Annotated in this window: 57 protein-coding genes and 1 tRNA gene (2 of these 58 running past the window's edge); 35 read left to right on the top strand and 23 right to left on the bottom strand. The window is 68.3% G+C overall.

All coding sequences use genetic code 11. The features are described from left to right. Positions 1-96 carry the 5' end (the start) of an inositol 2-dehydrogenase gene (gene iolG / locus CS1GBM4_RS13585; RefSeq protein ID WP_186419257.1) on the bottom strand. 906 nt of this gene lie to the left of the window's left edge, so the window shows 96 of its 1,002 coding nt (coding positions 1-96); the start codon lies at positions 94-96; its stop codon lies beyond the left edge, outside the window. A gap of 34 nt (positions 97-130) precedes the next feature. Continuing rightward, entirely contained in the window at positions 131-931 is an 801-nt protein-coding gene (locus CS1GBM4_RS13580; protein ID WP_244607223.1) for an SDR family oxidoreductase, read from the bottom strand. A 121-nt stretch (positions 932-1,052) separates the two neighbouring features. Here CS1GBM4_RS13580 and CS1GBM4_RS13575 point away from each other — a divergent pair, with 121 nt between their 5' ends. From CS1GBM4_RS13575 to CS1GBM4_RS13545, 7 genes are all read left to right on the top strand, one after another. Beyond that, entirely contained in the window at positions 1,053-1,901 is an 849-nt protein-coding gene (locus CS1GBM4_RS13575; protein ID WP_244607222.1) for a MurR/RpiR family transcriptional regulator, read from the top strand. Then, on the top strand, positions 1,894-3,795 hold the full coding sequence (iolC, locus tag CS1GBM4_RS13570; RefSeq protein WP_186419255.1) for a 5-dehydro-2-deoxygluconokinase: 1,902 nt from the start codon (positions 1,894-1,896) through the stop codon (positions 3,793-3,795). The genes CS1GBM4_RS13575 and iolC overlap by 8 nt, the downstream gene beginning before the upstream one ends. A gap of 11 nt (positions 3,796-3,806) precedes the next feature. Then, the gene (gene iolD / locus CS1GBM4_RS13565; RefSeq protein ID WP_186419254.1) at positions 3,807-5,648 is read left to right on the top strand and encodes a 3D-(3,5/4)-trihydroxycyclohexane-1,2-dione acylhydrolase (decyclizing); all 1,842 of its coding nucleotides are present in this window, start codon (positions 3,807-3,809) and stop codon (positions 5,646-5,648) included. A gap of 143 nt (positions 5,649-5,791) precedes the next feature. Beyond that, positions 5,792-6,691, top strand: coding sequence for a myo-inosose-2 dehydratase (gene iolE, locus CS1GBM4_RS13560; RefSeq protein WP_186419253.1), 900 nt, complete (start codon positions 5,792-5,794; stop codon positions 6,689-6,691). An 82-nt stretch (positions 6,692-6,773) separates the two neighbouring features. Continuing rightward, on the top strand, positions 6,774-7,577 hold the full coding sequence (gene iolB, locus CS1GBM4_RS13555) for a 5-deoxy-glucuronate isomerase (protein WP_186419252.1): 804 nt from the start codon (positions 6,774-6,776) through the stop codon (positions 7,575-7,577). Next, on the top strand, positions 7,574-8,326 hold the full coding sequence (locus CS1GBM4_RS13550) for a hypothetical protein (RefSeq protein WP_244607221.1): 753 nt from the start codon (positions 7,574-7,576) through the stop codon (positions 8,324-8,326). The genes iolB and CS1GBM4_RS13550 overlap by 4 nt, the downstream gene beginning before the upstream one ends. A 144-nt stretch (positions 8,327-8,470) precedes the next feature. After that, positions 8,471-8,749 carry a hypothetical protein gene (locus CS1GBM4_RS13545; RefSeq protein WP_186419250.1) on the top strand — a complete coding sequence of 93 codons (279 nt, stop codon included), beginning with the start codon at positions 8,471-8,473 and terminating at the stop codon, positions 8,747-8,749. 10 nt (positions 8,750-8,759) lie between these two features. Here CS1GBM4_RS13545 and CS1GBM4_RS13540 read toward each other — a convergent pair whose 3' ends face one another. Then, positions 8,760-9,404, bottom strand: coding sequence for a hypothetical protein (locus CS1GBM4_RS13540; protein ID WP_186419249.1), 645 nt, complete (start codon positions 9,402-9,404; stop codon positions 8,760-8,762). A 194-nt stretch (positions 9,405-9,598) separates the two neighbouring features. After that, the gene (locus tag CS1GBM4_RS13535) at positions 9,599-9,799 is read right to left on the bottom strand and encodes a hypothetical protein (protein ID WP_186419248.1); all 201 of its coding nucleotides are present in this window, start codon (positions 9,797-9,799) and stop codon (positions 9,599-9,601) included. Between the two features lie 188 nt (positions 9,800-9,987). Here CS1GBM4_RS13535 and CS1GBM4_RS13530 point away from each other — a divergent pair, with 188 nt between their 5' ends. After that, positions 9,988-10,443, top strand: a complete 456-nt coding sequence (locus CS1GBM4_RS13530; protein WP_186419247.1) for a hypothetical protein — start codon at positions 9,988-9,990, stop codon at positions 10,441-10,443. A 186-nt stretch (positions 10,444-10,629) separates the two neighbouring features. On the opposite strand, the gene CS1GBM4_RS13525 is transcribed toward CS1GBM4_RS13530, so the two are convergent. Further along, a tRNA-Ala gene (locus CS1GBM4_RS13525) sits at positions 10,630-10,705 on the bottom strand. A gap of 108 nt (positions 10,706-10,813) precedes the next feature. On the opposite strand from CS1GBM4_RS13525, the gene CS1GBM4_RS13520 reads away from it, so the two are divergent. From CS1GBM4_RS13520 to CS1GBM4_RS24770, 4 genes are all read left to right on the top strand, one after another. After that, positions 10,814-11,104 (top strand): YggT family protein, encoded by a 291-nt coding sequence (locus CS1GBM4_RS13520; protein WP_186419246.1) that lies wholly within the window; start codon positions 10,814-10,816, stop codon positions 11,102-11,104. A gap of 2 nt (positions 11,105-11,106) precedes the next feature. Beyond that, a complete protein-coding gene (locus CS1GBM4_RS13515; RefSeq protein ID WP_186419278.1) occupies positions 11,107-11,424 on the top strand; it encodes a DUF167 family protein in 318 nt (105 codons plus the stop codon). A 70-nt stretch (positions 11,425-11,494) separates the two neighbouring features. Beyond that, on the top strand, positions 11,495-12,214 hold the full coding sequence (locus tag CS1GBM4_RS13510; protein WP_186419245.1) for a carbonic anhydrase: 720 nt from the start codon (positions 11,495-11,497) through the stop codon (positions 12,212-12,214). Positions 12,215-12,392: 178 nt separating this feature from the next. Continuing rightward, positions 12,393-13,022, top strand: coding sequence for a cold shock domain-containing protein (locus tag CS1GBM4_RS24770; protein ID WP_186419244.1), 630 nt, complete (start codon positions 12,393-12,395; stop codon positions 13,020-13,022). Positions 13,023-13,123: 101 nt separating this feature from the next. Here the strand turns inward: CS1GBM4_RS24770 and CS1GBM4_RS13500 are convergent, their stop codons facing one another. From CS1GBM4_RS13500 to CS1GBM4_RS13475, 6 genes are all read right to left on the bottom strand, one after another. Further along, positions 13,124-13,663, bottom strand: a complete 540-nt coding sequence (locus CS1GBM4_RS13500; RefSeq protein WP_186419243.1) for an MOSC domain-containing protein — start codon at positions 13,661-13,663, stop codon at positions 13,124-13,126. A 123-nt stretch (positions 13,664-13,786) separates the two neighbouring features. Then, a complete protein-coding gene (gene bfr / locus CS1GBM4_RS13495; protein ID WP_186419242.1) occupies positions 13,787-14,275 on the bottom strand; it encodes a bacterioferritin in 489 nt (162 codons plus the stop codon). Positions 14,276-14,400: 125 nt separating this feature from the next. Beyond that, positions 14,401-14,688 carry a hypothetical protein gene (locus tag CS1GBM4_RS13490; RefSeq protein ID WP_186419241.1) on the bottom strand — a complete coding sequence of 96 codons (288 nt, stop codon included), beginning with the start codon at positions 14,686-14,688 and terminating at the stop codon, positions 14,401-14,403. Further along, positions 14,685-15,221: an iron response transcriptional regulator IrrA gene (irrA, locus tag CS1GBM4_RS13485; RefSeq protein ID WP_186419240.1), complete on the bottom strand. Its 537-nt coding sequence runs from the start codon at positions 15,219-15,221 to the stop codon at positions 14,685-14,687. Before irrA ends, CS1GBM4_RS13490 begins: the two co-directional genes overlap by 4 nt. Before the next feature lie 202 nt (positions 15,222-15,423). Continuing rightward, complete coding sequence (locus CS1GBM4_RS13480) at positions 15,424-17,010, bottom strand: DHA2 family efflux MFS transporter permease subunit (protein ID WP_186419239.1); 1,587 nt, start codon at positions 17,008-17,010, stop codon at positions 15,424-15,426. A gap of 266 nt (positions 17,011-17,276) precedes the next feature. Continuing rightward, a complete protein-coding gene (locus CS1GBM4_RS13475; RefSeq protein ID WP_186419238.1) occupies positions 17,277-18,479 on the bottom strand; it encodes an HlyD family secretion protein in 1,203 nt (400 codons plus the stop codon). A 147-nt stretch (positions 18,480-18,626) separates the two neighbouring features. Here CS1GBM4_RS13475 and CS1GBM4_RS13470 point away from each other — a divergent pair, with 147 nt between their 5' ends. After that, a complete protein-coding gene (locus CS1GBM4_RS13470) occupies positions 18,627-19,292 on the top strand; it encodes a TetR/AcrR family transcriptional regulator (RefSeq protein ID WP_186419237.1) in 666 nt (221 codons plus the stop codon). Positions 19,293-19,401: 109 nt separating this feature from the next. Here the strand turns inward: CS1GBM4_RS13470 and CS1GBM4_RS13465 are convergent, their stop codons facing one another. Then, complete coding sequence (locus tag CS1GBM4_RS13465) at positions 19,402-20,343, bottom strand: DMT family transporter (protein WP_244607220.1); 942 nt, start codon at positions 20,341-20,343, stop codon at positions 19,402-19,404. Positions 20,344-20,491: 148 nt separating this feature from the next. Next, complete coding sequence (locus CS1GBM4_RS13460) at positions 20,492-21,526, bottom strand: aspartate-semialdehyde dehydrogenase (RefSeq protein ID WP_186419236.1); 1,035 nt, start codon at positions 21,524-21,526, stop codon at positions 20,492-20,494. Positions 21,527-21,979: 453 nt separating this feature from the next. Here CS1GBM4_RS13460 and CS1GBM4_RS13455 point away from each other — a divergent pair, with 453 nt between their 5' ends. Next, positions 21,980-23,053: a hypothetical protein gene (locus CS1GBM4_RS13455; RefSeq protein WP_186419235.1), complete on the top strand. Its 1,074-nt coding sequence runs from the start codon at positions 21,980-21,982 to the stop codon at positions 23,051-23,053. A gap of 121 nt (positions 23,054-23,174) precedes the next feature. Further along, entirely contained in the window at positions 23,175-23,480 is a 306-nt protein-coding gene (locus CS1GBM4_RS13450) for a hypothetical protein (RefSeq protein ID WP_186419234.1), read from the top strand. Positions 23,481-23,537: 57 nt separating this feature from the next. On the opposite strand, the gene CS1GBM4_RS13445 is transcribed toward CS1GBM4_RS13450, so the two are convergent. The 4 genes from CS1GBM4_RS13445 to CS1GBM4_RS13430 all read right to left on the bottom strand — a co-directional run bounded on the left by CS1GBM4_RS13445 (position 23,538) and on the right by CS1GBM4_RS13430 (position 27,908). Continuing rightward, positions 23,538-24,974: a homospermidine synthase gene (locus CS1GBM4_RS13445; protein WP_186419233.1), complete on the bottom strand. Its 1,437-nt coding sequence runs from the start codon at positions 24,972-24,974 to the stop codon at positions 23,538-23,540. A gap of 81 nt (positions 24,975-25,055) precedes the next feature. Then, entirely contained in the window at positions 25,056-25,868 is an 813-nt protein-coding gene (locus CS1GBM4_RS13440) for a phosphodiesterase (protein WP_186419232.1), read from the bottom strand. Between the two features lie 122 nt (positions 25,869-25,990). Beyond that, positions 25,991-26,527 carry an N-acetyltransferase gene (locus CS1GBM4_RS13435; RefSeq protein WP_186419231.1) on the bottom strand — a complete coding sequence of 179 codons (537 nt, stop codon included), beginning with the start codon at positions 26,525-26,527 and terminating at the stop codon, positions 25,991-25,993. Positions 26,528-26,762: 235 nt separating this feature from the next. Then, a complete protein-coding gene (locus CS1GBM4_RS13430) occupies positions 26,763-27,908 on the bottom strand; it encodes a type III PLP-dependent enzyme (RefSeq protein ID WP_186419230.1) in 1,146 nt (381 codons plus the stop codon). Between the two features lie 660 nt (positions 27,909-28,568). Between CS1GBM4_RS13430 and CS1GBM4_RS13425 the strand changes: the two genes are divergently transcribed. After that, entirely contained in the window at positions 28,569-30,146 is a 1,578-nt protein-coding gene (locus CS1GBM4_RS13425; RefSeq protein ID WP_186419229.1) for a glucan biosynthesis protein G, read from the top strand. A gap of 43 nt (positions 30,147-30,189) precedes the next feature. On the opposite strand, the gene CS1GBM4_RS13420 is transcribed toward CS1GBM4_RS13425, so the two are convergent. Further along, positions 30,190-30,618: a RidA family protein gene (locus CS1GBM4_RS13420; protein WP_186419228.1), complete on the bottom strand. Its 429-nt coding sequence runs from the start codon at positions 30,616-30,618 to the stop codon at positions 30,190-30,192. Between the two features lie 188 nt (positions 30,619-30,806). Here CS1GBM4_RS13420 and CS1GBM4_RS13415 point away from each other — a divergent pair, with 188 nt between their 5' ends. Beyond that, complete coding sequence (locus CS1GBM4_RS13415; RefSeq protein ID WP_244607219.1) at positions 30,807-31,487, top strand: AprI/Inh family metalloprotease inhibitor; 681 nt, start codon at positions 30,807-30,809, stop codon at positions 31,485-31,487. 155 nt (positions 31,488-31,642) lie between these two features. Here CS1GBM4_RS13415 and CS1GBM4_RS13410 read toward each other — a convergent pair whose 3' ends face one another. Both CS1GBM4_RS13410 and CS1GBM4_RS13405 read right to left on the bottom strand, forming a co-directional pair. Continuing rightward, positions 31,643-32,260 carry a GNAT family N-acetyltransferase gene (locus CS1GBM4_RS13410; RefSeq protein ID WP_186419227.1) on the bottom strand — a complete coding sequence of 206 codons (618 nt, stop codon included), beginning with the start codon at positions 32,258-32,260 and terminating at the stop codon, positions 31,643-31,645. A 176-nt stretch (positions 32,261-32,436) separates the two neighbouring features. Continuing rightward, positions 32,437-33,033 carry a LysE family translocator gene (locus CS1GBM4_RS13405; protein WP_186419226.1) on the bottom strand — a complete coding sequence of 199 codons (597 nt, stop codon included), beginning with the start codon at positions 33,031-33,033 and terminating at the stop codon, positions 32,437-32,439. A 93-nt stretch (positions 33,034-33,126) separates the two neighbouring features. Between CS1GBM4_RS13405 and CS1GBM4_RS13400 the strand changes: the two genes are divergently transcribed. The 12 genes from CS1GBM4_RS13400 (at position 33,127) to CS1GBM4_RS13345 (ending at position 46,248) form a co-directional block, all read left to right on the top strand. Next, positions 33,127-33,990, top strand: a complete 864-nt coding sequence (locus tag CS1GBM4_RS13400; RefSeq protein WP_244607218.1) for a LysR family transcriptional regulator — start codon at positions 33,127-33,129, stop codon at positions 33,988-33,990. Between the two features lie 80 nt (positions 33,991-34,070). Beyond that, positions 34,071-35,249, top strand: coding sequence for a cell division protein ZapE (gene zapE, locus CS1GBM4_RS13395; protein WP_186419224.1), 1,179 nt, complete (start codon positions 34,071-34,073; stop codon positions 35,247-35,249). 2 nt (positions 35,250-35,251) lie between these two features. Continuing rightward, positions 35,252-35,854, top strand: coding sequence for a TetR family transcriptional regulator (locus CS1GBM4_RS13390; protein WP_244607217.1), 603 nt, complete (start codon positions 35,252-35,254; stop codon positions 35,852-35,854). Between the two features lie 245 nt (positions 35,855-36,099). Then, positions 36,100-37,062, top strand: a complete 963-nt coding sequence (gene mdh / locus CS1GBM4_RS13385; RefSeq protein WP_186419223.1) for a malate dehydrogenase — start codon at positions 36,100-36,102, stop codon at positions 37,060-37,062. Between the two features lie 112 nt (positions 37,063-37,174). Beyond that, on the top strand, positions 37,175-38,371 hold the full coding sequence (sucC, locus tag CS1GBM4_RS13380; RefSeq protein WP_186419222.1) for an ADP-forming succinate--CoA ligase subunit beta: 1,197 nt from the start codon (positions 37,175-37,177) through the stop codon (positions 38,369-38,371). A 9-nt stretch (positions 38,372-38,380) separates the two neighbouring features. Further along, positions 38,381-39,265 carry a succinate--CoA ligase subunit alpha gene (sucD, locus tag CS1GBM4_RS13375; protein WP_186419221.1) on the top strand — a complete coding sequence of 295 codons (885 nt, stop codon included), beginning with the start codon at positions 38,381-38,383 and terminating at the stop codon, positions 39,263-39,265. Positions 39,266-39,410: 145 nt separating this feature from the next. Next, on the top strand, positions 39,411-42,368 hold the full coding sequence (locus tag CS1GBM4_RS13370) for a 2-oxoglutarate dehydrogenase E1 component (RefSeq protein ID WP_186419220.1): 2,958 nt from the start codon (positions 39,411-39,413) through the stop codon (positions 42,366-42,368). 39 nt (positions 42,369-42,407) lie between these two features. Beyond that, on the top strand, positions 42,408-43,679 hold the full coding sequence (gene odhB, locus CS1GBM4_RS13365; RefSeq protein ID WP_186419219.1) for a 2-oxoglutarate dehydrogenase complex dihydrolipoyllysine-residue succinyltransferase: 1,272 nt from the start codon (positions 42,408-42,410) through the stop codon (positions 43,677-43,679). Between the two features lie 9 nt (positions 43,680-43,688). Further along, positions 43,689-44,033, top strand: a complete 345-nt coding sequence (locus tag CS1GBM4_RS13360) for a nucleotidyltransferase domain-containing protein (RefSeq protein WP_186419218.1) — start codon at positions 43,689-43,691, stop codon at positions 44,031-44,033. Continuing rightward, positions 44,033-45,433: a dihydrolipoyl dehydrogenase gene (gene lpdA, locus CS1GBM4_RS13355; RefSeq protein WP_186419274.1), complete on the top strand. Its 1,401-nt coding sequence runs from the start codon at positions 44,033-44,035 to the stop codon at positions 45,431-45,433. Before CS1GBM4_RS13360 ends, lpdA begins: the two co-directional genes overlap by 1 nt. Before the next feature lie 174 nt (positions 45,434-45,607). Then, a complete protein-coding gene (locus CS1GBM4_RS13350) occupies positions 45,608-45,904 on the top strand; it encodes a nucleotidyltransferase family protein (protein WP_186419217.1) in 297 nt (98 codons plus the stop codon). Beyond that, positions 45,904-46,248: a HepT-like ribonuclease domain-containing protein gene (locus CS1GBM4_RS13345; RefSeq protein WP_186419216.1), complete on the top strand. Its 345-nt coding sequence runs from the start codon at positions 45,904-45,906 to the stop codon at positions 46,246-46,248. Before CS1GBM4_RS13350 ends, CS1GBM4_RS13345 begins: the two co-directional genes overlap by 1 nt. Before the next feature lie 23 nt (positions 46,249-46,271). Here the strand turns inward: CS1GBM4_RS13345 and folD are convergent, their stop codons facing one another. Beyond that, entirely contained in the window at positions 46,272-47,126 is an 855-nt protein-coding gene (gene folD, locus CS1GBM4_RS13340; RefSeq protein ID WP_186419215.1) for a bifunctional methylenetetrahydrofolate dehydrogenase/methenyltetrahydrofolate cyclohydrolase FolD, read from the bottom strand. Between the two features lie 229 nt (positions 47,127-47,355). On the opposite strand from folD, the gene CS1GBM4_RS13335 reads away from it, so the two are divergent. The 5 genes from CS1GBM4_RS13335 to CS1GBM4_RS13315 all read left to right on the top strand — a co-directional run bounded on the left by CS1GBM4_RS13335 (position 47,356) and on the right by CS1GBM4_RS13315 (position 52,541). Beyond that, a complete protein-coding gene (locus CS1GBM4_RS13335) occupies positions 47,356-48,684 on the top strand; it encodes a cytosine deaminase (protein WP_186419214.1) in 1,329 nt (442 codons plus the stop codon). A 135-nt stretch (positions 48,685-48,819) separates the two neighbouring features. After that, the gene (locus CS1GBM4_RS13330) at positions 48,820-50,247 is read left to right on the top strand and encodes an FAD-binding oxidoreductase (protein ID WP_186419213.1); all 1,428 of its coding nucleotides are present in this window, start codon (positions 48,820-48,822) and stop codon (positions 50,245-50,247) included. 8 nt (positions 50,248-50,255) lie between these two features. Continuing rightward, on the top strand, positions 50,256-50,849 hold the full coding sequence (locus CS1GBM4_RS13325; RefSeq protein ID WP_186419212.1) for an NAD(P)H-dependent oxidoreductase: 594 nt from the start codon (positions 50,256-50,258) through the stop codon (positions 50,847-50,849). Between the two features lie 81 nt (positions 50,850-50,930). Further along, positions 50,931-51,404, top strand: a complete 474-nt coding sequence (locus CS1GBM4_RS13320) for a MarR family transcriptional regulator (RefSeq protein ID WP_186419211.1) — start codon at positions 50,931-50,933, stop codon at positions 51,402-51,404. Positions 51,405-51,623: 219 nt separating this feature from the next. Continuing rightward, a complete protein-coding gene (locus CS1GBM4_RS13315) occupies positions 51,624-52,541 on the top strand; it encodes a DMT family transporter (RefSeq protein WP_244607215.1) in 918 nt (305 codons plus the stop codon). A gap of 134 nt (positions 52,542-52,675) precedes the next feature. Here the strand turns inward: CS1GBM4_RS13315 and CS1GBM4_RS13310 are convergent, their stop codons facing one another. Continuing rightward, a complete protein-coding gene (locus tag CS1GBM4_RS13310; RefSeq protein ID WP_186419210.1) occupies positions 52,676-53,578 on the bottom strand; it encodes an NAD(P)-dependent oxidoreductase in 903 nt (300 codons plus the stop codon). Between the two features lie 185 nt (positions 53,579-53,763). On the opposite strand from CS1GBM4_RS13310, the gene CS1GBM4_RS13305 reads away from it, so the two are divergent. Then, positions 53,764-54,768: a substrate-binding domain-containing protein gene (locus tag CS1GBM4_RS13305; RefSeq protein WP_244607214.1), complete on the top strand. Its 1,005-nt coding sequence runs from the start codon at positions 53,764-53,766 to the stop codon at positions 54,766-54,768. Positions 54,769-54,775: 7 nt separating this feature from the next. Here the strand turns inward: CS1GBM4_RS13305 and CS1GBM4_RS13300 are convergent, their stop codons facing one another. Then, positions 54,776-54,921: the 3' end of an NAD(P)-dependent oxidoreductase gene (locus CS1GBM4_RS13300; protein WP_186419208.1), read on the bottom strand. The gene runs 745 nt beyond the window's last position; only the last 146 of its 891 coding nucleotides appear in the window; its start codon lies beyond the right edge, outside the window; the stop codon is at positions 54,776-54,778.

Below are 54,921 nucleotides of genomic sequence, written 5' to 3'. Positions count from 1 at the left end.
GGAGAGCGCGACCAGCTGCGCGTCGGAGCGCGCCGCGACGTTGAGCCCGTGAATGCGCCCGATCCGGCCGGCGCCCAGCAATCCAAATCTCATCACGTCCGTGGTCCCGCGGTTCGAGTGCTGCGGCGCGTCAGTCGTGCGCGCCGAGAATGGTCTGGTCGAAATCGACATTGGCGCCGGTCATCAACCCCGATTCGTCCGAGGCGAGATAGGCGACGGCCTTGGCGACCTCGCGCGGGTCGATCAGCCGGCCGAAGGGCCGGCCGGCCTCGGCCTTCTCCAGCCAGCCGTCCTGCGCACCATGGCGCCGGCGCATGATCGCGTCCTCGCCGGGTGTCGCCATCCAGCCGATATTGAGGCCGTTGACGCGGATCCGGTCGCCGAGGAGCCCATAGGCGGCGTTCTTCGTCAGCGTCGCAAGCGCGCCCTTCGAGACGCTGTAGGCGGCGAGGAAGGGCTGGCCGCCATGGGCCGACATCGATTGGATGTTGACGATGGCGCCGTGGATGCCCTGCCGGCGCATCAGGGTCGCGGAATCCTGGATCAGGAAGAAGGGGGCGGTCAGGTTGACCGCCATGATGCGGGCGTAGAGTTCGGGAGTGGTGTCGAAGATCGTGCCGCGGTCGGTGTCGCCGGCGGCGTTGACGAGGATGTCGAGCCGGCCGAAGGCCTGCTCGGCGGCCGGCACGATCCGGCGGACCGCCTCGAGGTCGGCGAGGTCGGCGGCGTGGAAGAGGGCTCTACAACCCCGCGCCTCCAGGCTGGCGGCGACGGCTTCGCCGCGCTCGCGGTTGCGGCCGGTGAGGACGAGGCCGGCAGCGCCGCGCGCGGCGAATTCGCGCGCGATCGCCTCGCCCAGGCCCTGGCTGCCGCCGGTGACGATGGCGACCTTGCCGTCGAGTTCGCGACGGAAGTCGGTTGGCTGCGGCACTGCCTGCCCCTCCCCATGCCCATTGCCGTAATGGCACATTATTTTTATTGCGCTTGACTAATAGAACAAACATTCCATTCTCTCCCGGCGCAAGTCAAGGCCGCGAGAGCCCCTGTTCCCGATGACGTCGCCAGTGCAGCAGGATCCGCCACGGGGCGATTTCGACGGTTTCGTCGCCCTCCTGCGCGAGCGCGGGCCGAGCCTGCCGAAGCGGTTGCGGCAGGTCGCCGACTACGCACTCGCCAATCCCGACGACATGGCGCTGAACACCGCGGCGCAGGTGGCGCAGCAGGCCGGGGTGCAGGCTTCGACCCTGGTGCGCTTCGCCCAGGCGCTCGACTATTCCGGCTTCAGCGAGCTGCAGCAGCTCTTCCGCTCGCGGCTGCGCCGGCACATCCCCGATTATCGCGAGCGGCTGGCGGCGCTGCGCGATGAAGGCGCCGCCGGGCCGAACATGGCGCAGGTGCTGCTCGACGGCTTCGTCGAAGCCAGCCGCAGCTCGCTGTCGCGGCTGCAGTCGACGATCCGGTATCGTGACGTCGACATGGCGACCGATCTGCTCGCCGGCGCCGGGACCATCGTCCTGATCGGCGCCCGCCGGATGTTCCCGGTCGTGTCCTATCTCGCCTACGCCTTCGGCAAGCTCGGCATCCGGGCCGTGCTGGTCGACAATGTCGCCTCGCTCGGGCCCGAGCAGGCGTCGATCGCGCGCGCGGGCGACGTCGTCGTCGCCGTCAGCTGCGCGCCCTATACGCCGGCGACGGTCGCGATGGCGGCCGAGGCCCATGGCAAGGGCATTCCAGTGGTGGCGATCACCGACGGCGCGCTCAGCCCGCTCGCCCAGCATTGTTCCCTGTGGCTGGAGGTCGAGGAGGCCGATTACGGCGCCTTCCGCTCGATGTCGGCCAGCTTCGCGCTCGCCATGACGCTCGCCGTCGGCACTGCCGAGAAAGCCCGCCACGATGCCTGATCCCGTGCTCGACCTGATCTCGATCGGCCGTTCCTCGGTCGACCTCTACGGACAGCAGATCGGCGGCCGGCTGGAGGACATGGCGAGCTTCTCCAAGGCGGTCGGCGGCTGCCCGACCAATATCGCGATCGGCACGGCGCGGCTCGGGCTGAAATCGGCGGTGATCACCCGCGTCGGCGACGAGCAGATGGGCCGCTTCATCCTGGAGCAGCTGCGGCGCGAGGGCGTCGAGACCAAAGGGGTCGTCGTCGATCCCAGGCGCCTGACCTCGCTGGTCATCCTCGGCGTGCGCGACGAGAAGACCTTCCCGCTGATCTTCTACCGGGCCGATTGCGCCGATGCGGCGCTCGACGAGAGCGAGATCGACGAGGCCTTCATCGCCTCGGCGAGGGCGGTGGTCGTCACCGGTACGCATTTCGCGATTCCCAACGCGGCGAAGGCGCAGCGGAAAGCGATCGCGCTCGCCCGCAAGCACGGCCGCAAGGTGGTGTTCGATGTCGACTACCGGCCCAATCTCTGGGGTCTCGCCGGGCATGCCGCGGGCGAGGAGCGCTATATCCGCTCCGACACCGTCACCCAGCACCTCCAGGCGATCCTGCCGGAATGCGATCTGATCGTCGGCACCGAGGAGGAACTGCATGCCGCTGGCGGCTCGGAGGACACGCTCGCCGCGATCCGCACCATCCGCACGCTGAGCCGGGCGACGATCGTCTGCAAGCGCGGGCCGATGGGGTGCGTGGTTTTCCCTGGAGCCATCCCAGATTCAATCGAGGACGGCATCAAGGGGCCGGGCTTCCCCGTCGAGGTCTACAATGTGCTCGGCGCGGGGGACGCCTTCATGTCCGGCTTCCTGCGCGGCTGGCTGCGCGACGAGCCGATCGAGACCTGCTGCACATGGGCCAATGCCTGCGGCGCCTTCGCCGTCTCGCGCCTGCTCTGCTCGCCGGAGAGCCCGACCTTCGCAGAGCTGCAGTTCTTCCTGAGGCAGGGCTCGCCGCACCGGGCGCTGCGCCATGACGTGGCGCTCAACCATGTCCATTGGGCGACGACGCGCCGGCCTCAGGCCGAAACGCTGATGGCGCTCGCGATCGACCATCGCGCCCAGATCGAGGCGATGGCGGACGAGGCCGGCGTGCCGCGCGCGCGCATCGCCGCCTTCAAGCGGCTCGCGGTCGACGCCGCGGCGCGGGTCGCGAGGGGCGCCGCCGGCTTCGGCATGCTGCTCGACGGGCGCCATGGCCGCGAGGCGCTGTTCCGCGCCGGCGATCACGGCTTCTGGATCGCACGGCCGCTGGAGGTGCCGGGCTCGCGGCCGCTCCGGCTCGAAACCGACGCGGAGGGCTCGCTCGGCGTGGCGCTGAACGAATGGCCGGTCGACCATGTCGCCAAGGTTCTGGCGTTCTACCATCCGGACGACGACGCGGCGCTGAAGGGCGAGCAGGAGGCGGTGCTGCGGCGCGTCGCGCTGGCCTGCCGGCAGGTCGGCCGCGAGCTCCTGGTCGAGATCATCTGCTCGAAGAACGGCGAGGTCGGCGACGAGACCATGGCGAGCGTCATGCGCCGGCTCTACGCGATCGGCATCAAGCCGGATTGGTGGAAGCTGGAGGGCCAGCCGAGCGCCGCCGCCTGGGCGGCGGTCGATGCCGCGATCGCCGAGAACGATCCCTATTGCCGCGGCGTCGTGCTGCTCGGGCTCGACGCGCCGCTGCCGGAGCTGGAGGCCGCTTTCCGGCTGGCGCAGACCGCGAAGACGGTGAAGGGTTTCGCAGTCGGGCGCACGATCTTCGGCGAGGCGGCGCGCGGCTGGCTCGCGGGTGCGCTCGACGACGAGGCCGCGACGGCGATGATGGCCGAGCGCTTCGGCCGGCTGGTCGAGGCCTGGCAAGGCCGCTGAGGAGAGACGCTATGAGCACGATCAGGCTGACCATGGCGCAGGCGCTGGTGGCGGCGGTGGCGGCGCAGAAGACGGTGGTCGGCGGCCGGACGCTGCCGCTCTTCGCCGGCGTCTGGGCGATCTTCGGCCATGGCAACGTCGCCGGCCTCGGCGAGGCGCTGCACGGCGCCCGCGACATCCTGCCGACGCTGCGGGCCCATAACGAGCAGGCGATGGCGCATGCGGCGATCGCCTTCGCCAAGGCCTCGCGCCGGCGCCGGATGATGGCGGTGACGAGCTCGATCGGCCCGGGCGCGACCAATATGGTGACGGCGGCCGCGGTCGCGCACGTCAATCGCCTGCCGCTGTTGCTGTTACCGGGCGATGTCTTCGCCGGCCGCCGGCCCGATCCGGTGCTGCAGCAGATCGAGGATTTCGGCGACGGCACCGTCTCGGCCAATGACTGCTTCAGGCCTGTTTCGCGCTATTTCGACCGCATCACCCGGCCGGAGCAGCTGGTCCCTGCCTTCGAGCGGGCGATGCAGGTCCTGACCGACCCGTCGGAATGCGGGCCGGTGACGCTGGCGCTGTGCCAGGATGTGCAGACGGAAGGCTGCGACTATCCCGAGAGCTTCTTCGCCGAGCGGATCTGGCAGCCGCGCCGGACGCGTCCCGACGAGCGGGAGCTGGCGCAGGCGGTGGCGCTGCTGAAAGGCGCGCGGCGGCCGCTGGTCGTCACCGGCGGCGGCGCGCTCTACAGCGAGGCCGAGGGCGAGCTCGCCCGCTTCTGCCTCGCGCACGGCGTGCCGAGCGCCGAGACGCAGGCCGGCAAGAGCGCGCTGCCGCACGACCATCCGCTCAATCTCGGCGCGATCGGCGTCACCGGCACGGGCGCCGCCAACGAGGCGGCGAAGAGCGCCGATGTCGTGCTCGCGATCGGCACGCGCCTGCAGGATTTCACCACCGGCTCGCGTGCGCTCTTCGCCGAGCCGGACTGCCGGATCATCGGCCTCAACACGCAGGGATTCGATGCCGGCAAGCACGGCGCGCAGCCTCTGCTGGCCGACGCCAAGGCCGGCCTCGCCGAACTGGAAGCCGGGCTCGCCGGCTGGAAGGCGCCGGCCGGCTGGACGGCACAGATGCAGGCCTCGCGCGACGCCTGGCTCGCCGGCGCCGCGCGCTATACCGCAGCCGGCAACCAGGCGCTGCCGAGCGATGCTCAGGTGATCGGCGCGGTGCAGCGCCAGAGCGGGGCGAGCGATGTCGTGCTCTGCGCCGCCGGCGGCCTGCCGGGCGAATTGCACAAGCTCTGGCAGGCCGGCGCCCCCGGCGGCTACCATATGGAATACGGCTATTCCTGCATGGGCTACGAGATCGCCGGCGGGCTCGGGGCCAAGCTCGCCGACCCGGCACGCGAGGTCATCGTCATGGTCGGCGACGGCTCCTATCTGATGATGAATTCGGAGATCGCCACTTCGGTGATGCTCGGGGTCAAGCTCATCATCGTCGTGCTCGACAATCGCGGCTTCGGCTGCATCAACCGGCTGCAGAACGCGACCGGCGGCGCCTCCTTCAACAATCTGCTGCGCGATGCCCGCCATGAGGTGCTGCCGGAGATCGACTTCGCGGCGCATGCCGGTTCGATGGGCGCGGTCTCCAGGAAGGTCGCAAGCCTGGCGGAGCTGGAATCCGCGCTCGCCGAGGCGCGTGGCCATGATCGGACCAGCGTCATCGTCATAGACACCGACCCGCTGGTCTCGACCGATGCCGGCGGGCACTGGTGGGACGTCGCGGTGCCGGAGGTCTCCGTTCGCGACGAGGTCAAGGCGGCGCGCAGGCGCTATGACGGCGCGCTCGCCGCGCGCGATATGTGACGAATGAATCCCGCCATTGCGAGCGCAGCGAAACAAGCCAGGGGGCCATGGAGCTCTGCCGCCCCTGGATTGCTTCGTCGCTAGCGCTCCTCGCAATGACGGTTCTGCTCTAAACCGACACCTTGAACCTCATGGACCTCGACATGCCCATCCGTATCGGCGCCAACCCCATCGGCTGGTCGAACGACGATCTGCAGGAGATCGGCGGCGCGACGCCGCTCGAGACCTGCCTGGCGGAGGCGCGGGAAGCCGGCTTCGTCGGCATGGAGCTCGGCCACAAATTCCCGCGCGAGCCGAAGGCGCTCAAGGAGGCGCTCGAGCCCTTCGGGATGGCCTGCATCTCCGGCTGGTATTCGGCCGAGCTGCTGAGGCGCGGTGCCGACGAGGAGATGACGCACCTGCGCCCGCATCTCGACCTGCTCAAGGCGATGGGATCGACCGTACTGGTCTTCGCCGAGACCTCGAACGCGATCCATGGCGACCGCGGCAAGCCTCTGTCGCAGCGCCCGGTGCTGGCGTCCGGCGATTGGGCCGAGTTCGGCCGGAGGATCACGCAGGTGGCGGAGCGTACGCTCGCCGAGGGGGTCCGGCTGGTCTACCATCACCATATGGGCACGATCGTCGAGAGCGAGGCCGATATCGACGCCTTCATGGCGGCGACGGGAGAGGCGGCGCATCTGCTGCTCGACACCGGCCATGCCACCTGGGGTGGGGCCGATCCGGCCAAGCTCGCCGCGCGCTACCGGAGCCGGATCAGCCATGTCCACGCCAAGGACGTGCGCAAGAGCGTGATGGAGCAGGCGCGCCGCGAGGACTGGAGCTTCCTCGACGCCATCCTCGGCAAGGGCAGCGAGCTCGGCGTCTACACCGTGCCGGGCGACGGCATGGTCGACTACCCCGCCGTGTTCAAGGCACTGCCGGGCTATTCCGGCTGGGTCGTGGTCGAGGCCGAGCAGGATCCAGAGAAGGCCCATCCGCTGACCTATGCCAGGAAGGGCGTCGCCCATCTCAAGCAGAGCCTGAAGGAGGCCGGGCTCGCCTGAGTTCCCCGTCATTCCGGAGCGCGTCGCCGACGCAACGCTCCGGAACGACGGAGAGGTTCCGCGCGAGATGACTGGAGCAGTGATGTCGACACTATTGGTCAAGCGGCAGGCGCCCGACGCCGAGGGGCGCATCCACGAAGTCACGCCGGAGACGGCCGGCTGGGAGCATGTCGGCTTCGCCGTGCACAGGCTGACCGGCGGGCAGAGCCTGGCGCGCCAGACCGGGGACAGGGAGCATTGCCTCGTCCTGCTCTCGGGCAAGGTCGCGGCCAGCGCCGGCGGGCGGGATTTCGGCGTGATCGGCGGGCGGACCTCGCCCTTCGAGCCCGATCCCTGGTCGCTCTATGTCCCGGCCGGCTCGAGCTGGAGCGTCACGGCGCAGGGCCCGTGCGAGCTCGCGATCTGCTCGGCGCCGGGCAAGCCGGCGGCCCGGCCCGCTCGTGTGATCGCGCCGAGCGATGTCGCCTGCCTGACGCGCGGGGAGGGGAGCAACACCCGTCATGTCCGCAACATCCTGCCCGAGACCGAACCTGCCGACGGGCTCCTCGTCGTCGAGGTGATCACGCCCTCGGGCTGCTGGTCGAGCTATCCGCCGCACAAGCACGATCAGGACCGGTTGCCGGCGGAATCGCTGCTGGAGGAGACCTATTACCACCGTCTCAACCCGCCGCAGGGCTTCGGCTTCCAGAGGGTCTATACCGACGACCGCTCGCTCGACGAAACCATGGCCTTCGCCGATGGCGACGTCGTGCTGGTGCCGAGAGGCTACCATCCCGTCGGCGCGCCGCATGGCTACGAGCTCTATTATCTCAACGTCATGGCCGGGCCGAAGAGGATCTGGAAATTCCACAACGACCCCGCGCATGAGTGGATGCTGAAGGCGTGACGATTGCCGGGCAAGCCGAGTTGATCGGGGACGAGGACCTCGCCTATCTCAGGAGCCGGACCAGCTTCGCCGCGGGCGCCGGCATGGCGCTCGACGAAGGCTACCGGCTGGCGCATCTGCCGCTGATCGATCCGGGCCATCCCAAGGCGATCGCGCGCAAGCAGGGCACGCATTACGAGAATGGCCGGCACCCTCCGGTCTACTCGCTGGTGATCCCGACACCCGGCCTGCCGGAGGCGCCGGCCTATCGCGAGCTGGAACGGGAGCTGCGCCGGGCCCCGTTCGCGGAGAAGATCGCCTGGGAGCTCGTCGCCCGGCGGCAGGCGAAGCTGCACGCCACCCTTTGCGGCTCGCTCTCGACCGGCGCGCCTCCTGCGCTCGATCCGGCGGCGCGGGAGGCGCTGTCGCGCTTCGGGCCGGTGACGCTCGAGCTGCGCGGACTGTTCTCCGGCAACGTCAATCGCGGCCGCCTCTATCTGCGGCTCTACCCCGAGCGCCGCGACGGGCAGAACGCGCTGCACCTGATCCAGCGCATGCTCGGGCGAGCGACGAGCGATCTCTACGTCGTCGGGATCTGGAACCTGACCGAGGATCTCGACGTTGCCGAGGCGACGGCGCTCGCAGCCATGCTCCGGCGCTGGTGGGAAAGACCCATCCTGCGCTTCCAGGCCGACCGGCTCTGGCTGTTGGCGGCCGGCGACGACCTCGTGCTCGATTCGCAGATCGCCGAGACGCTGCATCTGCGATAGCTGCGGCGAGGCCGCGCTTGCCTTGACGCCCCGGCGGGGCTACCTCGCGCCATCGATTTCCGCCGCCGCGCAGGCGGCTTCGCGACCGTCCAGCCCGCTGCCAGCGCCGTGGCGGGGCGATCGCCAACCGACAGGACCGGAGCCATGGCCCGCAAGAAGTCAAAGCCGCTCGACGCGGCCTATGTGCTGTTCGACGTGTTCTACGAGGACGGCTCGCGCAGCTCCAACCGGCGCGTGCCCAGCGATCTGCTCGGCGGGATCGACGGCGACGAGCCGGCGCTCGACGCGATCCAGGAACAGGATCGCGTCATCGCCGAGAGATCCGGCAAGCCGCCGCTCGCGATCAGGAGCGTCGTGCGCGCCGGCGAGGCCGAGAAGCAGGCGGCCCGGCAGGCGGAGAAGGCCTCGCGTCGCTCGGTCTGAACGAAGGAGTTCAGCGCTTGGTCCGCCGGCGGGCGGGCTGCTGTTCCTGCTCGCCGGTGCGGAGCAGCGAGCCGATCAGGTAGAGCGCCAGACCGACGCCGATCACCGCTGCGAGCGGCTCGCGTTCGCCGCGGCGCATCAGCATCTGGCCGCCTTCGCGCGCATAGTCGCGCCCCATGTCGAGATAATCCTGGCTGCGCGCGACATAGTCCCGGCTGCGGTCGACCTGATCGCGCCCGGTACCGACCAGGTCGCGCCCGGCCCGGAGCGCCTGATCGCCATAGTCGCGCAGCATGCGGCTCCAGCCTGACGTATCGGGCTGCCAGCTCGCGCGGCGCGGGGCGAACGCCCAGGCGATCAGCCCGACGCTGAGCGCGCCGACCGCGAAGGCCGCGAGCGGATGGCGCTCGACCGTCTCGACGGCGGCCTCGCCCGTCTCGCGGGCGTGGCGGCCGGCTTCACGCAGCGTGTCGCGCGGATCGATCTCGGCGAGTTTCTCCTTCGCCCGCCCATAGCCGTCCCTGACGGTCTCGGCCGTGCGGCTGGCGAGGTCGGCGGCCCGGCCCGCGACATCGCCCGTCGCGCGCTCGATCCCTTCCCGCGCGCCGTCTTCCTCGGCGGGGACGTCCGGCGGCAGGCGCTTGTCGTTGTCCATCGTTCGACTCCATGGGCTCGGGTGCTTCATGGTCGAAACGAGGGAACGGCGACAGGGTTCCGTGCCGGGCGAGAAAGGTGGGAGCTAGACCGGATCCGATCAGATTGAATCGATCTGATCGGATCCGCCTCTCATTTTCAGTCTGGAGACCGCTTGACCGACCAGCTTGCGGTGCAGGCTGGTCGGCACGGGCTCTAACGCGTCGCGCGCCGTGTTGCGCGCACCACCGAGGGAGCGCTGACCGCGCCGGCGGCGCCGCCGACCACGGCTCCGATCGGGCCGGCGACGACCGCCCCGGTCCCGGCGCCGACCGCGGCGCCGCTGACGCGCTGCTCCAGCGTCGTGCAGGCGGCTAGGCCGAGGGCCAGTGCTGCGAGGGCGGCGGCGATCTTCATCGTATGTCCTTCGTGTTGCTGCGGTGACGGCCGCCATTTTTCGTTTGGAGCCCGTTCCGATCCGCTTGCGGTGCAAGCGGACCGGAGCGGGCTCTAGCCCAGAAGTTGCCGCAGGGCGATGGCAGAGAATCGGATCGTTGGTTAAGCTCGCCGCGGCGAGCTCGACGCATCGCCCAGGGAGACTGCTCATGAAGACGCTTCTGTTCTCCACCGCTCTCGCTCTGATGAGCGCTGGGCTCCTGGCTGCGCCGGCATCGGCGCTGACGATGAAGGAATGCAGCGCCAAATATCAGGAGGCCAAGAAGGCGAACACGCTGAAGGGCCAGAAGTGGAACGATTTCCGCAAGGCCAACTGCGCCGACGACGACGCCTCGGAGAACGACGCCGCGGCGGCGGTGACGGACGCCCCGGCGGCGACGCCGGCCGCGACCACGCCGGCCAAGCCCGCCGGCAAGGCCAGGCCAGCCGTCTTCCCGAAGGCGGTCTCGCCGAAATATTCCAACGAGACCGCAGGCCGCGCGCGCCTCAAGACCTGTGCCGACCAGTACAACGCCAACAAGGCCAACAACGCCAATGGCGAGCTGAAGTGGATCGAGAAGGGCGGCGGCTACTGGAGCCAGTGCAACGCCAAGCTCAAGGGCTGAGGCGGCACGGCGCGCCCGGACGCCGGGCGCACCCCGTCCGCCGGTCCAGCTCCTGCCGGGATTGCGGCAGCAGATGCAGGTGATCGCGGACCTGCGCCGAGCATGACCGCAAGGCGCACGCCGCCGACAAGCCGCGTCGGCCGGATCGGACGAATTTTCGGGAGATCAACGCTCTAGCGTTGGGCCTGGTGGAGCTGAGGGGATTCGAACCCCTGACCTCTGCAGTGCGATTGCAGCGCTCTCCCATCTGAGCTACAGCCCCAGGGCGCTGGCCTTCTAGGCCTTGCGTCGCGCTTCTGTCAATCGCTTGCGACAGGAGTTTTGTGGGGGCTCTCGTCGGAGCGCCCGGCCTTCTCGGAGATGCTGCTCGATGCGTGCCGTTCTCGACGTCGTGATGCTGGCGCTGAACCTCTATGTCTGGCTGCTGATCGCCTCGGCCGTGCTGAGCTGGCTGATCGCCTTCAACGTCGTCAACACCCGCAACCAGTTCGTCTCGATGGTGTGGGACTTCCTCTATCGAATCACCGAGCCGGCACTGCGGCCGATCCGGAACATGCTGCCCAATCTCGGCGGCATCGACATCTCGCCGATCATCCTGCTGCTGGTGATCTTCTTCATCCAGAGCGTGATCAGCCGCTACGTCTACCCCAACGTGTTCTAGGCATCATGGCGGCCTGGTCCGTCACATCCGACGGCCTGGCGATCGCCGTCCGCCTGACGCCGCGCGGCGGGCGCGACAGCCTCGACGGCGTCGAGACCCTGGCCGACGGCCGCCAGGTGCTGAAGGCCCGGGTCAGGGCCGCCCCCAGCGACGGCGAGGCCAATGCGGCGCTGATCGCGCTCCTCGCCAGGGAACTCCAGATCTCGCGCTCGCAGATCTCGCTGACGGCAGGTGCGAGCGCGCGCCTGAAGCGGGTGTTGATCCACGGCGATGCCGGGACCCTGGCGGCGCGATTGCAGGGCAGGCTCGGCGGGATCTGATGCTGCATCGCAGCAGAATCGCCAAGTCCGCTCTTGACGAAGGCCCCCGGGTTCTGGCCCAAGATGGGCCATGGACCAGCCAAGCCCCGAGCCGTTTCCACAGCGCCTGACGGAAGGCTATCGCGCCTTCCTCGACGATCGCTTCGCGCGCGAGAAGAGCCGCTACGAGGAACTCGCCGAGACCGGGCAGACGCCGAAGATCATGCTGATCGGCTGCTGCGATTCGCGCGTCTCGCCCGAGGTGATCTTCGATGCGAGCCCGGGCGAGATGTTCGTGGTGCGCAACGTCGCCAATCTCGTCCCGCCCTTCTCGCCGGACGACCAGCTGCACGGCACCTCGGCCGCGCTCGAATACGGCGTCCAGGCGCTGAAGGTCGAGCATATCGTGGTGCTCGGCCATGGCCGCTGCGGCGGCGTCCGCGCTTTCGCCGACGATGCGCAGGGCCCGCTCTCGCCCGGCGACTTCATCGGCAAATGGATCACGCTGATCGAGCCGGCGGCGCGGCGCTCGGGCGGGCGCAGCCGCAACGAGAGTTTCGAGAGCTATGTCGAGCGCCTCGCCCTGCTCTCGATCCAGCAATCGCTCGCCAATCTGCGCACCTTCCCCTGCATCAACATCCTCGAGGGCAAGGGCCGGCTGCATCTGCACGGCGCCTATTTCGCGGTGGCGACTGGCGAGCTGATGCTGCTCGACCCGCAGAGCGGGCAGTTCGTGCCGGCCGTCGGCGAGATGCCGAAGAAGGTGCAGATGATCCGCTGCTCGCCGGCGGCGCCGGAAGGGGGAGGTTGACGCCTCGTCCCGAAAGAGTGAATTTTGAAGCAATCGCCGCTTGAAACGGCGGTCGCCGGGTATGAATCCGCGATCTGGCAGCTTTTGGCCGGACCCGAATTTTTGCTGCGCCGCCCCGATGACGAACCCGGAAGCTTGCGCTAGATTGCGCGCTCCCGGTCACTATCGTTGAAGCTGCATGTTCGATCGTCGTAAGCCCGCCGCCCCGGCGCCCTTCGTCACCCACGAGAATATCGAAGCCAAGGTCAAGTGGTTCGATCCGGAGAAAGGCTTCGGCTTTGCCTCTCCGGCGGACGGTTCCGGCGACGTGTTTCTCCACATCTCGGCCATCGGCCCGCAGGATCCGCAGGACCTGCAGCCCGGTGCCACCATCATCTGCGATCTCGGCGAAGGCCGGCGCGGCCTGCAGGTCGTGTCCGTTCACGAGATCGATGCCTCGACCGCGACCCCGGCCGCGCCGCGTGGCCCCGGCGGCGGTGGCGGCCGTCCGTTCTCGCCGCGCCCCCCGCGCGACGATTTCGGCGGCGGCTATGGCGGTGGCGGCGGTTACGACCGCGGCGACCGTGGTGGCTTCGACCGCGGCGCCAGCGCGCCGATGGAAGGGCCGTTCGACGGCGCGGTGAAATTCTTCAACACCGATCGCGGCTTCGGCTTCATCGCCCCGGACAAGGGCGGGCCGGACGTGTTCCTGCACGTCTCGTCGCTGAGCCGCAGCGGCCTGCAGCCGCCGATGGACGGGCAGCGCGTGCGCTTCTCGATCCGCGCCGGCAAGAAGGGCCCCGAGGCCGCGAACATCAGCTTCCTCTGAGAGGCTGATCGCCGGCGGACACGTCCGGTCGGGCTGATTTGGCCTGGCCGGGTTGTGCCTGGACGAATCGACGAGGCGGCAGGCCGAAAGGCCGGGCCGCCTCAAACGCGTTCGAGGGCGCGATGCGGCGGCGGCGGCAGCGCGATCCCGATGGCGTCGCCCGGCCTGACCAGGCCGCCGTCCAGCACGATCGCCATGATTCCGGCCTTGCGGATCAGCGCCCCATCGGCGCCGCGGCCGAGCACGGCCGCGAGCAGGCCCGGCCGGAAGGCCTCGATCTGGGCGCAGGGGTTGCGCAGTCCGGTGACCTCGATCAGAGCTTCGCCGCCGAGGCGAAGCCGGGCACCGACCGGCAGGCCGAGCAGGTCGATTCCCCGGGTGGTGAGGTTCTCGCCCATGTCGCCCGGCCCTACCGGGAAGCCGGCATCGGCGAGCTCGTCGAAAAGTTCCGCATGGATCAGATGGACCTGACGCAGATTGGGCTGCGTCGGATCGACCCTGACACGCGAGCGGTGCTTCACCGTCTCGCCGCAATGGGCGTCGCCTTCGACGCCGAGGCCGGCGAGCAGGCGAATCGCCGGCAGGACCGGCTTGCTGAAGCGGTGTGCATCATCCCGCGCGACGGCAATGATCCTGCTCATCGGCCTCCATCCGGTCGCCGTCCCCGGGCATGGCAGCGCGGCGCTTGGGGAGCCCCGCTGGCGCCACGAAAAAACCGGGCCTGTCACGCGGCCCGGTCGATCGTTCCTGGCGGCAGCCGCAGCTCAGTGGTCGTCGCCCTCGAGCCCGCCGACATGCTTCTGGGTGTAGAGCTCGAGGCCGATGCGGCCGATCAGGTCGAGCTGGGTCTCGAGGAAGTCGATATGGCCTTCCTCGTCCTTCATCAGCGCCTTGAACAGGTCCTCGGACGGATAGTCGCCGACCTCGCGGCAATATTTGGCCGCCTCCTGATACAGCGCCCGCGCCTCGACCTCGGCCTTCAGGTCGCACTCGATCACTTCCTTGACGTTCTCGCCGATCCGCAGCGGGTCGAGCGTCTGCATGTTCGGGAAGCCCTCAAGGAAGAGGATGCGGTCGACGAAGCGGTCGGCATGGACCATCTCCTCGATCGACTCCTTCTTCCAGGTCTTCGCCATGTCCTTAAGGCCCCAATTGTCGAGGAGCCGATAGTGAAGCCAGTATTGGTTGATGGCCGTCAGTTCGGAGCGCAGGCCCTTGTTGAGGTATTCGATGACCTTCTTGTCGCCTTTCATGCCGCTCTCCTCGCTGTCGGCTGTGGATCAGCCTGGCTACATTATAATGCTCATAATGTAGAGCGATGAACTCGGAAAGGAAAGGCCGGACTGCAAGGTCTGCGGCAGAAATCGCCGCGGCGCGGTCAGGCGGCGGCGCGGTCGTCATTCTCCTCGATGCCGGCCATCATCAGGCCGACCGAGACGTGAACCGCGCAAGCGACATCCCGGCTGGCGCAGCTCTGGCACTGGCTGGCGCAGGCGGCGCGGGCCTCCGCCAGCAGGGCGCGGACCTCGCGGGCGCAGCGGCCGCAATCCGGGCTGCAGCCGAGGCAGTCATAGGCCTCGCCCGCGGTGCGCGGGCCGCTGCCGTCCGGCGCGATCGTGCCCTTGATCTGCCGACAGGAGAGGACGTTGCAGGAGCAGACGATCACGTCCGGCGGGCTCCCGCGACCTTCGTCGCCGTCTCCACGCCATCGGCGCGGCGCAGGCGCACGATCACCTCGACGGAGGCGATCATCATGCCGTCCGGCGCCGCCGGCAGGCCGGTGACCTCGATCTGCGAGCCCGGAATGTCGACGACGGTCTCGTCGTCCTCATTGTAGAAGTGATGATGCTCCGAGACATTGGTGTCGAAGAAGGTCTTCGGCCCGGACACCGACACCTGACGCAGCAGGCCGGCCTCGGAAAACTGACGCAGCGTATTGTAGACGGTCGCGAGCGAGAGCGGCTCGCGGGCGCGCAGCGCCTCCTCGTAGAGCATCTCGGCGCTGACATGCCGGTCGCCCTTGGCGAAGAGCAGCCAGCCCAGCGCCATGCGCTGGCGGGTCGGCCTCAGGCCGACGCTGCGCAGGCGCGCCTTGACCGCGCTGATCGGACAGGCGGCAGGGGCCTTCTGCGGCCAGGGAATCTGCTCCTCATGGGCAGCCCGGGCCGGGCTGCCGTCCTTCAGGGACAGAATGCTCATGAACGCCTTCCAACTCGAAGATCAGTGTCCATGCAGTTTAGAATTCATCTAAACTACTGATATTGCTGATATTTTTGCCCTCTTCGATGCGGGCTGTCAATTCTCCCCGGCCTGCGGCGGAACGCATGGGGGGTGTCCACGACACGCAGCGGTCCCTCCAAGCGGGACGTGTCGTCCGTTCGGACGGTCTCGGCGGAGGCCGTCAATGCCCGCCTCCGCCGCCCGGTGCGGGAGCCGGCGGCCTGCGCATGAACAGGGCGAGCACGACCAGGGCGCCGAAGATGCAGGTCAGGCCGAGGAAGACGTCACCGAAGGCCATCACCAGCGCCTGCTTGTGGGCTCGCTGGGTCAGCAGCTCCAGCGCCATGGAGCGCGCGGCGTCGCCATGCTCGGCGAAGCGCTGGATCAGCGCGGCGAGATTCTCCTCGGCGACCTGGCGCCCCATGGCGACGGCCTCGTGCAGGCGGGCGATGTGCAGGTCGGTGCGGTTGTTGAGCAGGGTATTGATCACCGCGAGCCCGACCGCGCCGCCGAGATTGCGGGTGAGGTTGTAGAGCCCCGAGGCGTTCTTGAGCTGCTGCGGCGGCAAGGTGCCGAGTGCGAGGTTGTTGATCGGCACCATGCACAGCATCAGCGAGCAGCCGCGCAGGATCTGCGGAGCCAACAGTTCGTGGAAGTCCCAGTCCGCCGTGATCGCCGAGGCGAGCCAGGTGCCGAGCGCGAAGCCACCGAAGCCGATCATCATCATGATGCGCGGGTCGAGCTTGGCCGAGAGGCGTCCAGCGATCGGCGCGGTGAGGAACATGGCAAGGCCGGTGACGAACATGGTCTCGCCGATCATCAGCGCGTCGTAGCCGCGGATGCGCCCGAGATAGACCGGGTAGAGATAGGTCAGGCCGTAAAGGCCGATGCCCATGGTGAAGGAGAACAGCGAGCCGAAGGCGAAGTTGCGGTCGGAGAAGGCGTAGAGGTCGACCAGCGGGTCCTCCCGCGTCAGGGCGCGCCAGAAGAACAGCACGGCGCCGACCAGCATCACGCCGGTGAAGAGAACGATCTCGTGGCTCTCGAACCAGTCGAGACGGGTGCCTTCCTCGAGCACATATTCCATGCTGCCGAGGAAGGCGGCCATGGCGCCGAGCCCGATCCAGTCGAAGCGGCGGAGCAGGCCATGGTCCGGCCTGTCGAAGTCGATCAGCGTCCAGGCGGCGATGGTGACGCCGATGCCGGGCACGACATTGACCAGGAACAGCCAGTGCCAGGAGAAGGCGTGGCTGAGATAGCCGCCCACCGTCGGGCCGATCGTCGGCGCGAGCGTGGCGATGAGACCGATCAGTGGCGAGACGATCGGCCGTTTCGAGGGCGGAAAGATGGTGAAGGCCGCGGCGAAGACGCCGGGGATCATGCCGCCGCCGATGAAGCCCTGGACCGCGCGCCAGAGGATCATCTCGTTGATCGAGCTCGACGAGGCGCAGAGCGCGCTGGAGATGGTGAAGCCGGCCGCGGCGATCGAGAAGAAGACGCGCGTCGACAGCGCCCGGCTGAGATAGCCGGACAAGGGGATCATGATCACCTCGGCGATCAGATAGGCGGTCTGGACCCAGGCGATCTCGTCGCTGGAGGCGGAGAGCCCGGCCTGGATCTCGGCGAGCGAGGCCGAGACGATCTGGATGTCGAGGATCGCCATGAACATGCCGAAGACCATCGCCAGGAAGGCGAAGATCCGGCGCATCGGGATGGCGTCGGCAGCCGGCGCGCCGGCTGCCGGGGGCGCAGTGGTAGCGGTGGCCATGCCGGCCTCCTCGACGGATGTGGCGGTCGGATTCCGGGAACCGGCCCCGGCCCGAGGAGCGCCGTGAGGCGCGGTGCGCTTCGGCCCGGAAGGGGCGATCGAGCCGCTGCGCACCGCCATTTCCCGGTCGGAAATGGCTCCTCGGGTCGGGGTCGGCGAGAGCCGGAGCCGATCGGGCCGGGCCGACCCGATCGGCGGATCCGTCTCTCACGGTCAGTCTGAGCCGGCCGATCGGCTGCGCGGGCAGGCGAGCGAACCGGCGCCGGTCAGTTCCGCGCGCCCGGACGCGGGTCGATCGAAACCACCACCGACATGCCCGGCCGCAGCACATGCCTGCCCGCCGACTCCGGCGAGAGCGCGATGCGGACCGGCACGCGCTGGACGATCTTGGTGAAGTTGCCGGTGGCGTTGTCGGGCGGCAGCAAGGTGAAGACCGAGCCGGTGCCGCCGGCGATGCCGCTGACGGTGCCGTCGAAGACCTGGCCGGGCAGGGCGTCGACGGTGATCTTCGCCCTGTCGCCGATCTTCAGCGGGCCGAGCTGCGTCTCCTTGAAATTGGCGTCGACATAGACCTTGTCGAGCGGGACGATCGACATCAGCCGCTTGCCGGCGCTGACGAGATCGCCGAGCTGCATGTTCGTGTTGGCGACGAGGCCGTCGATCGGTGCCGAAATCGTCATGAAGGACAGGTCGCGCGCCGCCTTGTCCTCGGCGACCCGGAGCTCCTCGATCTGGCGGGCGGCCTCGACGCGCTGCGCCTTGAGCACCTCGATATTGGCCTGCGCCTGGACGACGCCGGCCTTCGCGCTGACGAGCGAGGCGACCGCCTGGTCGCGCGCGGCGGTGGCGGCGTCGAGCGTCGCCTGCGAGCCGTAGGACTTGGCGGCGAGGTTGCTGGCGCGCTCGAAATCGGCGGCGGTGCGGGTGACGGCGGCTTCGGCGGAGTTCTGCTGCGCCTGCGCCTGCTGCAGGCTGGCGCGAGCGGCCTCGATCTGCGCGTCGATCCGGGACAGGGTGGCCCTGGCGGTCGCGCTCTTGGCGTGTGCGCTCTCCAGCGCGATGCGCTGGTCGCCGTCGTCGAGCTTGACCAGTTGCTGGCCGGCCTTGACCTCCTGGTTCTGGGCGACCGAGATCGTGGCGATGTTGGCGGGCAGCTTGGCCGAGATCGTCGCCATGTCGGCGCCGACATAGGCATCGTCGGTCGAGACGATGAAGCGGCCATCGCGCCACCAGCCGATGCCGAACCACAGGCCGGCCCCGAGGGCCGTGCCGGCGACGAGGGTGAGGACGATGCGCCTGACGCCGCGCTTCGGTGCCGGCCTGCCGCCCGTCTGCGCGGCAGGGCCGCGCTCCTCGCCCGTCTTGCGGGCTTCGATCGAGCCGGGTGTCTGCTCGAGCACGGGGTCGACCAGCTTCAGGCGATCCCGGCGGGGCTCGGCTCGTTTTTCAGTGGCGGCTTCGACGGTCATGGTGGTAATGCCCTGACGATCATAATTCGAACCGCTCGGTTCGATCGAGGTTGAAATAGCGTCCGCCGCGGCGCATATCAAGAGCAAATCGAACCGATCGGTTCGATTATTTTGCAAGCGCGAACTTGCGCAGAGGTATGGAACACGATGAGTGCGATGCTGGAGCCGCGTGCCCGGGCCATCTCCCGCAACCGGCGCGTCGCCGGGATGGATCCCGACAAGCGCCATCAGATCCTCGAAGGGGCAAATGCCGTGTTCGCCGCGCGCGGCTTCGACGCCGCCAGCATGAACGACATCGCTGCGGCCGCGAACGTCTCCAAGGGCACGCTCTATGTCTATTTCGAGGACAAGGAGCATCTCTTCGTCGCCCTGATCGAGCGTGAGCGCGAGAAGCAGAAGCAGGGCATGTACGCCGCGCTCGCCGACGAGCCGAGCCTGACCCTGGCCCTGACGAATTTCGGCACCGGGCTGGTGCGCCTGCTGACCGGCCCCTTCGCGCTGAGCGCCCACAGAATCGTGCTCGGCGTCGCCGAGCGCATGCCGGATCTCGGCCGCGAGTTCTACGAGCGCGGCCCGATGCAGGGCGCGCAGCACCTTGCCGCGTTTCTGGAGCAGCGTGTCGCGGCCGGCGAGCTCGCGATCGGGGATGTCGCGCTGGCGGCAGCGCAGTTCGTCGATCTCTGCCAGTCGACCTTGATGCGTCCCCGCCTGTTCAACGCCGTGCGCACCCCGCCCGGCGAGGACGAGGTCGCGCATGTCGTCGGCGAGGCGGTGGCGACCTTCATGGCCCGCTACGGCAAGGCGGCGCGCTAGAGCCGGTGAATCCGGCTCTCACTTTTAGCTTAGAAACCGTTTTACCGATCAGCTTGCGGTGCAAGCTGATCGGAACGGGCTCCGGAAAAGTGCTCCGCCAGCCGGCGAGTCAGGAAGCTGCGACCTTGCGGGCGCGGATGCGCTCGCGATGCGCGGTGTAGAGCCCCGACGCGATGATGATCGCCGAGCCGAGCCAGGTGAAGGCGTCGGGCAGCACCGCGAACAGGACGAAGCCGAAGGCCGAGGCCCAGAGCAGCTGGACATAGGAGAAGGGCGCCAGCAGCGAGGCGTCGGCATGCCGGAAGGCCTGGATCACGAACCAGTGTCCCACGGTCGAGGAGACGCCGATGAAGAGGCCGATCAGCAGCGCCTCTCCGGTGAGCGGCTGCCAGGTCAGCGGCTGCAGGGCCGAGAGCAGCAGGCAGCCGACGATCGCCGACCAGGCCAGCGTGGTCACCGGGTTCTCGGTGGCGCTCATCATCCGGGTAACGATCAGGGCGAAGGCCCAGGTCGCCGCCGACAGGACGGGCAGGATCGAGGCGGGCTGGAAGTCGCTGCCGCCCGGGCGGACGACGATCAGGACGCCGATCAGGCCGACCGCGGTCGCGGTCCAGCGCCGCCAGCCGATCTTCTCGCCGAGGATCGGGATCGAGAGCGCGGTGACGAAGAGCGGCGCGACGAAGCTGGTGGCGGTCGCGTCGGCGATCGGCAGGTAGCGCAATGACGAGACGAACAGGATCGAGGAGATCGTGACGGCGACGCCGCGCGCGATCTGCCTGCTCACGCGCCTCGGCCTGAGCTGCGCGAACCCGCCGGGAGCGGCGACCGCCAGCATGATCAGCGCGAAGGCGGCGTAGCGCAGCCAGACGACCTGGATGGCCGGCGTGGTGGCGGTGAGATACTTCGAGGCGACGTCGGCGGCGGAGAGGAAGACGCTGCCGAGCAGCATCAGGCCGATGCCGCGCAGGCCGTTGTCGCGCCGCGGCGCGGGACGCTGCGGCGGCTCGGCCGGGGCGATCGGCAGAGGAACTCGGGTCAGGGTGTCGGGCAAGGTTTCAGCGAATCTCGATGCCGAAACACTTTAGCCGATGATCGTGGCGAGCCCGTGCGCAAATCCGGCACGGCAGCCATGCGTCGCGCAAGAAAAAGGCGAGCACGGGGCTCGCCTTGAAATTTTCTTGACGGAAGCGCGGCTCGGCTCAGGCCGCCTTCCGGCGCGGCTGGATCAGCTTGCGGTTGACCAGCACCTCGGCGATCTGGACCGCGTTCAGCGCGGCACCCTTGCGCAGATTGTCGGAGACGCACCAGAAGGAGAGGCCGTTCTCGACGGTGGCGTCCTCGCGGATGCGCGAGATGTAGGTCGCGTCCTCGCCGGCCGCCTCGTGCGGGGTGATGTAGCCGCCGGGTTCCTGCTTGTCGATGACGAGGATGCCGGGGGCGGTGCGCAGCACCTCGCGCGCCTCCTCGGCGGTGACCGGCTTCTCGCACTCGATGTTGACGGCCTCGGAGTGGCCGATGAAGACCGGCACGCGCACGCAGGTCGCGGTCAGCTTGATCTTCGGGTCGAGGATCTTCTTGGTCTCCGCCATCATCTTCCACTCTTCCTTGGTGTAGCCGTCCTCCATGAAGACGTCGATGTGGGGGATGACGTTGAAGGAGATGCGCTTCGGAAACTTCTTCGGCGCGACCTCGCCGGCCGAGAACACGGCGCGGGTCTGGTTGAAGAGCTCGTCCATCGCCTCCTTGCCGGCGCCGGAGACCGACTGATAGGTCGAGACGATGACGCGCTTGATGCCGAAGCGCTCGTGCAGCGGCTTCAGCGCCACGACGAGCTGCGCGGTCGAGCAGTTCGGGTTGGCGATGATGTTCATCTTGGCGAAGCCGGCGGCCGCGGCGGCGTTGACCTCCGGCACGACCAGCGGCACGTCGGGATGCATGCGCCAGGTCGAGGAGTTGTCGATCACGACGCAGCCCTGCGCGCCGATCCTGGGCGACCATTCCTTCGAGACCGCGCCGCCCGCCGACATCAGGGCGATGTCGGTGTCGGAGAAGTCGTAATGGTCGAGCGCCTTCACCTTCAGCTTCTTGTCGCCGAAGGAGACCTCGGTGCCGACGGAGCGCGAGGAGGCGAGCGCCACCACCTCGCTGACGGGGAAAGCGCGCTCGGCGAGGATGTCGAGCATCTCATGGCCCACATTGCCCGTGGCGCCGACGACCGCGACCTTGAAGCTCATGCTGGAATTCCTTCTGGCGAAACCGGTTCAGCCTCCCCGGGAAAGCCGCGTCCACAATCCTGCTTGCGGGTTCGGCCGTTTGACCCCGGCCGGGGGGGAGAGCCCGGAATCGAGGCGACGTGTCAGCGCGACGTCCGGGTTTTCCCGGCCGTCGTTTTGGTCGTGGTTTTCGTCGTCGAAGCGAACGTCACGGAACCAACCAGAGCTGACTTTCATCGCGAAGCCGGAAGACTGAAATCCGGCGCGCAATCCCAAACACCGGCAGCAGGCAAAAGTCAATCGCTCGGGCCGGCGCACCGGCGTTAACCCTGCCTCCTTACCCGTCGTTGACCCTGTTCGGCGATGGCGGGCTCCCGGTAACGACCTGCTCATCGCGGCCGGCGAAAGCTCGCCCGCGAGTGGGGACGAGGCGGCTTGCAGGGGTGCGGGCCGCCCAACGGGTCGGGTTCTGTCGTGTCCGGGGACGAGATCAGCGCCATCTGGCAGCGCTTGCAGCTGCGGCTGCGCGAGAGCGGGCGACGTCTTCAGCCGCGCCTGCAGATTCCGGGCGGGGCGAGGCCGGGCCGTTTCGACCTCGCCGCCCGGCTGGTCGACATCGCCGATATCGTCGAGGCCGGCTTCGCGCGGATGCTGCGGCCGGCGCGACGTGCCCTGCGCTCGGGCGCAGCCGGTGTGACCGGCGGTGTCCTCTGGCGCGGGCTCGCCGCGCTGACCGGCGTCGGCGTGACGGCGATGCTCGTGGCCGGGCTCTCCTCCGGCTCCTCCGACCCGGCGCTCGCCAGCCTGCCGGGGCCCGTGCAGGTTCCGGCGGCTGCCGAGGTCCGGGATGTCCGGCTCCAAGCCTCGCCGATCGGCGCCGGGCAGGATGGCTGGGTGGCGATCGCCCGGCCGCTCGCGCTCTTCGGCCTGGAGGCGCCGGACCTCGACAAGCGCAACACCTACGAGGCGCGGCGCAGCAAGGACGGCCAGCGGCGCGAGGATGTGCTGACCTTCGGCGAATTCGGCGACGGCAGGCCGTTCCTGTCGCTCAGGCTGCAGGTCAATCGCGACGCCGGAGACGGCGCGCGCGCCGGCCTGTCGCAGCCCTTCGTGATCATGCTGGTGCGCGAGAGCGCAGCACGCGGGCTGTCGGTCGGGCGCAGCGGCGCGACGACGACGGTAGAGACCAAGTTCGGAACCGTCGAGACGGCGGATGCGAGCCTGGGCGACGGCACGGCGAGCCGGGCCTGCATCGCCTTCCGCCATCTCGACGCGAGCGCGCACCTGTCCTTCTCCGGCTGGTGGTGCGGCAGCGAGGCGCGGCCGGCCGACCGGGCGCAGCTGATCTGCCTGATCGACCGGATCGACCTCCTGAGCGCCGGCGACGATCCGGAACTGCGCGCCAGCTTCGCACGGACCGAGCTCAACCGCCGGCAGGGCTGTTCGGTGCCGAGGCTCGCCGCGACCGGGCGCAAGGGCTCCTGGCTCGACGCCGACGGAAAGGCTCCGGCGCTGAAGACGGCTTCGGGCAAGAAGAGCCAGCGATAACGCGCTCGTGTTGCCAGGGCGCACTGGCGCGGCGCAATTAAAGCATTAACTGGATAGATGTACCGTAGCGACAGCCGATCCGCCAGGAGCCTCGGCGGGGGCAACCGCCCAGGAGATTGTCATGCGTTCGCTTTCCCGCTTCGCCGCCGGCCTCGCCGTTTCGATCGCGGCAGTCACCTTCGCGGCCTCCATGGCCGAGGCCCAGCAACAGCGCCGGCCCCTGCGCGTCACCGTGCAGAAGCGCAGCTATTTCGACGCCGGCAATGTCGTGCCGGTCGGCAGCATGAACCGCTATGCGACGCAGAACATCGTGGCGAGCCCGGTCTATTCCTCGTCCGGCGAGCTCTATGGCGAAGGCACGCTGCCCTCGCGCATCGGCTCCGGCGCCAACCCCTTCGCCAACAGCTTCTCGACGCCGCGCTTCTGAGCGATCGCAGGCCTGAACCGAAAAGGCCCGCCGTGAGGCGGGCCTTTTGCTTTGGCGTCAGCGCACCAGGATGTTCTTGAACTGCCAGGGATCGCTGGTGTCGATATCCTCCGGGAACAGGCCCGGGCGGCCATCGAGCGGCGTCCAGTCGGTATAGTAGCCCTTCACCGGCCCGAGATAGGGCATCTGGATCGCAAGGCAGCGGTCGAGATCCATCTCCTCGACCTCGACGATACCGGCATTGGGGTTCTCCAGCGCCCAGACCATGCCGGCGAGCACGGCCGAGGTGACCTGCAGGCCGGTCGCGGTCTGATAGGGAGCGAGCTTGCGCGCTTCCTCCGTCGAGAGCTGCGAGCCGAACCAATAGGCGCCCCTGTCGTGGCCGTAGAGCAGCACGCCGAGCTCGTCGATGCCGTCGATGACCTCGTTCTCCTCGAGGATGTGATGCTCTTCCTGGGGGCGGCCGGCATTGCCGAACATCTCGTGCAGCGAGAGCACGGCGTCGTTGCACGGATGATAGGCGTAGTGGCAGGTCGGCCGGTAGATCGCCTTGCCGGCCTCGTCGCGCACGGTGAAGTAGTCGGCGATCGAGATCGACTCGTTATGCGTCACCAGGAAGCCGTATTGCGACCCCGGAGTCGGGCACCAGCTGCGCACCCTGGTCTCGGCGCCGGGCTGCATCAGGTAGATCGCGGCCTGCGAGCCGGTCTCGTGGGTGCGGGCGTTGTCCGGCATCCACTTCTCATGGGTGCCCCAGCCCAGCTCGGCCGGCTGCACGCCCTCGGAGATGAAGCCCTCGACCGACCAGGTGTTGACGAAGACGCCCGGCGGCTTGGGGTTCTTCGAGCGCTGCGTGTCGCGCTCGGCGATATGGATGCCCTTGACGCCGACCCGCTGCATCAGCCCGGCCCATTCCTCGCGAGTGGTCGGCTGCGGCACGTTGAGGCGCATGTCGGCGGCGATGTTCAGCAGAGCCTTCTTGGCGAGCCATGAGGCCATGCCGGGATTGGCGCCGCAGCAGGAGACGGCGGTGGTCGAACCCGGCGCACGGGCGCGCTTGGCGGCGAGCGTCATCTCGCGCAGCGCATAGTTCGAGCGCTCGCCCGGGCCCTTCGTCTCGTCGAAATAGAAGCCGAGCCAGGGCTCGTTGACCGTGTCGATATAGAGCGCGCCGAGGCTGGAGCAGAGCTCCATGATGTCTCGCGAACCGGTGTCGCAGGACAGGTTGACGCAGAAGCCCTGGCCGCCGCCCGCGGTCAGCAGGGGCGTGAGCATGGTCTTGTAGTTCTCGAGCGTCACGGCTTCATGGATGAAGCGGATGCCGCGTTCGTCGAGAAGGGCGCGGTTGTCGTCGTCGGGCGCGATCACCACGAACCGGCTCTTGTCGAATTTGAGATGCCGCTCGATCAGCGGCAGCGTCCCGCGGCCGATCGAACCGAAGCCGATCATCACGATCGGGCCGCTGATCTCGCCGTATACGGGCCAATCCGTCATTCTTCTCAACTCCTCATGATCTCGTTTCAGGCAGGCGGACGCTGGTATGGGGCAGGTCCCCCGGCGTCAATGCCGGCGACCTCATTCCTTGCCCAGGCTGAAGGGGTAAGGTCCCTCGAAGGCGCCGACATAGGCGGTGTGCGAGATCAGGCCGGCGCCCGGCTGCCAAGCATGCAGCATGAACGCGGGCGGCTCCATCAGGAAGCGCGCCGTGGCGCCCGGCTGCAGGTCGAGGACGACCTGATGGGCGACGCCGGGCACGACCTGGCCGATGGTCCCGGCATAGCGGACCTGGACCGGGCGGTGATGATGGCCGCTGAGCACGCGCTCGATGTTCGGATGGCGCGCGACGATCTCCGCCAGCCGCTCCGCGCCGTCCTTGAGCATGACCGCGTCCATGTAGCCGAGGCCGCAGGAGAAGGGCGGGTGGTGCGTGAACAGCACGACGGGGCGGCCCTCGGCATCCGCCAGGGCGCGCTCGAGGAAGTCCAGCCGTTCGTCGCAGATCGCGCCGGCGCTCGAGCCCGGCAGCAGCGTGTCGAGGCCGATCAACCGCAGAGGCCCGAGATCGGCCTTGAACTGGACGAAGCCGCCGGTGAGGTCGGCATGGGGCCCGAGGTCGAGCCCGGCGATCATCGCCTCGCGGACATCGTGGTTGCCCGGGATCAGCAGCGTCGGCAGGCCGAGCTCCGCCAGCATCGCGCGGACGAGCGCGTATTCCTCCGGCAGGCCGCTCTCGGTCAGGTCGCCGGTGATGACGAGGACATCGGGGCGGACGGGCAGGGCGGCGACGGCGTCGACGGCGCGCCGCGTCATGCCGATCGTGTCGGAGACCTTGAGGGCGAGGCGGCCGGGCGGGCAGATGTGCAGGTCGGACAGATGGGCGATCAGCATGGGTCGTCTTGCTCAGGAGGAGGGCCTGGGCCGCCTTACCTGACGGCAGCCCGCGCGGCCAGCGCCGCGCAGGCTTCAATGACGCGCGTTGATGACGGATCGGCTACGATCCGGCCAAGGCCTCAGGCGGCGCGACGTCGGAGACCCTCCGCTCCCTCGGCCGGGACGAGCGCCCCCGTGGCTCTCAGCATGCCGCCGGCACCCTCAAGCGCGCCCTGGCGCAGCTCGAGGCCGAGGAAGCGCTCGCGCTCGACCGGGCCGGGCATGGAAAGGCCGGCCATCGGCTCGGCGGTGAAGCCGAAGCGCCGGTAATAGGGCGCGTCGCCGACGAGCAGGATCGCGCCATGGCCGCGGCCGGCGGCGCGCCGGATCGCCTCGTGCATCATCGCCTTGCCGAGCCCTTCGCCCTGGAGCTCGGGCGCGACCGCGAGCGGGCCGAGCAGCAGGGCCGGCCTGCCGCCCGCCTCGACATGCCAGAGGCGCACGGTCGCGACGAGCGCGCCGTCGCGCTCCGCCGTCAGGGCCAGGCCCTCGGCCGGCAGGCGGCCCTCGCGCAGGCGCTCGCTCGACTTCGCCGTGCGGCGCTCGCCGAGGCAGCGGTCGAGCAGGGCCTCGCGGGCCGGGATGTCGGTCTCGATCTCGTCGCGGATCGTGATCATGACGTACCTCCTGCCGGAGCGCCCGCCCTTTGGCGGACCTTCCCGGCGCCGCCCAGGGAGCGGCCGCAAGCAAACAGGATCATGTGGAAGAGGGTCCGGCGGGAGCCACGGCCGCGCACGTCCATTCCTGGAGGCGCGGACGCTCCGCCCGGTCATCGGGCAGCCTGCCGACCGGTGGCAGGGCGCTTCGCCGGACCCGATTGGTGCGGGAGGGCCTCGCGACCCTCCCTTTTCGTCAGATGACGTACTGCTTCAGCGGCGGGAAGCCGTTGAAGGCGACGGCCGCGTAGGTCGTCGTATAGGCGCCGGTGCCCTCGATCAGGACCTTGTCGCCGATCTCGAGGCTGAACGGCAGCATATACGGGGTCTTCTCGTACATGACGTCGACCGAATCGCAGGTCGGGCCGGCCAGCACGCAGGGCACCGTGGCGTCGCCGTCACGCTCCGTGCGGATCGGATAGCGGATCGCCTCGTCCATCGTCTCGGCAAGGCCGTTGAACTTGCCGATGTCGAGATAGACCCAGCGAACCTGGTCGTCCTCGCTCTTCTTCGAGATCAGCACGACCTCGGCCTCGATCAGGCCGGCTTCGCCGACCATGCCGCGGCCCGGCTCGATGATGGTCTCCGGCAGGCGGTTGCCGAAATGCTTCGACAGCGCCTGGAAGATGGCATCGCCATAGGCCGGAACGCCCGGGATCGGCTTCAGATAGCGCGCCGGGAAGCCGCCGCCGAGGTTGACCATCGACAGCGACAAACCGCGAGTGGCGCACTCCCTGAACACGGCCGAGGCCGAGGCCAGGGCCGAATCCCAAGCATGCACGTTCGCCTGCTGCGAGCCGACATGGAACGAGATGCCGTAGGCCTGGAGGCCGAGGCGGTGGCCATGCTCGAGCACGTCCGCGGCCATCTCGGGCACGCAGCCGAACTTGCGCGAGAGCGGCCAGTCGGCGCCGGCACCGTCGCAGAGGATGCGGCAGAAGATGCGCGCGCCCTCGGCCCTGGTGGCCGCGGCGGCACGGGCGATCTTCTCGACCTCGGCCTGGCAGTCGACGGCGAACAGGCGCACCCCGAGTTCCATGGCGCGGGCGACGTCGCGTTCCTTCTTGATCGTGTTGCCGAAGGAGATGCGGTCCGCCGTGGCGCCGGCCGCGAGAGCGAGCTCGATCTCGACGACCGAGGCGCAATCGAAGCAGGAGCCGAGCCTGGCCAGCAGGCGCAGCACTTCCGGCGCCGGGTTCGCCTTGACCGCATAGAAGACGCGGGTGTCCGGCAGCGCCCGGGAGAAGGCGACATAATTCTCGCGCACGACCTCGAGGTCGATCACGACGCAGGGACCGTCCTCGCGTCGGTCACGGAGAAATTCACGGATGCGCTCGGTCATCGGCGCGACTCCTCTTCGGCGCAAGCGGCGCCGATACGACGTGTAGCCGGTTGAAACGGCCGCGTTCCGAGGCGCGATGGAGACGCCAAGGACAGCGGACGAAACGTCCGGACCCGAAACACCGTCGATTGGGGAGACCCCGCACGGCCGGCAATGAAGGACAAGCCTCTTCGGTGCCGGCCTGTGGAAAGCCGGCGAGACCAAAAAAGCCCGCTCCGTCGTTGCTTTAAGCTGCGTCCCCCGTGGAGATTCGGGGTTCGCCGGTTTCGCCTCCGGCTGCCGGTCGCTGTTCGGGAGCGGCCCTCTTGCGAGCGCCGGGAGCGTGATTTGAGGGGATGTCCATCCCCCTCCATCCGTTTCCCATCCCTGGCGGCTGTCCGGCCTCTTGTCCGGATGCCCACCGACCGGCACGCGGCCACAGGCACGTGCGAATTGGGTGAGCCCCATATACGGACGGGCGCCCGGTGCTTCAAGTTTTTTCTAGCGGGCCGAGATGGATTTTTTCCGGGGGCGAGCGGCGCGGCCGTGGCGCAGCGGGGGGCTCGTCCCGGCGCCGGGCGGGCCGGCCGCCGCTGCGCCCTAGACCAGCCCCATTTCATCGCCTAAGTCGTTGCCGCAGCGCGCCTTCGCGCGCCTATTTCGACGGGGCAAGCTTCGATCATGACGGTTACCGATCGCCGCCGGGTTCTGGCCGGGCTGAGCGCTGCGCTGTGCGCCACCGCCGCGCCGCAGGCATTGCTGGCGCAGCAGCCGGAGCAGGCGCCGCCGCAACCCCGATTCGGCTTCGAGGAGGTGGTGCGGCGCGCCCGGGAGATCGCCGCCGTGCCCTATGAGGCGGGACCGGCGCTGCCGGAGGCGTTGACGCGGCTCGATTTCGACGCCTGGCGGGAGATCCGCTTCCGGCCGGAGCGGGCTTTGCTCGCCCAGTCGAATTCCGGCTTCCGCATGCAGATGTTCCATCCCGGCTTCCTGTTCACGCGGCCGGTGACGGTGAACGTGATCCGCGACGGCGTGCCGACGCCGGTGCCCTACGCGGCCAATCTCTTCGACTATGGCCGGACGAAGTTCGACAAGCCGCTGCCGGTCAATCTCGGCTTCGCCGGCTTCCGCCTGCACTACCCGCTCAACGATCCGCGCATCTTCGACGAGCTGATCTCCTTCATCGGGGCGAGCTATTTCCGCGTGCTCGGCCGCGGGCAGCGCTACGGATTGTCGGCGCGCGGCCTCGCGATCGGCGCGGGGCTGCCGGGCGGCGAGGAGTTTCCGGTCTTCCGCGAATTCTGGGTGGAGACGCCGACGGCCGATGCCGAGCGTGTCACGGTCTACGCGCTGCTCGATTCGCCGTCCGTCGCCGGGGCCTACCGCTTCCACATCTATCCGGACGGCGACAGCGTGGTCGATGTCGGCGCGGTGCTGTTCCCGCGCAAGCCGATCGACAGGCTCGGCCTGGCGCCGCTGACCTCGATGTTCTTCACCGGCGAGAACGACCGGCGCTTCCATGACGACTTCCGTACCGAGCTGCACGATTCGGACGGGCTGCTGATCCATTCCGGCACGGGCGAGTGGATCTGGCGACCGCTGCGCAACGCCCGCGTCCCGGCGACCTCCTCCTTCGTCGAGCGCAATGTCCGCGGCTTCGGCCTGATGCAGCGCGACCGCGTCTTCGAGCATTATCAGGACCTCGACCTCGCCTATGAATTGCGGCCCTCCTACTGGATCGAGCCGCAGGGCGACTGGGGCGAGGGCGTGGTCGAGCTGATCGAGCTGCCGACCACCGACGAGACCAACGACAACGTCGTCGCGCTCTGGGCGCCGAAGGCGCCGCTCGAGCCCGGTCGCGAATTCCGCTTCGGCTACAAGCTCACCGCGATGGTGGATTCCAGCGACCTGCATCCGGGCGGACGGGCGATCAACACCTATCAGGCCAAGCCGAAGGCGCTGGGTTCGGGCGAGCCGGTGACCGAAAACGCGAGGCGGTTCATCGTCGACTTCGCCGGCGGCGATCTCGGCTACTATCTGAAGCAACCCGAAAAGGTCGAGATCGTGCCCTCGATCGCCTATGGCCGGATCAACCGGGCCTTCCTGGTGCCGAACCCGAAGACCGAGGGCTTCCGCGCCTTCGTCGACATCGTGGTCGAGCCGGGCCAACTCGCCGAGATGCGCGCCTTCCTGAAGAGCGGCAGCAAGACCCTGACCGAGACCTGGAGCTATCCCTGGCGGGCGCCCGACGCCGGCTGACAGCGCATAGGGGCTGCAGTTCCATAACCCGGAGGGGCGTGGATCAGAATTTCGGCGCCGTGACCGTGCGTGCCGGCTTGCGCCGCTTCTCGGGGGCCGCGGCGACCACCTCGATCTCGACCTTGAATTCCGGCAGGGTGAAGCCGGAGACGATCATCAGGGTCGAGGCCGGCGGCGGCGAGCCGACATGGGCATCGCGCGATTCCATATAGCCCTTCATATGGGCGCGGTCGGTGACATAGGCGTTGACGCGGACGATGTCCTTCAGAGCCATCCCCGCTTCGGCGAGGATCGCGGCGATGTTGGCGAAGCAGAGATCGGCCTGATCGCGGACGCTTTCGGGGATGGTGCCGTCGGGGGCGATGCCGAGCTGGCCGGAGCAGAAGACGAGCCGGTGGCCGGCCGGGACCTCGGCGCCATGGCTGTAGCGGGCGAAGGGGGCGCGGATCGAAGAGGGGGTGAGCGGCTTCATCGGTCGGTCCGGAATCTGTCGCCGTCTTCTGCCACGCCGCATGGGCGGTGCAAAACCTTGTTGAGACTTGACCGGCGCCGCTTTGCGGCCTTGAACGCGCTCATGTCAGGTTCCACGCTGGGTTTCATGCCACATTCAGGCGGCATGGGCACAGTGCCTTCGGACGGCGACGTGTCGAGATGACGGGGATGAGCTTGAGGACTTCCATGCTGCTGCGGGCCGCGAGCCTGCTGCCTCTGGTGCTGCTGACGGCCTGCGCCGGCTCGCAGCGTTTCGGCGGATACGGCCCGGGTTCGGGCCAGGCCGTCGCGCGTGCGCCGGTCTATGGCGAGCCGGTCCAGTCGGCGCCGCCGGTCCAGTCGGCCCCCATCACCTCGGAGCCGCTGCCGCCTCCGGGCGGATATCCGAGCGCGCAGCCGGCGCCGGGCGCGGGCGGCATGCCGCCCCAGAGCGACCCCCTCTTCGAGCCGCAGGCCGGCCAGCAGCCGCCGGCGCAGCGCCCGGTCGAGCCCGCGCCGCCGCAGGTCGCCAACGCCAATCCCGGCGCGGCGCCGGGCGGCGGCCCGACGCGCAGCGGCGCGGTCTCGTCGCGGGACGGCGTCATCGGCAACTGGACGGCGCAGGAGGCGACCGGCGGCTCCTGCCGGGTGCAGCTCTCGAGCTCGCCCTCGCTCGACCTCTACCGCGCCAGCGCGAATGGCTGCAGCAACCGCGACCTGCAGCAGGTCAACGCCTGGGATTACCGCGACGGCGAGGTCTACCTCTATCAGCGCGGCGGCTCGGTCGTGGCGCGATTGCGCGTCGGCAGCGCCGGCACGATGAACGGCGCGATCACGAAATCGGGAGCGGCGCTCTCGATGAATCGATAGAGCGCGGCGCCATTGTCCTGAGAAGTGGCTCAACCTCGTCATGCTCGCCCTTGTGGCGAGCATCCACGTCCTGAACCCGGTCTGTGAGCAGCGACGCGAAGACGTGGATGGTCGGGACAAGCCCGACCATGACGGAGAGGTTGTCTAGAGGCCTGTCAATGCCGTGCGGCGCCGCGGCCGAACAGGGCCGAGGGCCAGAACCGGCGCTGCAGCGAGAGCGACAGCGTCGCGAAGCTGCGGGCGTTGTCGAGCGCCTCGTCGAGCAGGGTGAACGGCGTCGGCGCGCCGGTCGCGATCCGGCCCTCGACATCGTTGTAGCCGCCGACCAACTCGGCCTCGAACTTGCGGGCGAGGCTGCGCATCGCGGCGTTCTCGGGCAGGCAGGTCATGTAGAGCGTGCGGATGTTGCGGTTGCGCGCCGCCGTGATGAGGCGGCCGAACAGCGCCTCGCCGATGCCGCGCCGGCGCCAGTCGCGCTCGACGCTGAAGGCGGCTTCGCCGGTCTCGACGATGATCTCCTCGAGCCCGCGCAACTCGGCGGCGCCGCGAACCTCGCCGGCCTCGACATAGGCGTAGACGAGCCCGCCGACGCCGAAGGTGGTCTCGGCGTAGCTCCTGAGGAATTCGTCGTTGACCGCCGTTCCGAAGCGCTCGCGCCGCGTCGCGGCATCGAGGCGCAGGAGATGGGCGGTGAAGAGATCGCGCTCGGCGGGCCAGAGACGCCTGACCTCGCCCTGTCTGGCCTTGGCGCCAGCTTTGATCGAACGATTCAATTGCAGCTCCTGTGAAAGCGCGGATGCGCGCTGCCCCCAGGAGGCGAATCTTCCCTAACTCGGAGCCCAAGATGGGCGACCGATCGGGGAATGCAAGAGGCGCAATTGCGGCAATTTGCGGCTTTTCGCCCGGAAAAGCGGCGGCTGGCGGCGTATCGAGGCCGGTCCGGTCCGTTCTAGCGCCACATCGTGGCGATCGAGCCGGCCAGAGCGAGCGCCAGGGCGAGGTTGAGCAGGCGCCATTGCCGCTCGCTGCGCAGGAGTCGCGCCAGAAGCTGGCCGGCGACGCACCAGAGCATCAGCGACAGCAGCGCGAAGATACCGAAGACCATGCCTAGCAGGGCGGCGAGCTCGGTCGCGCCGCGCGCGAGGCCGGCAAAGGACGCGGCGGCGCCGAGCGTCATCGCCCAGCCCTTCGGATTCTGGAGCTGGATCCAGAGCGCGCCGGCGAAGCTCGTCGGCCGCGCGATGCTGGCGTCGCGATGCGGCGGACCGCTGCGCCCGATCCGGATGGCGAGCCAGAGCAGATAGGCGGAGCCGGCGAGCTTCATCGCCAGCTCCAGCGAGGGAGCCGCCAGCAGCAGGCCGGCGAGGCCGGCCGCTGCGGTGACCGCCATCGCTGCGAGCCCGATGGCGACGCCGATCATGAAGGGCAGCGACCGGCGGAAGCCGAAATGCGCGCCCGAGGCGGTTGCGAGCGTCGTGGTGGCGCCCGGCGTCACGGTCGAGACGGCGGCGAAGGCGATGAGGGGCAGGAACTGGTCGAAGGCCATGGCGAACTCCGGGGAGACCGCTCGATAGGGGCCCGCACGACATCATGAAAGCGAATGTTGAAGCGATCGGGCATTACGGATCATAATGCCGGGATGCGCAATCTCGACATCGAGCTGATCCGGGCCTTCGTCGCCGTCGCCGACCATGGCAGCATGACCGTCGCCGGCAATGCGCTGCATCTGACGCAGAGCGCCGTCAGCCAGCAGATCATGCGGCTGGAGCGGCGGCTCGGGCAGCCCCTGTTCCTGCGCGAGCGGCGCGGGCTGAAGCTGACGGCCGCGGGCGATCGCCTGCTCGCCAGGGCGCGGCGGCTCATCGGCCTGAACGACGAGATCTGGGCCGAGATGACGACGGGATGCGCCGGCAAGGTGCGGCTCGGTGTCCCCTATGATCTCGTCGGCGGCTCGCTCGCGCCGATCCTGAAGGGATTTGCCGAAGCGAGCCCGCTGGTCGAGATCTCGCTGGTCTGCGCCTCCTCGCCGCAACTGCTCGAAGCGCTCGGCAAGGGCGAGGTCGATCTCGCTCTGGTCGAGGAGCCGCTCGCGGCCGCGAGCGGCGAATGCCTCGGGATCGAGCGGCTGGTCTGGGTCGGCGCCAGGGCCGGCAACGCGCATCTGAAGCAGCCCTTGCCGCTCTCGCTGGTCGCCGACAGCTGCGCCTTCCGGCCGGCGGTGGCGTCGGCGCTGGATGAGCAGGGGCGCACCTGGCGCAGCGTGTTCGAGAACGGCAATATCGATGCGACCACGGCGACGGTGAGGACCGACCTCGCCGTCACCGCCTGGCTCGCCTGCACGGTTCCGCCCGATCTCGACATCCTCGGGCCGGAGGCCGACCTGCCGGAGCTGCCGCCTTTCGCGATCACGCTGCATCTGTCGCGCTCCCAGCCCTCCGAAGCGGCGCGCGAACTCGCCCGCCATCTCCGCGCCGGCTGGCTGCGTCCGCGGCAGGCCGCATAGGCTGCCGGCCTCGGCGAGGGTTGCGGGCCGGGCCGCCCTGCCGTAACCCCAAAGGCCACGTCCCTTCCCGCCGCGAGGCCATGTCCGCCACCCTATCCGAACGTTACGACGCCCTGGTCGCCTCGGGCGCGATCGAGCGCGATCCGGCGCAACTCGCCGTCGTCAGGCGGCTGCAGGCGCTGTCGCAGACGCTCGCCAACCGCAAGCTGGCGAAGAAGAGCAGCGCGCTCGGCTGGCTGTTCGGCCGCAAGCAGCCGGCCGCGGAGGGGATCAAGGGGCTCTATGTCTGGGGCTCGGTCGGCCGCGGCAAGACCATGCTGATGGACCTGTTCTACGAGACGGTCCCGGTCGCGTCGCGCCGGCGCGTGCATTTCCACGCCTTCATGGCCGATGTGCACGAGCGCATCCACGCCTATCGCCAGGCGCTCAAGGCCGGAAAGGTCAAGGAGCCCGATCCGATCGGCCCGGTGGCGGCGGACCTCGCGGACGAGGCGAGCCTGCTCTGCTTCGACGAGTTCACCGTCACCGACATCGCCGACGCGATGATCCTCGGGCGGTTGTTCACGGCGCTGTTCGCCGCCGGCGTCGTCATGGTCGCGACCTCGAATGTCGAGCCGTCGCGGCTCTACGAGGGCGGGCTCAACCGCGCGCTCTTCCTGCCCTTCATCGCGCTGCTGACCAGCAAGGTCGAGGTGGTCAAGCTGGAGGCGCGCACCGATTTCCGGCTGGAGAAGCTCGGCGGCGCCCCGACCTATCACGTTCCGGCCGACAAGGCGGCGAAGGCTGCGCTCGACCGGGCCTTCAGCCAGCTCACCGGCGTGGCGCAGGGCGCGCCGGCCACGATCGCGATCAAGGGGCATGCGCTCGAGCTGCCGCAGGCGGCCGGCGGCGTGGCGCGGGCGAGCTTCGCCGAGCTCTGCGCCCGGGCCTATGGCGCCTCGGACTATCTCGCGCTCGCCCGAAGCTACCACACGCTGATCCTCGACGGCATCCCGATCATGGACATGGAGCGGCGCAACGAGGCCAAGCGCTTCATCATCCTGATCGACGCGCTCTACGAGAACCATGTGAAGCTCGTCGCCTCGGCCGCGGCGGAGCCGACCGGGCTCTACGTCGCGCGGAGCGGCCGCGAGGCCTTCGAGTTCGACCGGACGGTGTCGCGCCTGATCGAGATGCGCTCGGAGGCGTATCTCGCGCTGCCGCATGGGCAGGCGGATTCGGCCGCCAGCGGCGACGCCACCGGGCTGGTGGAGACCTGACCGTGGCGACACCGCGCGAGCCGAGCGAGATGCGCATCCTCTCGGTCGCCGGCGAGCATCTGCGCCAGCACGGCCTGCGCCGCTTCACCGTGGTCGCGGTGGCGGAGGAGGCGGGCATGACCCATGCCAATGTCTACCGCTACTTTCCCTCGCGCACGGCGCTGATCGACGCTGTGGTCGACGTCTGGCTGAAGGCGACCGAGCGGTCGCTCGCCGACATCGCCGACGGTCCCGATCCCGCCGACGACAAGCTCGAGCGCCTGATCCTGGCGCTGGCGAAGGCGAACCGCGACCTGCTCCATGACGAGCCGCATCTGTTCGCGGCGCTGTCGCAGGCGGTGGCGAAGCGCCATGCGATCAGCCGGCGCAACCGCACCCGCGTGCGCGCATTGTTCGAACGGGTGATCGACGAGGGCATCGCCACCGGCGCCTTCGAGCCGCGCGATCGCGACCGCGCCATCGCCTTCGTGATCGACGCGACGCATCGTTTCATCCATCCTGCCTCGCTGGAACTCGAGGCGGACGTGCCGCAGGCGTCGATCGATGCCCGGCTCGCCACCCTGATCAGGGTGGCGCTGCGGGCGCTCGCGGCGGGCGTGATCTAAAAAAATGACAAATTCTGTAAAATGTAACCGCCCGTTTGCGGGGCAGATCGACGGGGCTGCTTCGCCGCCCTGCTTCTAACAGACTGGTTTTCCTCAGTATTCTGTGCGCGGGACGCCAAAACCGCAGCGTTGGACGTTTCCGGGGCCCAAGCCTGTGCAGGGTTGAGCCCGGAAGCGGCTTAGGTCAAAGAACCGTCGGCTTTTCGGCTTCACCTGCTTTCGCATCCAACAACAAGGATTCGGCAATGGCCCGCAAGAAGATCGCCCTCATCGGCGCCGGACAGATCGGCGGCACGCTCGCTCACCTCGCCGGCCTCAAGGAACTGGGCGACGTCGTCCTATTCGACATCGCCGAGGGCATCCCCCAGGGCAAAGGCCTCGACATCGCCGAGTCCGCCCCGGTCGACGGCTTCGACGCCGCCTACAAGGGCACGCAGTCCTATGAGGACATCAAGGGCGCCGACGTGATCATCGTCACCGCCGGCGTGCCGCGCAAGCCGGGCATGAGCCGCGACGACCTGATCGGCATCAACCTCAAGGTGATGAAGTCGGTCGGCGAGGGCATCAAGCAGTACGCCCCCAAGGCTTTCGTGATCTGCATCACCAACCCGCTCGACGCGATGGTCTGGGCGCTGCAGAAGTTCTCGGGCCTGAAGCCCAACATGATCTGCGGCATGGCCGGCGTGCTCGATTCGGCCCGCTTCCGCCATTTCCTCGCCGACGAGTTCAAGGTCTCGGTCAAGGACGTCTCGGCCTTCGTGCTCGGCGGCCATGGCGACGACATGGTGCCGCTGGTGCGTTATTCCGGCGTCGCGGGCATCCCGCTGCCCGATCTCGTCAAGATGAAGTGGACGACGCAGGAGCGCCTCGACGCCATCGTCGAGCGCACCCGCAAGGGCGGCGGCGAGATCGTCAACCTGCTCAAGACCGGCTCGGCCTTCTACGCTCCGGCGGCCTCGGCCATCGCCATGGCCGAGAGCTATCTCAAGGACCAGAAGCGCGTGCTGCCGGCGGCGGCGGCGCTGAAGGGCCAGTACGGCGTCAAGGACATGTTCGTCGGCGTGCCGGTGGTGATCGGGGCCAAGGGGGTCGAGCGGGTCGTCAAGATCCGTCTCAACGGCGCCGAGAAGGAGATGCTGGCGAAGTCGGTCGCCTCGGTGCAGAGCCTGATCGACGCCTGCAAGAGCATCGATTCGTCATTGGCGTGAGGTAACGGCAGCCGGCGGTCGGGAGCAGGCAGTCGGGGATACCCGGCCCGCTCGCTCCGGATCGACCGCCGGTTGCCGACTGCCGACTGCCCCACCGAACGGGATCAAGCACATGAACATCCACGAATATCAGGGCAAGGCGGTTCTCCGCGAATACGGCGCGCCCGTCTCCGCCGGCTTCCCGGCGCTGTCGGTGGCGGAGGCCGTCGAGGCGGCCAGGAAGCTGCCCGGGCCGCTCTATGTGGTGAAGAGCCAGATCCATGCCGGCGGGCGCGGCAAGGGCAAGTTCAAGGAGCTGCCGGCCGACGCCAAGGGCGGCGTGCGGCTCGCCAAGTCGATCGAGGAGGTCGAGAGCCACGCCAGGGAGATGCTCGGCAACACGCTCGTGACGCTGCAGACCGGCCCGGCCGGCAAGCAGGTCAACCGCCTCTACATCGAGGACGGCTCGGACATCGCCAAGGAGTTCTATCTCTCGGCGCTGGTCGACCGCGAGACCTCGCGGGTCGCCTTCGTCGTCTCGACCGAGGGCGGCATGGACATCGAGGCCGTGGCCCATGACACGCCCGAGAAGATCAAGACCTTCTCGGTCGACCCCGCGACCGGGATCATGCCGCATCACGGCCGCACCGTGGCCAAGGCCCTCGGCCTGACCGGCGACCAGGCCAAGCAGGCTGCGAGCGTGCTCGGCCAAATCTACGCCGCCTTCGTCGGCAAGGACATGGCGATGCTCGAGATCAACCCGCTGATCGTGACGACGCAGGGCCAGATCAAGTGCCTCGACGCCAAGGTCTCGTTCGATTCGAACTCGCTCTACCGCCATCCCGAGCTGATGGAGCTGCGTGACGAGACCGAGGAGGACGCCAAGGAGATCGAGGCGTCCAAGTACGATCTCGCCTATATCGCGCTCGACGGCACGATCGGCTGCATGGTCAACGGCGCCGGCCTCGCCATGGCGACGCTCGACATCATCCAGCTCTACGGGGAAAGCCCGGCGAACTTCCTCGATGTCGGCGGCGGCGCCTCCGAGGAGAAGGTCACCGCGGCCTTCAAGATCATCACCGCCGACCCGAAGGTGAAGGGCATCCTCGTCAACATCTTCGGCGGCATCATGAAATGCGACGTCATCGCCCGCGGCGTGATCGCGGCGGTGAAGGCGGTCGGCCTCGAAGTGCCGCTGGTGGTGCGCCTCGAGGGCACCAATGTCGAGGAAGGCAAGCAGATCATCCGCGACTCCGGTCTGAACGTCATCCCGGCGGACGATCTCGACGACGCGGCGCAGAAGATCGTGGCTGCGATCAAGAAGGCTTGAGGTAAACCGATGTCCATCCTGATCGACAAGAACACCAAGGTCATCTGCCAGGGCTTCACCGGCAAGAACGGCACCTTCCATTCCGAGCAGGCGATCGCCTATGGCACGCAGATGGTCGGCGGCACCTCGCCCGGAAAGGGCGGTAGCCTGCATCTCGGCCTGCCCGTCTTCGACACGGTCGCCGAGGCGAAGGAGAAGACCGGCGCGACGGCCTCGGTCGTCTACGTCCCGCCGCCGGGCGCGGCCGACGCGATCTGCGAGGCGATCGACGCCGAGATCCCGCTGATCGTCTGCATCACCGAGGGCATCCCGGTGCTCGACATGGTCAAGGTCAAGCGCTCGCTCTCGGGCTCGAAGTCGCGCCTGATCGGGCCGAACTGCCCCGGCATCGTCACCGCCGGCGAGTCGAAGATCGGCATCATGCCGGCCAACATCTTCAAGCCCGGCTCGGTCGGCATCGTCTCGCGCTCGGGCACGCTGACCTATGAGGCGGTGTTCCAGACCACGAATGAGGGCCTCGGCCAGACCACGGCGGTCGGTATCGGCGGCGACCCGGTCAAGGGCACCGAGTTCATCGACATGCTGGAGATGTTCCTCGCCGACGAGAAGACCACCTCGATCGTGATGATCGGCGAGATCGGCGGCTCGGCCGAGGAGGACGCGGCGCAGTTCATCAAGGACGAGGCCAGGCGCGGCCGCAAGAAGCCGATGGTCGGCTTCATCGCCGGCCGCACGGCGCCTCCGGGCCGCCGCATGGGCCATGCCGGCGCGATCATCTCCGGCGGCAAGGGCGGCGCGGAGGACAAGATCGCGGCGATGGAAGCGGCCGGCATCCGGGTCTCGCCGTCGCCGGCGCGCCTTGGAAAGACCTTGGTCGAAGTCTTGAAGGGCTGAGTAACGGGTCATTCCGGGACGCGCCGCAGGCGCGGGCCCGGAACCCATGAACACAGTTCGCGGCAGCAAGGGTGCTGTCGCGGCTATGGATCCCGGGTTCCGGCTGCGCCGTCCCCGGGATGACGGAGAGGAAGGCAGGACGATCATGGCTCGCCAGGACATCAACGAGGCTCTCGCCCAGACCGGGTTCCTCTATGGCGGCAACGCGGCCTATATCGAGGATCTCTACGCCCGCTATCAGGCCGATCCGAAGTCGGTCGATGCGGAGTGGCAGGGCTTCTTCGCCGCGCTGAACGACGACAGGCAGGCGATCGTCGACAACGCCAAGGGCGCGTCCTGGAAGCGGCCGAACTGGCCGGTCCCGGCCAGCGGCGAGCTGGTCTCGGCCCTGGACGGCAATTGGGCGGCGGTGGAAAAGGCCGTCGGCGAGAAGCTCGGCGCCAAGGCCAAGGCCGCCGGCGCGACGCTGTCGGCCGCCGACGTCCAGCAGGCGACGCGCGATTCGGTGCGCGCGATCATGCTGATCCGCGCCTACCGCATGCGCGGCCACCTCCACGCCCAGCTCGATCCGCTCGGCATCGAGAGCCGGAAGGACCCGGAGGAATTGTCCCCGGCGGCCTTCGGCTTCACCGAGGCCGATCTCGACCGCAAGATCTTCATCGACCATGTGCTCGGCATGGAGTTCGCCACGATCCGCGAGATGATCGCGGTGCTGCAGCGGACCTATTGCCAGACCATCGGCATCGAGTTCATGCACATCTCCGATCCCGAGCAGAAGGCCTGGCTGCAGGAGCGGATCGAGGGCCCGGACAAGGAGATCGCCTTCACCCGCGAGGGCAAGCGCGCGATCCTCAACAAGCTGGTCGAGGCCGAGGGCTTCGAGAAGTTCCTAGACCTCAAGTTCACCGGCACCAAGCGTTTCGGCCTCGACGGCGGCGAGGCGCTGGTTCCGGCGCTGGAGCAGATCATCAAGCGCGGCGGCGCGCTCGGCGTGCGCGACATCGTCTTCGGCATGGCCCATCGCGGCCGCCTCAACGTGCTGACCCAGGTGCTGGGCAAGCCGCATCGCGCCTTGTTCCACGAGTTCAAGGGCGGTTCCTTCGCCCCCGACGAAGTCGAGGGCTCGGGCGACGTCAAGTACCATCTCGGCGCGTCCAGCGACCGCGAGTTCGACGGCAACAACGTCCATATCTCGCTGACCGCCAACCCCTCGCATCTCGAGATCGTCGACCCGGTCGTGCTCGGCAAGGTGCGGGCCAAGCAGGACCAGTTCGGCGACATCGTCGAGCGCTCCAAGGTGCTGCCGCTGCTGATCCATGGCGACGCCGCCTTCGCCGGGCAGGGCGTCGTCGCGGAGTGCCTCGGCCTGTCGGGGCTGAAGGGGCACCGCACCGGCGGCTCGCTGCACTTCATCATCAACAACCAGATCGGTTTCACCACCTATCCGCGCTATTCGCGCTCCTCGCCCTATCCGTCGGACGTGGCGAAGATGGTCGAGGCGCCGGTCTTCCACGTCAACGGCGACGATCCGGAGGCGGTCGTCTTCGCCGCCAAGATCGCGATCGAGTTCCGGCAGAAGTTCCACAAGCCGGTCGTGATCGACATGTTCTGCTATCGTCGCTTCGGTCATAACGAGGGCGACGAACCCGGCTTCACCCAGCCGCTGATGTACCGCAAGATCCGCGGCCACAAGACGACGCTGGAGCTCTACGGCGCCAAGCTCGAGGCCGAGGGCGTGATCCAGCCCGGCGAGCTCGAGCAGATGCGCGCCGCCTGGAAGGAGAAGCTCGAGGTCGAGTTCGAGGCCGGCCAGTCGTTCAAGCCGAACAAGGCCGACTGGCTCGACGGCCGCTGGGCCGGCATGAAGGCGATCCGGGCCGACGAGGACGATCCGCGCCGCGGCGCCACCGGCGTTCCGGCGGAGGTGCTGAAGGAGATCACGCGCAAGATCACCGAGGTGCCGGAGGGCTTCAACCTCCACCGAACCATCCAGCGCTTCCTCGACAACCGCCGCAAGGCGGTCGAGAGCGGCGAGGGCATCGACTGGGCGACGGCCGAGGCGCTCGCCTTCGGTTCGCTGCTGCTCGACGGCAACCCGGTGCGTCTCTCCGGCCAGGATTGCGAGCGCGGCACCTTCTCGCAGCGCCATTCGGTGCTGATCGATCAGGAGACCGAGGCGCGCCATACCTCGCTGAACCATATCCGCGAGGGGCAGGCCCGCTACGAGGTCATCAACTCGATGCTCTCGGAAGAGGCGGTGCTCGGCTTCGAATACGGCTACACCCTGTCGGAACCGAACGCCCTGACGATGTGGGAAGCGCAATTCGGCGACTTCGCCAATGGTGCGCAGGTGGTGTTCGACCAGTTCATCTCCTCCGGCGAGCGGAAATGGCTGCGCATGTCCGGCCTCGTCTGCCTGCTGCCGCACGGCTATGAGGGCCAGGGGCCGGAGCACTCCTCGGCCCGCCTCGAGCGCTTCCTGCAGATGTGCGCCGAGGACAACATGCAGGTGGCGAACTGCTCGACGCCGGCGAGCTATTTCCACATCCTGCGCCGGCAGCTGAAGCGCGACTTCCGCAAGCCGCTGATCCTGATGACGCCGAAGTCGCTGCTGCGCCACAAGCGCTGCGTCTCCGACCTCGGCGAGCTGGCCGAGGGCTCGACCTTCCACCGCGTGCTGCACGACGACGCCGAGCGCGGCAGGTCGACCACCAAGCTGGTCAAGGATTCGAAGATCCGCCGCGTGGTGCTCTGCTCCGGCAAGGTCTATTTCGACCTGCTGGAGGAGCGCGAGAAGCGCGGCATCGACGATGTCTATCTGATGCGGGTCGAGCAGCTCTATCCGTTCCCGCTGAAATCGCTGGCGCACGAGCTGGCGCGCTTCAAGGGCGCCGACGTGGTCTGGTGCCAGGAAGAGCCGAAGAACATGGGCTCCTGGACCTTCGTCGAGCCTTATCTGGAGTGGGTGCTGGGCCATGCCGGCTCGAAGTCGAAGCGGCCGCGCTATGTCGGCCGTCCGGCCTCGGCGGCGACAGCGACCGGCCTGATGTCGAAGCATACCGCCCAGCTCAATGCCTTCCTGGACGAGGCCTTCGCGGCCTGATCCGACGCCTGATCCAAGAGACACGAGAAGAGGCCTGACATGGCGACCGAAATCCGCGTTCCGACCCTCGGCGAATCCGTTTCCGAGGCCACCATCGGCAAGTGGTTCAAGAAGCCGGGCGACGCGGTGAAGGCGGACGAGCCCTTGGTCGAGCTCGAGACCGACAAGGTCACGCTCGAGGTCAACGCGCCGGCCGCCGGCGTGCTCGGCGAGATCGTCGCCAAGGAGGGCGAGACGGTCGGCGTCAACGCGCTGCTCGGCTCGATCTCGGCGGGCGAGGGCAAGGCCTCGGCGGCGAAGGGCGATACCGCCGTCGCGCAGGCGGCGGGCAAGGCCGGCGACGGCTCGGTCGCCGAGGCCGAGAAGAAGACCGCCGCGGTCGCCGGCGAGCCCGCGATCAGGCCCGCGACCAAGGCGGCCGATTCCGGCCCGGCCGTGGCCCGCCTCGCGGCCGAGAGCGGCGTCGATCCGTCCAGGGTCTCCGCCTCCGGCAAGGACGGCCGCGTCACCAAGGGCGACATGCTGGCCGCGATCGCGACCGGTCCTGCCGTAACCGCGGCGGCGCCCGCCGCTCCGGTCCAGGTCCGCGCCCCGTCGGCTCCGGACGACGCCTCGCGCGAAGAGCGGGTCAAGATGACCAAGCTGCGCCAGACCATCGCGCGCCGGCTGAAGGAGGCGCAGAGCAATGCCGCCATGCTGACCACCTTCAACGAGGTGGACATGAGCAACGTCATGGCGCTGCGCAACCAGTACAAGGACGTGTTCGAGAAGAAGCACGGCGTGAAGCTCGGCTTCATGGGCTTCTTCGTGAAGGCCTGCGTGCAGGCGCTGAAGGAGATCCCGGCCGTCAACGCCGAGATCGACGGCACCGACATCATCTACAAGAACTACTACCACATCGGCGTCGCGGTCGGCACCGAGAAGGGCCTGGTCGTGCCGGTGGTGCGCGATGCGGACGAGCTCTCGATCGCCGGCGTCGAGAAGAAGATCGGCGAGTTCGGCAAGAAGGCGCGGGACGGCGCCCTCAAGATCGAGGAGATGCAGGGCGGCACCTTCACCATCTCGAATGGCGGCGTCTACGGCTCGCTGATGTCGACGCCTATCCTGAACGCACCGCAATCGGCGATCCTGGGGATGCACAAGATCCAGGAACGTCCGGTGGTGGTCGCCGGCAAGATCGAGATCCGGCCGATGATGTATCTGGCGGTCAGCTACGACCACCGCATCATCGACGGCAAGGAGGCCGTGACCTTCCTCGTGCGCATCAAGGAAGGCCTGGAAGATCCGGCCCGCCTCGTGCTCGATCTGTGAGGCGTAAGTTTGACGGGCCGAGACGAACTAGGGGGCTGGTGTCGCACTCTCGCGTTGTGGGCTCACGGTAAGGGAGAGATTGCCGAGCTCTGGCTGTTTGGCAGTCGGGCGCGCGGCGATCACCGGCACGATAGTGACCTTGATCTGGCAGTCATCATGTCCGCCGGAGAGGAAGGCGAACGTTTGGGCGCATGGATTGAGTGTGCCAGGGAGTGGAAAGCCGAATTGGCGACCCTGCTTCCTGTGCAAGTGGACCTCGATATTGGTGACGCAGACATCGCAACAACAATTGTTGCGCCTGCTTTGAAGAAAGATGGGCGGCAGATTTTCCGCCGGAACACGGAAGAGGCATGATGTCCTACGATCTCGTCGTCATCGGAACCGGCCCCGGCGGCTATGTCTGCGCCATCCGCGCCGCCCAGCTCGGCCTCAAGGTCGCGGTGGTCGAGAAGCGCAAGACCCATGGCGGCACCTGCCTGAATGTCGGCTGCATCCCGTCCAAGGCGCTGCTGCACGCCTCCGAGATGTTCGAGGAGGCCGGCCATACTTTCGAAGGTCTCGGCATCGGCGTCGGCAAGCCGAAGCTCGACCTGAAGCAGATGATGGTCCACAAGCAGGAGACCATCGACGCCAACGTCAACGGTGTCGCCTTCCTGCTGAAGAAGAACAAGATCGAGGCGTTCCACGGCACGGCCGCGATCCCGGCCGCCGGCAAGGTCGTCGTCACCGCCGAGGACGGCAAGGCGCAGGAGCTCTCGACCAAGAACATCGTCATCGCCACCGGCTCGGAATCGGCGGCGCTGCCGGGTGTGACCACCGACGAGAAGACGGTGGTGACCTCGACCGGGGCGCTCGAGCTGTCCGCCGTGCCGAAGGAGCTGCTGGTGGTCGGCGCCGGCGTGATCGGCCTCGAGATCGGATCGGTCTGGGCAAGGCTCGGCGCCAGGGTCACGGTGGTCGAATATCTCGACCGCATCCTGCCCGGCATGGACGACGAGATCGCCAAGCAGTTCCAGCGCATCCTGCAGAAGCAGGGCTTCGCCTTCCATCTCGGCTCCAAGGTCACCAAGGTCGAGACCGGCAAGAAGGGCGGCGCCACCGTCACCGTCGAGCCCGCCGCCGGCGGCGAGGCCAGGACGCTCAACGCCGACATCGTGCTGGTCGCGATCGGCCGCCGTCCGAACACCGACGGGCTCGGCCTCGACAAGGCCGGCGTCGCGACCGAGCGCGGCCGCGTCGTCATCGACGAGCACTTCAAGACCAATGTCCCGGGCATCTACGCGATCGGCGACGTGGTGCGCGGGCCGATGCTGGCGCACAAGGCCGAGGATGAGGGCGTCGCCGTCGCCGAGATCATCGCCGGCAGGCACGGCCATGTGAACTACGACGCGATTCCCGGCATCGTCTACACCGCCCCCGAGGTCGCCGCGATCGGCAAGACCGAGGAGGAGCTGAAGGCCGCGGGCGTCGCCTACAAGGTCGGCAAGTTCCCGTTCACGGCCAATGGCCGGGCGCGGGCGATGAAGCACACCGACGGCTTCGTCAAGTTCCTCGCCGATGCGGCGACCGACAAAGTGCTCGGCTGCCATATCATCGGCCCGCATGCCGGCGACCTGATCGCCGAGGTGACCGTGCTGATGGAGTTCGGCGGCTCGTCCGAGGACCTGGCCCGGACCTGCCACGCCCATCCGACGCTGGCCGAGGCGGTCAAGGAAGCGGCGCTCGCCGTCGACAAGCGCCCGATCCATATGTGAGCGGGCCGGACCTGTCATTCTCGGGCGGCGCCCAGCGCCGACCCGGGAAACTCGTGCAGGACAGGGCGCCCTCTCGTCCTGAGATGTCGGGCCAAGCCAGACCATGACGGTTTGGGCGACTACCCTCTGGCCATTTGCTTTGGTTCATAGCTGATCCGATATAAGATCGGTGCCATGACCCGTGACGAAGCCACCGCCGAGTTGGTCTGCCGCGCCAAGGCCTTGCGTGATCGTGGCGCACTGGCCGCGTTCGTCTATGGGTCGACCGCTCGCGACGAGGCAAGGGAAGACAGCGACGTCGACATTTTCATCGACGTCGATCCTGGCCGGAAATTCTCGCTGCTCGATCTCGTCGGAATGGAGCGCTATCTGACGGAAGAGCTCGGTGTCGCCATCGATCTGACGACGCGATCGAGCCTGCATCCCAAGCTCCGGGCGCAGATCGAGCGGGAAGCGATCCAAGTCTTCTGATGGCGCGCCGAAGCGATGTCGTCCTTGAGGAAATCCTCGACGCGATCGCGCTCATCGAGCATGAGCTTGCCGGCCATACCCGAGCATCGTTCGCGGCGTCGCTTTTTCTGCAGCGGGCCACGGAGCGGTCGCTGGAAATCATTTCCGAAGCTGTTCGGCATCTTCCCGATGCCTTGCTCGCAATGCGGCCGGACATCGCCTGGAATGATGTCCGCGCGATCGGCAACAGGATCAGGCACGAATATTGGCGCGTTGATCCGGCGCTGGTCTGGTCAATCGCCGCGGACGACCTCCCCACTCTCCGCGCCGCAGTCGAGGATCTGTTTCGGCGTGCCTCCTCGTAAGCGACTATCGCGGCGATTGAAGATCAGCCCCGTCGGGCGCGATAGGCAGTCAGCGTGTTGCGCAGTAGGCAGGCGATGGTCATCGGGCCGACGCCGCCGGGAACCGGCGTGATCGCGCCGGCGATCTCGGCCGCCTCGGCATAGTCGACATCGCCGGCGAGCTTGCCGTCGGGCATGCGGTTGATGCCGACATCGATCACCGTGGCGCCCGGCTTGATCCAGTCGCCCTTGACCATGCGCGGGCGCCCGACCGCGGCGACGACGATGTCGGCGCGCTTGACCACGCCCGGGAGGTCACGCGTGCGCGAATGGGCGATGGTGACGGTACAGTCGGCCTGAAGCAGGAGCTGCGCGACCGGCCGGCCGACGAGCTCCGAGCGGCCGATCACCACGGCCTCCAGCCCCGCGAGCGAGGGCAGCGCCTGCTTCAGGAGCAGCATGCAGCCGAGCGGCGTGCAGGGCACCAGGCCGGCCTTGCCGCCGGCGAGCAGGCCGGCATTGATCGGGTGCAGTCCGTCGACATCCTTGGCCGGGTCGATGGCGTCGATGATCCTGCCGGTGTCGATATGCTTCGGCAAAGGCAGCTGGACGAGGATGCCGTCGACGCCGTCATCGGCGTTGAGCTCGGCGATCCTGGCGAGCAGCGCCGTCTCGGTGGTCTCGGTCGGCAGACGGTGCGCGACCGAGTTCATGCCGACCTCGGCCGCCAGCTTCTCCTTGGAGGCGACATAGACCTTGCTCGCCGGGTCCTCGCCGACGAGGACGACGTGCAGGCCGGGAACCGGCTTGCCGGCGGCCTTGAGCGCTGCGACCTCGCGGGCGATCTCGGCGCGCAGCTCTGCCGCCGCCGCCTTGCCGTCGATGATGCGTGCCGTCATGACCAGCTCCGTCCTACGCAGTCGAGTGGTCCTCATGCTGCATCGCGACGGAACCGACAAGAGCCGTCGCGCTCGCCGGCATCGATGCCCCGCTTGCCTGCAGGCTCCGCCTTCGCTTCTCCACGCGCGAGGGGTGGGCCATGTCCTGGGCGCCGCTTGATCGGGACGCGCCGAGCCAGCATGGTCGAAGGACGATTCAGAAGGCGGCGTGCCAGCCGGAGACAGCGACGTGACCACCGGCTTTGCGGCGATCCCCGCTTCAGGCAGCTATGTCTTGCGCAATGCCCGGGCTCCCGCCTGCCTGGTCGAGGCTGGCACCCTGGCGAGCGATCGCGACGGCCTCGCCCTGCTCGACATCGCCCTCGAGGACGGCATCGTCGCTTCGGTCCTGCCGGCGGGAACGCCCGCCCTCGATCGCGCGGCCGCGTGCGATCTCGACGGCGGCATCGTGCTGCCGCGGCTGGTCGACGTTCACACCCATCTCGACAAGGGCCATATCTGGCCGCGCCGACCCAATCCCGACGGCAGCTTCATGGGCGCGCTCAACGCGGTCGCGGCCGATCGCGAGGCGAACTGGTCCGCGGAAGACGTGCGGGCGCGCATGGAATTCGGCCTGCGCTGCGCCTATGCCCATGGCACGGCGGCGATCCGCACCCATCTCGACTCGCTCGGCAAGCAGATCGGGATCTCCTGGCCGGTCTATGCCGAATTGCGGGCCGAGTGGGCCGGGCGCATCGCGCTGCAGGCGTCGCCGCTGTTCGGCGTCGATGCGCTCGCCGATCCCGCGCATCTGCCGGCGATCGTGCGCGCCGTCACGGCCCATGGCGACAATCTGCTCGGCGCCGTGACCTACATGATACCCGAGCTCGATGCTGCGCTCGACACGCTGTTCCGGAGCGCGATCGAGCACGGCTTCGAACTCGACTTCCATGTCGACGAGACCAACGACCCTGCGGCGCGCTCGCTCGAGCACATCGCCGACGCGGCGCTGCGGCACCGCTTCCCGGGCAGGATCCTGGCCGGGCATTGCTGCTCGCTCGCGCTGCAGCAGCCGCAGGACGAGGCGCGCATCATCGCCAAGGTGCGCGAGGCCGGCATCGCCGTGGTTTCGCTGCCGATGTGCAACATGTACCTGCAGGATCGCCAGCCCGGGCGCACGCCGCGCTGGCGTGGCGTCACCGCGCTGCACGAGCTCAAGGCGGCCGGCGTTCCGGTGACGATCGCTTCCGACAACACCCGGGACCCGTTCTACGCCTATGGCGATCTCGACCTCGTCGAGACGCTGCGCGAGGGCACCCGCATCCTCCAGCTCGATCACTCGGATCGCGACTGGGCGAAGGCGATCGCGGCGACACCGGCCGATGTCATGGGGCTTTCAGGAGTTGGCCGCATTGCGGTGGGCGGCTCTGCCGACCTGATCCTGACCCGCGCCCGCGACTGGACCGAGTTCTTCGCCCGGCCACAGGCCGACCGGACCGTGCTGGTCGCCGGCCGTGCCATCGACCGAAGCCTGCCCGATTATCGCGAACTCGATCGCCTGATGGCGAGTGCGACCTGACGATGTCATCCGCCGCTCCCTCTTCCCGTCATGGTCGGGCTTGTCCCGAGCATCCACGTCTTCCTTTGTCGAGGGCGTGTTCAAGACGCGGATGCTCGCCACAAGGGCGAGCATGACGCCACAGGAACGCTCCGCATGACCGCACGCTACGATATCGACGCCCTCAAACGCCGCCTGAACGGCATCCGCACCGAGGACAATCCGGCGCTGGTGAAGCAGAAGAGCCGCGATTTCTTCTGGTATTCGCCGCGGCTGAAGCGCCAGCTCGACCATGTCGTCGCCGACATCGTGGTCTCGCCCACGAGCGAGGCCGAGGTGCTGGAGACGCTCGCGGCGGCGCATGCGCTCGGCATACCGGTGACGCCGCGCGGCACCGGCACCGGCAATTACGGCCAGGCCATGCCGCTCTCGGGCGGCATCGTCCTCGACCTCTCCGGCTTCGACAAGGTGACCGGTATCGAGGCGGGGCGTTATGTCGCCGAGCCCGGAGCCGTGCTGGCGAAGATCGATCAGCAGACGCGAGCGCATTCGCGCCAGGAGATCAGGCTGCATCCGTCGACCTATCACACCGCCTCCGTCGGCGGCTTCATCGCCGGCGGCTCGGGCGGCGTCGGCTCGATCAAATGGGGCGGCTTGCGCGACTGGGGCAACATCATCTCGCTGCGCGTCGCGACCATGGAAGGCACGCCGCGCATCCTGGCGCTCCAGGGCGAGGATCTGCACAAGGTCGCCCATGCCTATGGCACCAACGGCATCATCACGCAGGTCGAGATGCCGCTCGGGCCGGCCTATGCCTGGGTCGACGTGATCCTCGGCTTCGACGAGCTACGGGCCGCGGCCGAATTCGCCAATGCGCTCGGAGAGCAGGACGGGCTGGCGCTGAAGAACCTCGCCGTGGTCGCCGCGCCCGCGCCCCACGACTATTTCCTGCGCCACAGGAAGTTCCTGCCGCGCGGCAGCCATTGCGTTCTGGTGATGGTCGCCGATTTCGCGGTCGAGGCCATGCTCGCCTTCGCGCGCCGCTTCGGCGGCTCGCAGCTGCTGATGCGGTCCGACAGGCTGACGCAGGAGGAGGCGAAGGGCCTGCCGCCGACCTACGAGCTCGCCTGGAACCACACCACCTTGCGGGCGCTGCGCGTCGACCCCGCCATCACCTATCTGCAGGTGCTCTATCCCTTCCCGAACCAGGTCGAGCTCGTCGACAGGATCCACGCCCGCTTCGGCGACGAGGTCTCCTGCCATCTCGAATTCGTCCGCTTCGACGGCAAGGTCACCTGCTTCGGCCTGCCGCTGGTGCGCTTCACCAGCGAGGAGCGGCTCGAGGAGATCATGGCGATCCACGAGGAGATGGGGGCGCCGATCTTCAACCCGCACCGCTACACGCTGGAGGAGGGCGGGATGAAGCAGACCGATGCGGTCCAGCTCGCCTTCAAGCGCGAGGCCGACCCGCAGGGCCTGCTGAATCCCGGCAAGATGATCGCCTGGGAGGATCCCGATTACGACTACCGCTCGGGCCGGACCTTCCTGTTCCGCAGCCTCGGCGAAGCCGGTGTCGGGGCCTGAGCCGGGCGATGCGCGCGCTCGTCCTCTACGCGCATCCGGATCCCGCGAGCTTCGGGGCGGCCGTGCACGAGACGGTGGTCTCGGGCCTGCGCCGGGCCGGGCATGAGGTCGACGATTGCGATCTCTACGCCGAAGGCTTCGACCCGGTGCTGAGCCGGGAGGAGCGCGCCGGCTATCATGACCTCGCCAGCAACCGGAACGCCGTAGCCGGCTATGTCGACCGTCTCTTGCGGGCGGACGCCCTGTTCCTATGCTTCCCGGTCTGGAACTACGGCTACCCGGCGATCCTGAAGGGCTATTTCGATCGCGTCTTCCTGCCCGGCGTCTCGTTCAAGCTGGTCGACGGCTCGATTCGCCCGAACCTCTGGAATATTCGCCGGCTGACGACGGTGACGACCTATGGCGGCTCGCGCTGGCGTACGTTCCTGATGGGCGACCCGCCGCGCCGGCAGATCAAGCGTGGCCTGCGGGCGGTGTGCCATCCGGCGGCGCGAGTCTCCTATCTCGCGCATTACGACATGAACCGCTCGACGCCGGAGAGCCGGGCGGCGTTTCTGTCCAGGGTGGAGAGGGAAATCGCGCGGATTCAACAGCCTGTCTGACAGTTGTCATCAGCCTGTCATGAAGGCGCGCGATTGCACAGCCGGCGAAGCGTATCCGCAATCTTTTCCAAGGGCCGGCTCATGACCAAGTCCCTCGAAAAAAGCGTCGGCCGTGCCCTGCTGGTGACCGCCCGGCTGCACCGGGCGCGGATGGGCGAGCGCCTCAATGCGCTCGGGCTCTTCCCGGGCCAGGAGCAGGCCCTGAAATCGCTGCAGGCCGCGCCGATGACGATGGGTGAGCTCGCGACCCTGCTGCGGGTCAAGCCGCCGACCGTGTCCAAGACGATCGGCCGGCTCTCGCTGCAGGGGCTGGTGACGCGCGAGGGCGGCGGCCGGGACGGCCGGCTGGTCCAGGTGGCGCTGACCGAGAACGGGCAGAAGACCGCCGCCGCGCTCGACGCGGTCTGGAACCAGGTCGAGGAAGAGCTGCTCGAAAAGCTCGACGCGAAGGAGCGCAAGCAGCTGCGCAAATTGCTGCGCAAGGCGGCGAAGGGGCTCTCCAAGGCCGGAGCCGATGTCGAGGAGGCGGAGGAGGAGACCGAGGACGCGGCCTGAGGCGGTCGCGCCACCGGCATGACCTGCATGCGTCGGCAGGCTGGTGTCGCGCCTTAAATCGGTTCACTGATGTCTCGTCATTCCTCCAGAGCATGTTCCGCGAAAGTGGAGACCGCTTTCGCGATCAGGGCACGCTCCACCAACCCGGGCTGGCACGGAGTCTGATCGACCGGCCGTTCGGCCGATCGGAAGGCGGGCCGGCATGACGAGACAAGAGCCTTGTCGGCCGCTCCCGCTCCGCTTCCCGATACGCGCCGGACACGCCTGACCGCCATCGCCCTGATGAGCGGGGCGATCATCTGCTTCTCCCTGCTCGACGCCAGCGCGAAATGGCTCGGCGGGACGATGCATCCGATGCAGGTCGTCCTGGCGCGCTATGTGATCAGCGTCGCGCTGGTCTCGCTGCTGCTCAATCCCTGGAGCCATCCCGGAATCACCCGGACCCGGCGCCCCTGGCTGCAAGCTGTCCGCTCGCTGCTGCTGCTCGGCTCGACCGGGCTCAACTTCGTGGCGCTGCAGTACCTGCAACTGGCAGAGACGGTCTCGATCATGTTCGCGGCGCCGCTGCTGGTCGCGCTGCTGGCGGGGCCGTTGCTGGGCGAATGGGCCGGGCCGCGCCGGTTGCTGGCGATCGGCGTCGGCTTCCTCGGCGTGCTGGTGGTGACGCGGCCGGGGCTCGGGGGGCTGCATCCGGCTGCGCTGCTCTGCGTCTGCGGCTGCTTCTGCTACGCCCTGTACAGCCTGTCGACGCGCATGCTGGCGTCGAGCGACTCGCCGCAGACGACGATGTTCTATTCTGGGATCGGCGGAGTCGTCCTGATGCTGCCGCTCCTGCCGCTGTTCTGGTCCTGGCCCGCGGGCTGGCAGAGCTGGCTGCTGATGTGCGCGACGGGCTTCTTCGGCGCGCTCGGCCACTGGCTGCTGATCCTGGCGCATCAGCGCGCGCCGGCGACGATCCTGGCGCCCTTCGTTTACTCCCAGATCGTCTGGATGATCCTGCTCGGCTGGTTCGTCTTCGGCCAGATCCCCGACCGTTTCACGTTCATCGGCGCGGGGATCGTCATCGCCTCCGGCCTCTATCTGCTCTATCGCGAGCGCATCCGGGCCGTGCCCGAGGGCTCGGCCCGGCTGGACTGATCCGGCACGCTCCTTGAAGGCCTCCACCATGGATGGAGGCCTTCATGACGGTATTGCACCGGAAATGGCGACAGGCGGCCCCGTTCGGCACAACCCTGGTCCGGGCCGGTCCCGCTTCGGCACAGGCCGCGCGCTCAGCCGAGCGACACGCCGCTTTGCGCCGCGACGAAGTCCGAGAGCATCGGCACGTAGTCCTCGCCCCTGCCGCTGGCGACGGCGGCGGCATAGAGGTTCTTGACCGCTCCGCCGACCGGATTGGGAACCCCGGCGGCATTGGCGAGGCTCTCCAGATAGCGCACGTCCTTCAAGGCGTTGGAGAGCGTGAACTTGTGGGCGTCGCGGTCGCGCTCCAGCACGTATTTCATGAAGGTCTGGTAGAAGCCGCAGTCCATCCGGCCGCCCGAGATGACGCTGTCGAAGGTCTGCGGGGCGATCCCGACCTTCTGGGCGAGCGTGAGGGCCTCGGCGTAGATCGCGCCGTAGCCGAGCGAGAGGAAGTTGTTGAGCAGCTTCATCTTGTGACCGTCCCCGACCGGGCCGAGATGGACGATCTTCTGGGCCCAGGCTTCGCAGACGGGGCGAATGCGCTCGAAAACCGCCCTGTCGGCTCCAATCATCGTCGAGAGCTGCCCGAGCTTCGCCTGAGCGGGCGTTCCCCCGAGCGGGGCGTCGCAGAGGTGCAGGCCCATGGCAGAGAGACGAGCCGCCAAGGCCACGGTCGAGACGGGATCGGAGGTCGAGCAGTCGACGATGATGGTGCCGGGCCTCGCGCCGGCGGCGATGCCGTCGGGACCATCGACGACCTGTTCGACCTGCGGCGAGCCGGTGACGCAAAGGAAGATGATGTCCGCCTTCCCGGCGAGTTCGCGCGGTGTCGCCGCTTCCTCGGCGCCGGCGGCCTTCAACTCCTCGACGGGCCGGCGGTTGCGATGGCCCATGACCACGAGAGGGTAGCCCTTGGCGAGAATGCAGCTCGCCATGCCCTGGCCCATGTACCCGACGCCGATGAAGCCGATCGATTCTTTAGTCGTGCTCATCTTCAGTTTCTCCGAATTCTATGAGATGGAACAAGGAAATGCGGAACGATTTGACCAAGAATTGGTTGAGTGCTGCGGCTTCGAGGCTTCAGGAGAAGCGATTGATGGCGAATGACGGACACCCGCGCGACCCCTCGGGGCCGGGCAGGGCGGGTGTGAAACCGGGTGGGCGCGGGCGCGTTACCTTGCAGATCATCGCTGACCGGCTCGAGGTCTCGACGGCGACCGTGTCGCTCGCCTTGCGCGAGAGTCCGCTCGTCGCCGACGGCACGCGCCTGCGCGTCCAGCAGATCGCGCGCGAGATGGGCTACAGCTACAATCGCAGCGCCGCCTCGCTCCGGACCGACCGCACGAATATCCTCGGCGTCGGCTTCCACGACATCACCAATCCCTATTTCGCCGAGCTGCTCGCGGCGATCGAGGAAACGGCGGCGGCGCATGGCCGCTCGATCCTGCTCGGGACCTATGCCGAGAATCTCGAGCGGCAGGACCGGGTCCTCAACACGCTGAAGGAATACCGTCCCGACGGGATGATCATCTGCCCGGCCGGCGGCAGCACGGCCGAGACCCTGCAACACCTGATGGCGGCGCATGTGCCGCTGGTGCAGCTCTCGCGCGAGATCCCCGGCATCGGGCTCGATTTCGTCGGCTCCGACGACCGGCACGGCACCGTGCTCGCCGTCGAGCACCTGATCGGCCTCGGCCATCGCCGCATCGCCTTCCTCGGCGAGAGCCCGCTGATCTCGACCGGCCGCAACCGCTATAGCGGCTATTGCGAGACGCTGGCGAAACACGGCCTGCCGCTCGACCCCACCATCGTCTACTCGGCCTATGGCACGCGCGAGAATGGCCTCAAGGGTGTCCAGAAGGTGCTCGACGCGGAGAATCCGCCGAGCGCCGCCGTCTGCTTCAACGACCTCACCGCCTTCGGCGCGATGCTCGGCCTGCGTCATCGCGGATTGGAGGCCGGCGCGGACTTCTCGATCATCGGCTGCGACGATGTTCAGGAAGCCTCGCAATGGTATCCGGCGCTGACCACGGTCAAGAACTTCCAGGACGAGATGGGACGCAAGACCGCGGAGATGCTGATCCGCCGGATCGCCGACCCGTCGGCGCCGCCGCAGCGCGTCGTCCTGACGCCCGAGCTCGTCGTGCGCCAGACCACGGCAGCGCCGAAGACGCGGCGCTGAGGCAGGCTCAGGCATCACCGTCGGGCTTGCGGTTCAGCGCCCGGTAGGCGCGCACGACATGCGAGTCGTCGCGCCCGCCATGGCCGAGGCCCGAGGCGGCGAGGAACATCTGGTGCGCGGCCGCGGCGAGCGGCAGCGCCGCCTTGGCCGCCC

Origin of the sequence: Allobosea sp. CS1GBMeth4, assembly GCF_900185715.1 — a bacterium.
Classification (GTDB): domain Bacteria; phylum Pseudomonadota; class Alphaproteobacteria; order Rhizobiales; family Beijerinckiaceae; genus Allobosea.
The sequence above is the reverse complement of the archived record's forward strand: the minus strand, read 5'-3'. Positions and strand labels throughout refer to the sequence as shown.

Bases quoted from the DNA above. Each gene is read 5' to 3' on its own strand.
- CS1GBM4_RS13370 (WP_186419220.1), top strand. From the start codon at position 39,411: ATGGCTCGCCAGGACATCAACGAGGCTCTCGCCCAGACCGGGTTCCTC.
- CS1GBM4_RS13575 (WP_244607222.1), top strand. From the start codon at position 1,053: ATGACGTCGCCAGTGCAGCAGGATCCGCCACGGGGCGATTTCGACGGT.
- CS1GBM4_RS13415 (WP_244607219.1), top strand. From the start codon at position 30,807: ATGAGCTTGAGGACTTCCATGCTGCTGCGGGCCGCGAGCCTGCTGCCT.
- CS1GBM4_RS13480 (WP_186419239.1), bottom strand. From the start codon at position 17,010: ATGGCCACCGCTACCACTGCGCCCCCGGCAGCCGGCGCGCCGGCTGCC.
- CS1GBM4_RS13450 (WP_186419234.1), top strand. From the start codon at position 23,175: ATGCGTTCGCTTTCCCGCTTCGCCGCCGGCCTCGCCGTTTCGATCGCG.
- CS1GBM4_RS13530 (WP_186419247.1), top strand. From the start codon at position 9,988: ATGAAGACGCTTCTGTTCTCCACCGCTCTCGCTCTGATGAGCGCTGGG.
- CS1GBM4_RS13345 (WP_186419216.1), top strand. From the start codon at position 45,904: ATGGCGCGCCGAAGCGATGTCGTCCTTGAGGAAATCCTCGACGCGATC.
- CS1GBM4_RS13510 (WP_186419245.1), top strand. From the start codon at position 11,495: ATGGACCAGCCAAGCCCCGAGCCGTTTCCACAGCGCCTGACGGAAGGC.
- CS1GBM4_RS13440 (WP_186419232.1), bottom strand. From the start codon at position 25,868: ATGCTGATCGCCCATCTGTCCGACCTGCACATCTGCCCGCCCGGCCGC.
- CS1GBM4_RS13470 (WP_186419237.1), top strand. From the start codon at position 18,627: ATGAGTGCGATGCTGGAGCCGCGTGCCCGGGCCATCTCCCGCAACCGG.
- sucD (WP_186419221.1), top strand. From the start codon at position 38,381: ATGTCCATCCTGATCGACAAGAACACCAAGGTCATCTGCCAGGGCTTC.
- iolE (WP_186419253.1), top strand. From the start codon at position 5,792: ATGCCCATCCGTATCGGCGCCAACCCCATCGGCTGGTCGAACGACGAT.
- zapE (WP_186419224.1), top strand. From the start codon at position 34,071: ATGTCCGCCACCCTATCCGAACGTTACGACGCCCTGGTCGCCTCGGGC.
- mdh (WP_186419223.1), top strand. From the start codon at position 36,100: ATGGCCCGCAAGAAGATCGCCCTCATCGGCGCCGGACAGATCGGCGGC.
- CS1GBM4_RS13430 (WP_186419230.1), bottom strand. From the start codon at position 27,908: ATGACCGAGCGCATCCGTGAATTTCTCCGTGACCGACGCGAGGACGGT.
- CS1GBM4_RS13330 (WP_186419213.1), top strand. From the start codon at position 48,820: ATGACCGCACGCTACGATATCGACGCCCTCAAACGCCGCCTGAACGGC.
- CS1GBM4_RS13420 (WP_186419228.1), bottom strand. From the start codon at position 30,618: ATGAAGCCGCTCACCCCCTCTTCGATCCGCGCCCCCTTCGCCCGCTAC.
- CS1GBM4_RS13310 (WP_186419210.1), bottom strand. From the start codon at position 53,578: ATGAGCACGACTAAAGAATCGATCGGCTTCATCGGCGTCGGGTACATG.
- odhB (WP_186419219.1), top strand. From the start codon at position 42,408: ATGGCGACCGAAATCCGCGTTCCGACCCTCGGCGAATCCGTTTCCGAG.
- CS1GBM4_RS13540 (WP_186419249.1), bottom strand. From the start codon at position 9,404: ATGGACAACGACAAGCGCCTGCCGCCGGACGTCCCCGCCGAGGAAGAC.
- CS1GBM4_RS13535 (WP_186419248.1), bottom strand. From the start codon at position 9,799: ATGAAGATCGCCGCCGCCCTCGCAGCACTGGCCCTCGGCCTAGCCGCC.
- CS1GBM4_RS13435 (WP_186419231.1), bottom strand. From the start codon at position 26,527: ATGATCACGATCCGCGACGAGATCGAGACCGACATCCCGGCCCGCGAG.
- CS1GBM4_RS13500 (WP_186419243.1), bottom strand. From the start codon at position 13,663: ATGAGCAGGATCATTGCCGTCGCGCGGGATGATGCACACCGCTTCAGC.
- CS1GBM4_RS13520 (WP_186419246.1), top strand. From the start codon at position 10,814: ATGCGTGCCGTTCTCGACGTCGTGATGCTGGCGCTGAACCTCTATGTC.
- CS1GBM4_RS13445 (WP_186419233.1), bottom strand. From the start codon at position 24,974: ATGACGGATTGGCCCGTATACGGCGAGATCAGCGGCCCGATCGTGATG.
- CS1GBM4_RS13475 (WP_186419238.1), bottom strand. From the start codon at position 18,479: ATGACCGTCGAAGCCGCCACTGAAAAACGAGCCGAGCCCCGCCGGGAT.
- iolC (WP_186419255.1), top strand. From the start codon at position 1,894: ATGCCTGATCCCGTGCTCGACCTGATCTCGATCGGCCGTTCCTCGGTC.
- CS1GBM4_RS13460 (WP_186419236.1), bottom strand. From the start codon at position 21,526: ATGAGCTTCAAGGTCGCGGTCGTCGGCGCCACGGGCAATGTGGGCCAT.
- bfr (WP_186419242.1), bottom strand. From the start codon at position 14,275: ATGAAAGGCGACAAGAAGGTCATCGAATACCTCAACAAGGGCCTGCGC.
- CS1GBM4_RS13350 (WP_186419217.1), top strand. From the start codon at position 45,608: ATGACCCGTGACGAAGCCACCGCCGAGTTGGTCTGCCGCGCCAAGGCC.
- CS1GBM4_RS13325 (WP_186419212.1), top strand. From the start codon at position 50,256: ATGCGCGCGCTCGTCCTCTACGCGCATCCGGATCCCGCGAGCTTCGGG.
- CS1GBM4_RS13425 (WP_186419229.1), top strand. From the start codon at position 28,569: ATGACGGTTACCGATCGCCGCCGGGTTCTGGCCGGGCTGAGCGCTGCG.
- iolB (WP_186419252.1), top strand. From the start codon at position 6,774: ATGTCGACACTATTGGTCAAGCGGCAGGCGCCCGACGCCGAGGGGCGC.
- folD (WP_186419215.1), bottom strand. From the start codon at position 47,126: ATGACGGCACGCATCATCGACGGCAAGGCGGCGGCGGCAGAGCTGCGC.
- lpdA (WP_186419274.1), top strand. From the start codon at position 44,033: ATGTCCTACGATCTCGTCGTCATCGGAACCGGCCCCGGCGGCTATGTC.
- CS1GBM4_RS13545 (WP_186419250.1), top strand. From the start codon at position 8,471: ATGGCCCGCAAGAAGTCAAAGCCGCTCGACGCGGCCTATGTGCTGTTC.
- irrA (WP_186419240.1), bottom strand. From the start codon at position 15,221: ATGAGCATTCTGTCCCTGAAGGACGGCAGCCCGGCCCGGGCTGCCCAT.
- CS1GBM4_RS13400 (WP_244607218.1), top strand. From the start codon at position 33,127: ATGCGCAATCTCGACATCGAGCTGATCCGGGCCTTCGTCGCCGTCGCC.
- sucC (WP_186419222.1), top strand. From the start codon at position 37,175: ATGAACATCCACGAATATCAGGGCAAGGCGGTTCTCCGCGAATACGGC.
- CS1GBM4_RS13405 (WP_186419226.1), bottom strand. From the start codon at position 33,033: ATGGCCTTCGACCAGTTCCTGCCCCTCATCGCCTTCGCCGCCGTCTCG.
- iolD (WP_186419254.1), top strand. From the start codon at position 3,807: ATGAGCACGATCAGGCTGACCATGGCGCAGGCGCTGGTGGCGGCGGTG.
- CS1GBM4_RS13320 (WP_186419211.1), top strand. From the start codon at position 50,931: ATGACCAAGTCCCTCGAAAAAAGCGTCGGCCGTGCCCTGCTGGTGACC.
- CS1GBM4_RS24770 (WP_186419244.1), top strand. From the start codon at position 12,393: ATGTTCGATCGTCGTAAGCCCGCCGCCCCGGCGCCCTTCGTCACCCAC.